Source organism: Acinetobacter sp. Marseille-Q1623 (assembly GCF_902809895.1).
Taxonomy (GTDB): Bacteria; Pseudomonadota; Gammaproteobacteria; order Pseudomonadales; family Moraxellaceae; genus Acinetobacter; species Acinetobacter piscicola_A.
Map to the genome: position 1 here is coordinate 2,249,186 of NZ_CADDWG010000001.1, position 56,267 is coordinate 2,305,452.

A 56,267-nucleotide genomic window follows, 5' to 3' on the forward strand; every position below is an offset into this window, starting at 1 on the left:
GATACAACATATGTTGTGAGGTATTTAGCGGTTTACCATCTAATGTTGCTTTAATACCACCTAAAATCTGAATTTCCAAACCTGTTGCAGAGACGATAATATCTGCATCCAAATGCTGACCTGATTTAAGTTGAATGCCTGTTTCAGTAATTTTTTCAATATGATCCGTTTCAACACTCGCTTTACCAGAACGTAAAATCTTAAATAAATCACCATCAGGCACGACGCATAAACGTTGATCCCATGGATTATAGCTTGGCGTAAAGTGTTTCATATCCACTTTACCTTTTAGCTGCATTTCAATTGATTTTAATAGCAATTTACGCAGTACTTTAGGCTGCTTTTGTGCAAGTGCATAAATACCACGTTGCATACCAATATTACGTGCACGCGTCAATTTATAGGCTAAATCTTCAGGCAATACTTTGCGCATTTTGTCATACACAAAATCCACCGATGGAATTGATGCAATATAGGTAGGTGAACGTTGTAACATGGTCACATGACCTGCCCCCCCTTTTGCCATTGCTGGAACCAAGGTAATTGCTGTTGCACCACTACCAATAATCACAACTTTTTTACCTGCATAATCTAAATTTTCAGGCCAAAATTGTGGATTAACAAACTCACCTTTAAAGTTTTCTTTACCAGGATAATCAGGCTGATAACCTTGGTCATAGTTATAATAACCGGTACAACCTACCACAAAGTTTGCTATCCAAGTCTGTAATTGACCATTCGGATCTTCAATTTCCACAGACCATTTTTTTGTTACCGAATCATAATTCGCAGTGCGTACCCGATGATTAAAATGAATTTTATCCTTAAGTTTAAATTCATCAACAACTTCAGAAACATAACCTTTAATTGAAGCACCATCTGCAAGTACATTTGCTTTTTGCCAAGGCTTAAAATTAAAACCAAAAGTCGACATATCCGAATCTGAACGAATACCAGGATATTTAAATAAATCCCAAGTACCACCAAAACTATCTCGGCGCTCAATTATTTCAAACGAACGTTGTGGCGAATTTTTAGATAAATGTGCAGCTACTCCAATACCAGAGATCCCTGCGCCTACAATGAGAATATCAACTTGCTTTTCCATTTTCTTTTTATAACCTTTTTAAGAGTACATTTTTATTAAAACATAAATTTGACAATACACAATGTCAAGTTTGACTTTTTCTGACAAAATGCATGTCACTTGAGGACATTTTTAATATTTTGTCTAACAATTATTATTCCGAAGCATAAAAAAGGTCGGTATAAAAACCGACCTTTTCAAGAACAACCGAAGTTCTTAGAGAAGTATTAGTTTACTTCACGATCTACAAGTTCTACATAAGCCATTGGTGCAGCATCACCTGCACGGAAACCAGCTTTAAGAACACGCAGATAACCACCGTTACGTTCTTTATAACGAGGGCCTAGAACGGTAAATAATTTACCAACAGTTGCTGCTGAACGAGTACGAGCAAACGCTAAACGACGGTTTGCAACAGTATCGTTTTTAGCTAAAGTGATTAAAGGCTCAGCTACACGACGTAACTCTTTTGCTTTAGGAACAGTAGTTTTGATTAACTCATGTTCAAACAAAGAATTCGCCATGTTTTGGAACATCGCTTTACGATGACTGCTTGTACGGCCTAATTTCACACCACTATTACGATGACGCATGGTGATAGTCCTACTTAATTAACGGCTACGATAGGCAAAACGATCGTCCATACGCAAACTAGCTGGTGGCCAGTTTTCTAAACGCATGCCGAGTTGTAAGCCTTTTGAAGCCAGAACATCTTTGATTTCAGTCAACGATTTTTTACCTAAGTTAGGAGTTTTTAATAACTCAACTTCAGTACGTTGTACTAAATCACCAATGTAGTAAATATTTTCTGCTTTCAAACAGTTAGCAGAACGAACAGTAAGCTCTAGATCATCTACTGGACGAAGCAAGATTGGGTCAACTTCTTCACGAGGTTCTTGAGCCACTGGCGCTTGATCTTTCTGAAGATCAACAAAAATTGCAATTTGTTGTTGCAAGATTGTTGCCGCTTTGCGGATCGCTTCTTCTGGATCTACGGTACCATTTGTTTCAAGATCAATGACCAATTTATCAAGGTCAGTACGTTGTTCTACACGCGCATTTTCTACGGTATAAGAAACACGTTTGATTGGGCTATAAGAAGCATCTAACTGTAAACGACCCACTGGGCGAGTTTCGCCTTCAGGGAAGCGTGAGTCAGATGTTTCATAACCACGACCTTGAGCAACTTTCAAGCGCATTTTTAATGAGCCTGTAGCACTTAAAGTGCCGATCACATGTTCAGGGTTAACCACTTCAACATTATGTGGCAAACGAAGATCAGCAGCAGTTACATCGCCAGGACCTTGTTTTTCTAATGTTAAATATGCTTCGTTTTGATCGAACAGCTTAATAGACAATCCTTTTAGGTTCAGCAAGAGCTCGACGATGTCCTGCTGCAAGCCTTCTAAAGTACTGTACTCGTGCTCGACACCTTCTATTTCCACTTCAACCACAGCAGCGCCAGGCAAAGAAGATAATAGAATGCGACGTAAAGCATTCCCCAGAGTATGACCAAAGCCACGCTCTAAAGGTTCTAGAATCACTTTCGCCGAGGTCCCGCTTGCCGCTTCGACCTTGATCGCTTGCGGAGTAAGAAACTCGTTTGCAGTACGCGTCATTATTGCTACCTCAAGGATTATTTAGAATACAATTCTACAATCAAGCTTTCGTTGATTTCAGCAGGTAAATCAGAACGATCTGGTGCAGCTTTAAATGTACCTTCAAGTTTCGAATGATCTACTTCGATCCAAGGAGAAGTACCACGTTGAGCAGCTAATTCAATTGCGTTTTTAATACGTAATTGTTGTTTAGCACCTTCGTGAACTGCGATCACGTCACCCGCTTTAACTTGGATAGACGCGATATTAACGCGACGACCATTTAAAGTGATTGAACGGTGAGATACAAGCTGACGAGCTTCTGCACGTGTAGAACCAAAGCCCATACGATAAACAACGTTATCTAAACGGCTTTCAAGCAATTTCAACAAGTTTTCACCTGTTGCGCCTTTAACACGAGCAGCTTCTTTATAGTAATTACTAAATTGACGCTCTAACACACCGTACATACGACGTACTTTTTGTTTTTCACGTAATTGTAGTGAATACTCAGATTGTTTACCACCACGAGCCCCGCCATGTTGACCAGGCGCTTTAGCAGCTTTTTTAGTTTTGACGTCAAAAGGTTTAACGCCAGATTTTAATTGCAGGTCTGTCCCTTCGCGGCGAGAGAGTTTGCATTTTGGACCAATATAACGAGCCATGAATGTTTCTCCTTACACGCGACGTTTTTTAGGTGGACGGCAACCGTTGTGCGGAATTGGAGTCACATCGGTAATGCTGTTAATTTTATAACCCACTGCACCTAATGCACGAACCGCAGATTCACGACCAGGACCAGGACCTTTTACAAGGACGTCCAAGTTTTTCAAACCGTAATCCAAAGCAGCTTTACCAGCAACTTCAGCAGCTACCTGAGCAGCAAACGGAGTTGATTTACGTGATCCACGGAAGCCTTGTCCACCTGAAGTGGCCCAAGCCAATGCATTACCTTGACGATCAGTAATCGTAACAATGGTGTTATTAAAAGAAGCGTGAATGTGTGCAACACCTTCAGAGACGGTACGGGTGACCTTCTTGCGTGTGCGAGTATCTTTAGCCATCTTTTAGCTTCCAGAAATCTTATTTCTTAATAGGTTTGCGCGGACCTTTACGGGTACGTGCGTTAGTTTTGGTGCGTTGTCCGCGAACAGGCAAGCTGCGACGATGACGAAGACCGCGGTAGCAGCCTAAATCCATTAAACGTTTAATGTTCATGGAAATTTCGCGACGTAAGTCACCTTCGGTTGGAACCTTAGCAACTTCAGCACGAATCGCATCAAGCTGAGCATCATCTAATTCACGAATTTTAGTAGTTGTAGCAACACCCGCAGCAGCTAAGATAACTTTAGCAGTATGGCGACCAATACCAAAAATATACGTGAGAGAGATAACAGCATGCTTGTTATCCGGAATGTTTACACCGGCAATACGAGCCATTCAAATTTCTCCAAAAAGGCAGTAGAGATAATCAACCGCCCCACAAAAATCTTGAGGGGCGGATAATAACCTAATTAGCCTACTGAAATCAACAGGTCTTAATTAAATTAACCTTGACGCTGCTTATGACGAGGTTCAGCGCTACAAATTACGCGAATAACCCCATTACGACGGATAACTTTACAGCTACCACAAATTTTCTTTACAGAAGCTTGTACTTTCATGATGAAACCTCTAAGTGCGCTTATCCTTTAGGATGAGCAGTCGTTTTTCTCATTAACGTTTGATTGTCATATTGGCGTGAAGTGAGATGTGCTTGTAGCTGAGCCATAAAGTCCATCACAACAACAACAACGATCAACAATGATGTACCACCAAGGTGGAACGGAATACCAAAAGAACTTTGCAGAATCATTGGCATCAAACAAATCACAGTAATATAAATCGCACCAATAAACGTCAAACGATTAAGAATATGATCTAAGTAACGAGCAGTTTGCTCACCTGGGCGAATACCAGGTACATAAGCTCCGCTGCGTTTCAAGTTCTCTGATACTTCTTTAGGGCTAAATACAAGTGCCGTATAAAAATAACAGAAAAAGATAATTAACGCACCAAAGAGCACCAAATACAAAGGTTGTCCAGGCGACAATACGAGTGCCAAATCTTGAAGGCTACGTTTTACAATTCCTGCATTTGGATCAGCACTACCCAACCATTGACCTAAACTTGCAGGGAACAACAATAACGAACTTGCGAAAATTGCTGGAATAACCCCTGCCATGTTAATTTTCAATGGCAAATGTGTTTGCTGTGCAGTGAATACACGACGACCTTGCTGCTTTTGAGCATAGTTAACAGGTATGCGGCGTTGCGCTTTTTCAATAAACACAATCGCTGCCAGTACAGCAACCGAGAGCAATCCAAAAATAGCCAAACCAATTAAACTTGACTGACCATTATCTACCGAAGTAAATGCTTGAATTACTAGGTTTGGTAAGCCAGCAACAATACCTGCGAAGATAATCATCGAGATACCATTACCAATACCGCGCTCTGTAATTTGCTCACCCAACCACATTAAGAACATCGTACCTGCAACTAACGATGTTAGTGCTGGAATGTAAAATGCCAGTCCAGAAGTCAAAGTAATACCTTGACTAATTAGACCTGCACACATCCCGATACCCTGAACAAATGCGAGTAAAAGTGTGCCATAGCGTGTGTACTGATTAATCTTACGCTTGCCCTGCTCGCCTTCTTTCTTTAATGCTTCCAGCGAAGGAACAACCGTTGACATTAACTGCACGATAATCGATGCAGAAATGTATGGCATGATCCCTAACGCAAGAATTGACATTCGCTCTAATGCCCCGCCTGAGAACATATTAAACAAGCCTAAGAAGGTACCCTCATTAGCCTTGAAAAAACGTTCTAAAGCGACATTATCGATACCTGGTAGCGGAATATGCGCTCCTAGTCGAAAGACCACCAATGCACCAATTAAGAACATTAATCGGCGTATAACTTCACGATATTTCACATGAAACGGTTGACCTTTCATCATATTCACATGACCTGAAGAACTAGGAGACATACTCACTCGCGATTACTCCTCGACTTTACCGCCAGCAGCTTCTACAGCAGCTTTAGCGCCTTTAGTCAAAGCAACACCTTGTACAGTGAACGCACGAGTAATTTCACCAGAAAGAACGATACGAGCACGTAACATATCTTTACGTACAACATTCGCAGCTTTCAAAGTTTCAAGTGAAACAATATCACCTTCAACTTTAGCAAGTTCTGACAAACGTACTTCAGCAGTTTTCAAAGCCAATTGGCTAGTGAAACCGAATTTAGGTAAACGACGATATAACGCAGTTTGACCACCTTCAAAGCCTGGACGAACGCCACCACTTTTACGTGATTTTTGACCTTTGACACCACGGCCACCGGTTTTACCAACGCCAGAACCGATACCACGGCCTAAACGACGGTTTTCACGTTTTGCACCTTCAGCAGGTGCAAGCTCATTTAAACGCAGAGTCATGGCTTATTCCTCTACACTAACCATATAGTAGACTTTGTTGATCATACCACGGTTAGAAGGAGTATCTACCACTTCTACAGTATGACCAATACGACGCAGACCTAAACCTTGTAGGCAAAGTTTGTGATTTTTCAAACGATGCGAAGCAGATTTAGTCTGGGTAACTTTAATCGTTTTCATGATTGATTACCCTAAAATTTGTTCTACTGAAAGACCACGTTTTGCAGCAACTTTCTCTGGAGAAGTCATATCACGCAAACCATTAAAAGTCGCGTTTACAACGTTTGCAGCGTTTGTAGAACCATAACATTTAGTCAATACGTTACGTACACCAGCAGCTTCAAGTACCGCACGCATAGAACCACCAGCGATTACGCCAGTACCTTCTGATGCAGGTTGCATGAATACACGGCTAGCGCCATGACGCGCATTGATTGGGTGTTGTAAAGTACCGTCAACAAGATCAACAGTGATCATGTTACGACGTGCAGCTTCAAGTGCTTTAGAAATAGCAGCTGGAACTTCACGTGCTTTACCACGACCAAAACCTACACGACCATTACCATCACCAACCACAGTCAATGCTGTGAAAGAGAAGATACGACCACCCTTAACAACTTTGGCTACACGATCAACGGCAACCAGCTTTTCAACAAGACCTTCGTTTTGTTCAACTTTAGCCATGATTAGAACTCCAAGCCGTTTTCACGAGCAGCATCAGCCAAGGCTTTGATACGACCATGATATTTAAAACCAGAACGGTCAAACGCTACTTTAGTAACACCAGCAGCTTTCGCACGTTCTGCGATTAAAGCACCTACTTTAGTAGCTGAATCTACATTACCTGTAGTACCGCTACGTAAAGATGCATCCAAAGTAGAAGCTTGCGCTAATACTTTGCCACCATCTGCTGAAATAACTTGCGCATAGATGTGACGCGGCGTGCGGTTTACACACAAACGAGTCGCACCCAATGCACGAATGTGCAAGCGTGTGCTTTTTGCACGACGCAAACGGGATTGTTTCTTTTCGTTCATAAGAACCTCGCGCCTTATTTCTTCTTAGCTTCTTTACGAAGAACAACTTCGTCAGAATAACGAACACCTTTACCTTTATAAGGCTCTGGTGGACGGTAACCACGGATATCTGCAGCCACTTGACCTAAAGCTGCTTTATCAGCAGATTTAAGAATAATTTCAGTTGCAGTTGGAGTTTCAGCAGTTACACCTTCTGGAAGGTTGTAGTCGATTGGGTGTGAAAAACCAAGGTTAAGGTTAACAACGTTACCTTTAACCGCAGCTTTATAACCAACACCAATGAGTTGTAACTTGCGTTCGAAACCTTCGCTAACACCTTTTACAAGGTTGTTAAGAACAGCGCGAGCAGTACCAGCTTGCATCCAAGCGTCTTTCGACTCAGCTTTAGGAGCAATGTGAAGTTGACCTTCTTCCTGTTTTAGCTCGACCAGCGCATGCAGGTTGAAAGACAACGTACCTTTGCTGCCTTTCACTTCGACCTGCCGGCCGTTCTGAGTAACTGTTACACCATTAGGTACAGTTACTGGGGCTTTAGCCACACGAGACATGAGGAATCACCTATTAAGAAACAAAAGCAATAACTTCACCACCAACGCCCGCAGCACGTGCAGCGCGATCAGTCATGATGCCTTTGCTTGTAGAAACAATTGCAATACCTAAACCTTGCTTAACGCTAGGAAGTGCATCTTTACCGCGATATTGGCGTAGACCTGGACGGCTTACACGTTTCACAGTATCAATAACTGGTTTGCCTTCGAAATATTTTAAAGTAATAGTCAAAGTAGCTTTGCCTTCATTATCAGCAACTTCTACGTTTGAAATATAACCTTCTTGTTGAAGTACGTTCGCAATCGCAACTTTCAACTTAGAGTTTGGCATAGAAACAGTTTGTTTCTTTGCCATTTGTGCGTTACGAACACGTGTTAACATGTCGGCAACGGTATCTTGCATACTCATTTATAGTCGCTCCTTACCAGCTTGCCTTAACAACGCCCGGTACATCACCTTGCATTACTGTGTCACGTAATTTGTTACGGCTTAAGCCGAACTTACGGAAGTAACCATGAGGACGACCAGTTAAACCACAACGGTTACGAAGACGCACTGGAGATGCATTACGTGGTAATGCTTGTAACTTCATCATCGCTTCGAAACGCTCTTCATCAGTTGCATTTACATTTGCAATCGTTGCTTTTAATTCAGCACGTTTTGCAGCAAATTTTGCAACTGTTTTTTCGCGTTTCAATTCGCGATTAATCATACCTTTCTTAGCCATATCGACCTCTTATTTGAATGGGAAGCCGAAACCACGCATAAGCGCACGGCCTTCGTCATCAGTGCGAGCAGTCGTAGTGATGGTGATGTCCATACCACGAATACGATCGATCTTATCAAAATCGATTTCAGGGAACATGATTTGTTCCTTGAGACCCATAGAGTAGTTACCACGACCGTCAAATGATTTCGCAGAGAAACCACGGAAGTCACGGATACGAGGGATCGCAATTGAGATCAAACGGTCTAAGAATTCGTACATTTGTTCGCCGCGTAAAGTAACTTTACAACCAATCGGCCAACCATCACGGATTTTGAAACCAGCGATTGATTTACGAGCTAAAGTTAATACTGGTTTTTGACCAGCAATAGCTTGCATATCAGCTAAAGCGCCATCTAACAATTTCTTGTCAGCTGAAGCCGCACCAACACCCATATTAATGGTAATTTTTGTGATGCGAGGAATCTCCATCACGTTCGCCAAACCAAGTTCTTCTTTCAACTTAGCTCGGATTTCGTCGTTATAACGCGTTTTAAGTCTGGCCATAGCCTATTTCAACCTATTACTTCGCTACCGCCACTGATTCACCATTTGACTTGTAAACGCGAGTTTTCACGCCTTCAGACACTTGGTAACCAACACGGTCAGCCTTTTGGGTTGTAGCATTAAAAATTGCCACGTTTGAAATATGAAGCGAAGCTTCTTGTGTAACGATAGCGCCTTCAGCACCTGTTGCACGGTTCGGCTTTTGATGCTTCTTAACCAAGTTAAGGCCTTCTACCATAACACGGTCATTAGAAACAGACAGAACAGTACCCTGTTTGCCTTTTTCTTTACCTGCGATCACAATTACTTGATCGCCTTTTCTAATCTTAGCCATGATTGCCTCTATTATAGAACTTCAGGAGCCAATGAAATGATTTTCATGAACTGTTCAGTACGAAGTTCACGAGTCACTGGTCCGAAAATACGAGTGGCAATCGGAGCCTTGTTGTTGTTCAGAATAACTGCAGCATTGTCATCGAAACGGATCACAGAACCGTCTGGACGACGAATACCGAATTTAGTACGAACCACAACAGCATTCATCACGTCACCTTTTTTAACACGGCCACGTGGAATTGCTTCTTTTACAGTAACTTTAATAATGTCGCCAACAGAAGCATAACGACGATGTGAACCACCTAGTACTTTGATACATTGTACGCGGCGAGCACCACTGTTGTCTGCTACGTCGAGCATACTTTCGGTTTGAATCATTGCCCTACTCCAAAACCGAGTCGCATCACCGGTCGAAATTTCGAAAGGCTCAAAGAGTACTCGAAATTAACCAATGATGCAACAAGAACGTTAATTACTCAGCAGCAGCTTCAACTACTTCAACTAAAGTCCAAGACTTAGTTTTAGAAATTGGGCGGCTTTCTTTGATGCTTACTAGGTCGCCAACTTTAGCAACGTTGTTTTCATCATGAGCGTGTAATTTAGTTGAACGGCGGATTGATTTGCCATACAACGGGTGTTGAACGCGGCGTTCAATAAGAACAACAATAGACTTGTCCATTTTGTCACTTACGACTTTGCCAGTTAACGTGCGAACTGTTTGCTCACTCATTGTCCGTTCCCCTGTTTTTCGGTAAGGAGTGTCTTGATACGAGCAATAGTTTTACGAGTAAGCGCAACTTCATGCGATTTACCCAATTGACCAGTTGCTTTCGCCATACGAAGACGGAATTGGTTAAGCTGTTGCTCATCAAGCAAAGCTGTCAACTCTTCTACCGATTTTTCACGTAGATCTTTAGTTTTCATTACATCACCGTCTTAGTAACGATAGTGGTTTTGAACGGAAGTTTAGCCGCTGCAAGCGCAAACGCTTCACGAGCCAATTCTTCACTAACACCATCCATTTCGTACAAGATCTTACCTGGTTTGATTTGACAAACCCAGTATTCCACAGAACCTTTACCTTTACCCATACGAACTTCTAATGGTTTTTCAGTAATTGGTTTGTCTGGGAAAACACGGATAAAGATCTTACCACCACGTTTAACACGACGACTAATTGTACGACGACAAGCTTCAATCTGACGCGCAGTCATTTGACCACGTTCAATAGATTTAAGCGCAACAGTACCAAAAGATACAGTGCTACCGCGATGTGCTAGACCAGTGTTACGGCCTTTTTGTACTTTACGGAATTTAGTACGTTTAGGTTGCAACATGGATTATTCTCCTTTTTCAGCAGAACGATCATTGCGACGACCACGACGCTCTTGACCTTCACCACGACCACGACCACGTTTAGCTGGACGCTCTTCAGCAGGAGCAGGGTTCATGACTTGTTTCATGCCACCTAAGATCTCACCACGGAAAATCCATACTTTAACGCCGATCGTACCGTAAGTAGTCTCAGCACGCATAGTTGCGTAATCAATATCAGCACGAAGCGTATGCAAAGGTACACGACCTTCACGATACCATTCAGTACGTGCAATCTCTGCACCACCTAAACGGCCTGAAACTTCAACTTTGATACCTTTAGCGCCAGCACGCATTGTGTTTTGAACCGCACGCTTCATAGCACGACGGAACATTACACGTTTTTCTAATTGAGAAGCAATTGCTTCAGCAACTAGACGCGCGTCTAAGTCTGGACGATCAATTTCATTGATACTTACTTGCGCAGGAACACCCATAATATTGGTAAGTTCACGCTGTAATTTCTCAATGTCTTCGCCTTTTTTACCGATCACGATACCTGGACGAGCAGTGCTAATTGTTACTTTAGCAGCGCCTGTAGGACGTTCGATAAGAATATTGCTGATCATTGCATTCTTAAGTTTTTTAGTCAAAAACTCACGAACTTGCAAATCTTTAAGCAAGTATTCAGCGTATTGTTTCGGATTCGCATACCAGTTAGCGTTATGACGTTTCACAACACCTAGGCGGATACCGATTGGATGAACCTTCTGACCCATATCAAACCCCTACCTTAACGGTGATGTGACAAGTACGCTTAGTAATACGATCTGCACGGCCTTTAGCACGTGGCATAATACGTTTAAGGCTCATGCCTTCATCAACGTAAATCGTAGTTACTTTAAGATCGTCTACATCTAAACTGTTATTATGTTCAGCGTTTGCAATTGCAGATTCCAATGCCTTTTTAACCAAAACTGCAGCTTTTTTGTTGCTGAAGTTAAGGATGTTAAGCGCGTGAGCAACAGATTTGCCACGGATTAGGTCTGCAACCAAACGAGTTTTTTGTGCCGAGATAGCGGCACCGCGTAATTTAGCAGTAACTTCCATCATAGCACCTTAACGTTTAGACTTCTTGTCAACACCGTGACCACGATAGGTACGAGTTGGCGCGAATTCACCTAATTTATGTCCAACCATATGTTCAGATACAATCACTGGAACATGGTTACGACCATTATGTACAGAAATTGTTAAACCAACAAAATCTGGGAGGATCATCGAACGACGCGACCAAGTTTTGATCGGCTTACGAGAATTACTCGCTACAGCCGCTTCAACCTTAGCGAACAAGTGCGCATCGACGAATGGGCCTTTTTTCAGAGAACGAGGCATTGTCAGATTCCTTTACTTGTTACTTAACGCGACGGTCGCGAATGATCATCTTAGTCGTACGCTTATTGGTACGAGTCTTGTACCCTTTCGCTTTTTGACCCCATGGGCTTACAGGTTGAATACCTTTATTACGCCCTTCACCACCACCATGTGGATGGTCTACTGGGTTCATCGCCATACCACGAACGGTAGGACGAACGCCACGCCAGCGTGATGCACCTGCTTTACCAAGTGAACGAAGGTTGCTTTCTGAGTTAGATACTTCACCTAACACAGCGCGACATTCAACGTGTACTTTACGCATTTCGCCTGAACGTAGACGAATAATCGCGTAAGAACCGTCACGACCTAACAACTGAGCAGAAGTACCAGCAGAACGTACTAATTGTGCGCCTTTACCGATTTTAAGCTCGATGTTATGTAATGTAGAACCGATTGGCATGTTGCGAAGTGGCAAGCAGTTACCTGTACGAATTGGAGCATCGTTACCAGATTGTACTTTATCACCAGCACGAAGGCCTTTAGGTGCAATGATATAACGACGTTCACCGTCAGCATAAAGCACAAGTGCAATATGAGATGTACGGTTAGGATCGTATTCAATACGCTCTACAGTTGCAGGAATACCATCTTTGTTACGTTTAAAGTCAACAAGACGATAGTGCTGCTTATGACCGCCACCAACGTGACGAGTTGTAATGTGACCGTTGTTATTACGACCACCAGTACGTTTTTTAGCTTCTACCAACGGTGCATAAGGCGCGCCTTTGTGAAGATGGCTATGAACCACTTTCTCTACAAAGCGACGTCCTGGAGACGTTGGCTTACATTTTTGAATAGGCATAATTCTCGTCCTTACTCCGCTGCGTTTTCAGCGGTATCGCCCAAGTCAGCCATTTCAACATCTTGGCCAGCTTTCAGGGTGACGTATGCTTTTTTAACATCAGAACGACGTCCTAATGTACGACCAAAGCGCTTAGTCTTACCTTTAGTGATAGTCGTGTTAACTTTAACAACTTCCACACCAAACAATTGTTCAACTGCTTTTTTGATTTCAAGTTTGTTTGCATCAAGTGCAACTTTAAATACTTGAACACCAGCAGTCTCACCTAAAACTTGTGCTTTTTCTGAGAATACAGGTCCTTGGAGGACTTGATAGATACGTTCGTTGTTCATCCGAGTTCTACCTCAATTTTCTTAGCAGCAGCAACAGACATTACAACTTTATCGAACGCGATCAAGCCAACAGGATCGATCCCAGCAGCATCAACCACATCAACGTGTGGAAGGTTACGTGCAGCTAAATATAGATTTTCATCTACAGCTTCAGTAACGATTAATGCGCGAGTAGCGTTCAAGTCGTTAAGTTTTGCAAGCAATTCTTTAGTTTTAGGCGCTTCAACAGCAAACTCTTCAACTAATACAAGACGATCTTGGCGAACAAGTTCAGCTAAGATACATTGCATTGCACCGCGGTACATTTTACGGTTCACTTTTTGTGACCAATCTTGTGGACGAGCAGCAAAAGTTTTACCACCACCAACCCAGATTGGGCTACGAATAGAACCAGCACGAGCGCGGCCAGTACCTTTTTGACGGAATGGTTTTTTACCACCGCCAGAAACGTCTGCACGTGATTTTTGTGCTTTTGAGCCTTGACGACCACCAGCTAAATAAGCTGTAACAACTTGGTGTACAAGCGCTTCATTGAATTCACGACCAAACGCAACTTCAGACAATTCAACAGCAGAGCCGGAAACAGTATTTAAATTCACGTTATTTCCCCTCAGGCCTTGATAGTAGGACGAACAGTTACGTCGCCACCAGTAGCACCAGGAACCGCGCCTTTAACAACAAGAACTGAACGTTCAACGTCGATAGCAACGATTTCAAGACCCTGTGTAGTTACACGTACATCACCTAGGTGACCAGGCATTTTTTTGCCTTTGAATACGCGACCAGGAGTCTGGTTTTGACCTGTAGAACCGATTACACGGTGAGATACAGAGTTACCATGTGTAGCATCTTGCGTACGGAAGTTCCAACGCTTAACACCACCTTGGAAACCTTTACCTTTAGATTGACCAGTTACGTCAACAACTTGACCTACTGTGAACAAGTCTACACCGATAGTTCCACCAACTTCACGACCTTCAAGATCAGCTTCTGTAGCACGGAATTCTTGAACTAAACGACCAGCTGCAACACCTGCTTTCGCAAAGTGACCTTTCTGAGCGTTAGTTACGCGAGATTCGCGACGTTCACCAGTAGTGATTTGAATCGCTTGATAACCATCAGTTTCAAGCGTTTTGATTTGAGTGATACGGTTAGGATCAACCTCAATCACTGTTACAGGTACAGAAACACCAGCATCTGTAAAGATACGTGTCATACCGCACTTGCGACCGACTAAACCAATAGCCATGTGCATAAACCTCTAAAAAAGCGGCTTAATTAACTTAGAGCGTTAATTAACCGAAAGCCTTAACCCAATGCGATCTGAACATCAACACCAGCTGCAAGATCCAATTTCATCAACGCATCTACAGTTTTATCTGTAGGCTGAACGATATCGATCAAACGTTTATAAGTGCGGATCTCATATTGGTCACGCGCATCTTTATTTACGTGTGGTGATGTTAAAACGTTAAAACGTTCAATGCGTGTAGGCATTGGAATTGGACCACAAACTTGTGCACCAGTACGTTTTGCTGTTTCTACGATTTCTTGAGAAGATTGATCAATTAAACGATGATCAAAAGACTTAAGACGGATACGAATTCTCTGGTTAGACATACCAGTTAACTCCAAGCCAAATATATAAAGAATCACTCCTGACGCATCTCACCCCACTAAAAAGGCAAGTGTCAAGAGCAGTGAAAATCACTAAGGTCGTGATCGATGCCACGACTGTAACGATCTGGGTAACTTTCTTCGTTACCCAACCCTTCGTATTGAAGGGTCGCCCATTATAACGATTGTTTAACGCTTAAGCAAATATATTTAGCATTTTTTAATTGTTTTTAAATAGTTCATGAAAATCAATCTGCTTAAATCTCAAGCAGACTTTTTAATGTCTTAAGACATAATCAATCGCCTGATTTAAGATTTGATGACCTGCCATAAAATCATGTTTTGGCGATATTTTTAAACTCTCTAATGGCTGCACATAATGCCCTTGAAAGACTTGCTGATCTTCTTCATGTTCAATAAAGAGCCCTAAACTTTGTGGGGTAATTTCAGGATGAAATTGGAAACCCAATACATTTTTCCCAATCTGATACAGTTGATTTCTACAAATTTCGTTTTCAGCCAAACGTACAGCACCTTTAGGAATATCAAAGGTTTCACTGTGCCATTGCATGACTCGCATTTTCTCAGGCAATTGAAAACAAAACTCAGGTGTGGCCGTACTTTTATATACGGTTGTCCAACCCAGCTCTTGCATTGGATTACGATAGACATTGGCACCTAAAGCATTGGCGATCAGCTGCCCACCTAAGCACAAACCAATTGCAGGTTTCTCTGTTGCCAAATATCGGCGTATCCAACGCTTTTCAATTTTTAACCAAGGATAATTCGCTTCATCATTCACACTCATTTCACCACCCATAATGATCAGTAGATCCACATCATCGACTTGAGGCAGAGCCTCTATATCTAATGCGAAATCCTTAGGTAAGGCATAAAATTCAGTTGCTGTAATGTGTGCATTTAGGGATTTTAAATAGTCATAACATGCGCCAAAATCTTCGCCTGCAATATGTCTAAAATAATGTACTTTTAATTTTTTCATCTGAGCACCATTTTTGTCATAATGTCTTTGATCATGATTTTAATTAAGCAAAAATGAAGCCAAATCCTTTTTAATTTATAAATATTCACATTTTAAAACTTTGCGCTACATGCTTTCTGTGTTTCTCTTTAATCATCTTTTATTGGTATCTAGAGCCTTGTTGTGAAACTTCATCCGCAAACTGCTTTGGTTCATGCTGAACGTAAAGCACCTCAATGGATCAACACGATTCAACCCCCAATCTATCGTGCATCTACCATTATTTTTAATGATACAACAGCATTGTTTGATCGGCATTGGACTGATCCGTATGACTATAGTTATGGTACGCACGGTACACCTAGCACGTTCACACTAGGCGATAATATTGCCCAAATCGAAGGTGGTGAATATTGTCTATTATGCCCAAGTGGTCTATCTGCAATTAATTTAGTCAATGCTTGTTTTCTAGCAACAGGAGATGAGGTGTGGGTTGCAGACAATATTTATGGTCCTAATATGGAACATTTGCGCAATTTAGAATCACGTTATGGCATCATCGTTAAAGTGTATAACGCAATTGATATCAATAGTTTTCAACCCACAGAGAAAGCCAAACTGCTTTGGTTAGAAGCGGCTGGATCAGTCACTTTAGAGTTTCCCGACCTGATCAATCTGGTAAAAAAAGCCAAAGCCAACAATATACTCACAGCACTTGATAATACGTGGGGCGCAGGTTTAGCCTTTAATGCCTTTGATTTCAGTCAGGAGCATTTAACTGTAGATATGACCGTACATGCCTTGACTAAATATCCAAGCGGTGGTGGTGATATTCTCATGGGCTCTGTGGTCACGCGTGATCAAGCTTTACATCACAAGCTGTTTCGCGCACATGCGATTCAAGGCATTGCGATTTCAGGTGATGATGCAGCACAAGTACAACGTAGTTTAGCTTCGATGAAAATTCGCTATGAACATCAGTCACAAACCGCTTTGAAACTTTTAGCATGGTTAAAGACACAAGATATTTTTGTTCAAGTATTACACCCTGCCGATCCTGACAACATTAGCCATCAATATTGGAAAGAAACATGTCAAACTGAACAAAGTGCAGGTTTGGTCAGTGTTATTTTCAAACCTGAATATGACATGACTGCGATTCGTAAATTCTGTGACCATTTAAAATTATTTAAACTTGGCTTTAGTTGGGGCGGGCCAGTCAGTTTGGTGATGTTGTATAACTTAGATGATATGCGCTATTTGGAACATTCACATTTACAAAAAGGCTTGTTGGTACGTTTTTGTATCGGCTTGGAAGATGCGGATGATTTGATTCAAGATATTGAAAATGCCTTAAAGGCGATTCAGGGTTAAAATATCGCGTATCCCCTATGAGTTGGCACTGTCTCAGCTCATAGGAAAAATGATGGCTTTTTAGATGTGCAAATTTATCTACAAAATAGCCCTCACCTTCCATGTGTATAAAGCCATTTTTAATACTCACTTTTGTTAAGGTATTTATCACAAAACGGAGATCCCTTTCCTTCCAAATAGAAAAAACACTAAAAAAAGGATCATGAATTAAAAAAGGAAAACTCAACAACAATTGGCAAAAATAGTCTGAATTTTCAAAAGCCAAATTCCGAGCAGAGGGATAATTCAACTGATAAAGATAGTCGATGTCTGGCTCAGATTGATTTTGATCATCGATAATACCCTGCTCAATAAATTCATCTATTGCATGCTGAGTCACTTTTAAAAATACATCTAAATACTGAATCCATAGATAGTTTTTTGCACGATGACCTAAATCATTTTGACCATAGCCCATCCCTCTAGAACTGACATGCTTGAGCACGTTATAGGATTTATTTTCAACGCTAAACATTTACATACTCTATTTTTTATTTTCAACAATACCAAACTGGCTTGTCTTCAAGCTTGTAATTCATTTCTACGCTATAAACTATATTTTATCAAACTCAAAAACACTAATCACCCTTCTCAAAACTCAACAACAAAAACAGTTTTACTACACCTTTAATTCATGGCATTTTGTATAACAACAATGAGATAAAAATTGAATTCAACAAAATAGTCAAACTCAAATTAAAGCTATAGGAATAACAATGGGTACACCAATCGTCATCGCAAAAAAAACTTCAGATACCTCACAAGACATCGTATTACATTCACAATTTGCTAACCGACATGGCTTGATTGCGGGAGCAACAGGTACAGGTAAAACCATCACCTTAAAAGTCTTAGCTGAAAACTTTTCTCGTATTGGTGTACCCGTATTTTTAGCTGATGCCAAAGGTGATGTGTCGAGTATTGCTAAAGCAGGATCAAGCAATCCTAAATTTGATGAACGCATTCAAAGCTTAAGCATTGAAAGTATTCCTTTTGCTGCATCTCCTACAATTTTTTGGGATCTCTTTGGTGAACAAGGACATCCGATTCGTACCACAGTTTCTGAAATTGGCCCTTTACTTCTTGCACAAATATTGAATTTAAATGAAACGCAAGAAGGTGTGCTCTCGGCTGTATTTCGTATTGCTGATGATCAAGGTTTACTTCTGATCGACTTTAAAGACCTCAAAGCCATCCTCAGCTATGTCAGTGAAAATGCAGCTGCGCTAAAAACTGAATACGGCAACCTCTCTCCTGCCAGTCTTGGTGCAATTCAACGAAATTTGTTAGCACTTGGTGATCAGGGCGGTGATCGCTTCTTTGGTGAACCAAGCTTAGACATTATGGATTTCATCCAAACAGATTCAAATGGACAAGGTTATATCAATTTATTGGCTGCGGATAAATTAATCAATACCCCAAAACTCTATGCAACATTCTTACTTTGGATGTTATCTGAGTTGTTTGAAAAACTACCTGAAGTCGGTGATATGGATAAGCCCAAATTGGTATTTTTCTTCGATGAAGCGCATTTATTATTCAACAATACAAGCCCTGCATTACAAGAAAAAATTCAACAAGTGGTACGCTTAATTCGTTCTAAAGGTGTCGGGATTTATTTTATCACCCAAAGCCCATTAGACATCCCAGAAGATGTACTTGGACAATTAGGTAATCGTGTACAACATGCGCTTCGTGCATTCACACCAAAAGATCAAAAAGCAGTCAAAACCGCAGCAGATACCTTCCGCGCAAATCCTGAGTTTAAAGTCGATGAAGCGATCACCGAACTTGCTGTAGGCGAGGCTTTAATTAGTTGTTTAGATGAGCAAGGCACACCTCAAGTTGTGGAACGTGGCATGGTCATGCCGCCTTACTCATCATTTAGTCCAATCACCTTAGATGAACGTAAAGCACTCATGACACAAAGTATCGTTGCCGGCGTATATGAGGCTGAAGTGGACCGTGATAGTGCCTATGAAATACTACAACGTAAAGTCGCTGAAAGTACTCAGCAACAAGCTGCTATCAAAGCCGCTGCAGAACAGGAAAAACAACAGCAGATTATAGAAAAACAACAAGCCAAAGCACAGCAACAGCAGGAAAAAGAAGAAGCCAAAGCAGCAGCGGCAAGAGCTAAAATGACTCAGGATGTACTCGGTACATTCGCCAAAAGTGCAGCACGCAGCCTAGGGGGGACAACAGGTCAAAAAATTGTGCGTGGTCTGCTTGGCTCATTATTTGGCGGGAAATAATCCCTTCTCTTATTTTTATAATTACTGATTAAATAAGGAGTATTTAACTATTCCTTATTTACTTTATGGTTTTTATTTCAAGAAAGCTTGCTATTTCCCCCTTAAAAATGTATTTTAAATACATCTTATAAACGCAAATAAAAAAAGGCCTCCCATGACCCCTCAACATATCGAACTTGTTAAATCTACAGTGCCTGTACTACGTGAAAATGGCGTTGCCTTAACGCAATATTTTTATAACCGCATGTTGAATAATAATCCTGATCTAAAAAATGTCTTTAACATGGATCATCAAAGTAGCGGTCGCCAACCTCGTGCACTCGCTGCTGCAGTTTTAGCTTATGCAGAACATATTGAAAACCCAAGTGTTTTAGCTAAAGCCATTGAACACATTACGACTAAACATGTCAGTCTAAATATTCAAGCAGATCAATATGCAATTGTGGGTGAAAATCTTTTACATTCAATCAGTGAAGTTTTAGATGTCCCATTTGAATCAGAATTAATTGCTGCGTGGAAAGAAGCATACTTACAACTTGCAGATATTTTAATTAATGTCGAAAAAGCGAAATACGATGGCTTAGCAACACAAGAAGGCGGCTGGAAAGGTTGGCGTGAGTTTGAAATTACTGCACTAGAAAATACGGAGACAGGTAAGAAATTCACACTAAAAGCAAAAGATGGTCAAAGCCTCCCTGCTGCTGAAGCGAGTCAGTACATTTCAGTAAAAGTACAAGTGCCAAATCACAACATTCAACAACCTCAACAGTTTACTTTTGCAACAGCACAAAACAATACTGAATATCAAATTGAAGTTAAACCTGTAGAGACAGCAACTGAATATTCTGTTGCAAATATTCTATTAGAAAGTTACAAAGTTGGTGACAGCTTAGAAGTCACTGCGCCATTAAAAGGCTAAGCTAAACTTCTGTGTACTTAAATAGGTCAAACGATGTTTGACCTATTTGATTGATTTAAAAATTTATACTCTTACCCAATCATTTTTCAATATTCTATTTTGATTTCTTTTCATCATTCATTCAGTCAGATTTATTTTCAATTTTTTTGCTTTCAACAAGTTTCACGTTAACATAGTCTTAAACTCACCAACTGAAAGCGTTATGCAGTTAAATAAATTTACCGATTACGCACTTCGCCTCGTCTTATATACAGCAAGACCTAAAGATACGCCCTATACCATTGCTGAAATTGCCAAAGACTTACAAGTTTCAGAAAATCATTTGGTTAAAATTGTACATTTTATGGCAAAAAAAGATTGGCTCATCACCACGCGAGGTAAAGGCGGGGGCATTCGCTTAAATCCTAGTGTTCACAGTTTAAAATTAGGCGAGATGGTTCGCATTTTACAAGGTCAAGTCCCAATCGTAGAATGCAATACTCCGCCCTGCGTTTTACGTCGTAATTGCGGATTAAAAGGTATCTTAGATCAAGCTGTTGAGCAGTTTTATCAAGTATTAGATCAATATACGGTTGCAGATGTGTTACATCGTTCTAATGTTACAGCGCCATCGCAAAATTCACCTATTGCATTGATTCAACTCGGATGATGCTTGTTATTTTTGAATTTATAGCAAGAAATTCGTCAGATGCAGCTTGATCATTTATACTAGGCATAATTTTTAGTTTGAAGTTGAATTATGCATCGCAGCAGTGGAAAGTCGAAAAACAGTAAAACAGCAAATGCGCCTCGGCAGAAAATTAGCTACGAAAAAAAAGTCGATTCAGCTATTTCTGAATATGCGAGTACAGCACTCAATTGGCTACGCAAAGCTGAGTTTTTAATGAGTGCACCCAAACTCGACCTATGTGTAGAAGACACGGGGTATGAGGTTGCATTTGCAGGTCGTTCAAATGCGGGGAAATCTAGCGCAATTAACGCCATCACCAACCAAAAACAACTCGCACGTGCGTCAAAAAAACCTGGTCGTACCCAAATGATCAACTTTTTTAGTTTGGGCAATCCAGATCAACGCTTGGTCGACTTACCCGGTTATGGTTATGCAGCCGTTCCCGAAGCAATGAAAATTGTTTGGCAGAAAGAATTGGAAAATTATCTGATTCATCGCAAAAGTTTACAAGGCTTAATTTTACTGATGGATATTCGCCATCCTTTACAACATTTTGATGTCATGATGTTGGAATGGGCATACTCTCGTCAGCTATTTGTCCATGTATTACTCACCAAATCTGACAAACTCAATCGTGGGCCTGCCAATAAAGCACTTTTAGAAGTTAAACAAGAATTGAAAAAAATGAAATTAAATTTTTCTATTCAATTGTTTTCATCTTTAAATAAAGAGGGCTTAGAAGAATTAGCAAGCATCATGGGTGGTCGTTTAAATTTCACGTTAGACAACCCAACAGGTTTTGACTTAGACAGCATTCCAGAGTTCTCTGATGATGAGATAGAAGAGACTGACTTAGCAAAATTTGATGAAAACTTAGTGAATAATGTAGACCAGATCAAATAATTTTGTAATTGTCTAACCAAATACATCACCTATTGATATTTGAATGTCCTAAATTGCTAATAACTATTTAGGACATTTTTTTATACTAAATATAAAATGTGTAGTAACAGATTAAAAAAATTAGGACACTGTAATGAAATTATTATCGAAATTAAAAAACAGTAAGATTGGATCGTCTATTCAGTATCATATCAAACCACGAAAGGTGAAGTTTGAATGGCAGGAAACCCCTATTGATTGGATCCCAAATCAGCCTTTTGCAAGCTATTTTATTAATGAAATTAACAATATTTTGCCTGCGGGTGAATTTTGGTTCTGCCGCCTTTATAACCGTGTATTACCTAAAGTCACTGACGAAAAATTAGCAGAAGATGTTCGTGCTTTTATTCGCCAAGAAGCCATGCATGCTCAAGCACATACATCCGCAAATAAAGAATATTTAACCGTGCGGAATATTGATATTCAACGCAACCTAGATGTGATGGACTTTCTATTTGGTAAGTTATTAGCAGATCAGCCTTTAGGTTTAAAAATTCCTGAGGCTCTTGATCATCAATGGGATCTGTTCCGCCTAGGTATCGTAGCAACAGTTGAGCACATGACGTGTGTACTTGGTAAATATGCTCTTTACAATAAAAAGTGGGGCGATCTTGGTGCAGATCCCAATATGCTTGACCTAGTGAAATGGCATGGTGCTGAAGAAATTGAACACCGTACTGTCGCATTTGATTTATACCGTCATTTAGGTGGTGGTTATATTTCTCGTTATTACCAAAGTGTGATTGTCATTGCCGCAGTACTAGGGTTATGGGTAGATGGTGCAGCACATATTATGGGACAAGACCCTCGTTTTGCCGATAAAAAACCTGCGGTATATAAACCATGGATTTGGCGTGAATGGGCAAATATTGCACAAAAAGATAATCGTATTATGCCTCATCCTCTTTGGTTAGTATCACAACAACTTGGTTATTTAATGCCTTGGTATGACCCTGTACATGAAGCAAAAACTGAAGATGCAATTGCATATTTAGATCAATCTCCTGCTGCTAAGCGTGCACTCCCTAAAGTTGCCTAAACAACACAAAATCACAATTGAGTTCAAACATAAGATCTGTATGCACAAAGTATGCAGATCTTTTTTTATTGCTCGATTTAATGTATTTATAATGTTAAATTACAACAAATATCACAATAAATGAGAAATTCGTGATGAATAGCATTATTTTATTTTTCCAAAAACTCTTTGGAATATTCAAAGCCTCAAGTCAACAACTACAGGCTGAACACACATCTAACATCAATCAATCAACCTCTGCGATTTCATATTCAGAACAACTTATTCCTGCACTTAAACATGATCATCAAGCCTTGATCAACTTATATGGTCAAATTTCATACTATATTTTATCGCAAAAATATGACGCAATTCAGCAAAATCTAGATACGCTCAAAACTGAGTTTAATCGTCATATCATGCAGGAAAATGTCAGTTTTTATTGTTATCTTGAGCAAAAATTTATTCAAAATCCTGAACAGCTCGAAACCATCAAATTTTATCGTAAAGAAATGAACGGTATTTCCCATGCCTTTATTAAGTTTATTAAAAAATGGCAAACAACCGCTATTTGTGATGATAATATTGAAGAGTTTCGCACTGAATATGAAACCATTGGTCAAGTATTAGCACAACGAATCAATCAAGAGGAAGACCATCTTTATACAATGTATCAACCCTCATAAGCTCTAATCATAGGATTACATTTCCCGAGTATGGCGATCTACCACCACACTGATCATCATATCGCCTTGTACATTAACCACAGTTCTCACTGTGTCCAACAAGCGATCAATTGGGAGTAAAATTGCAATTGCTTCAGCGGGTAAGCCTACTGATTGCAATACCATAATCATCGTGACCATGCCAGCACTTGGAATCCCCGGTGCTCCTAAAGATGCAATCATCGCCGTCAAACAAACAATCACTTGTTGTCCAATACTCAGATCTAACCCCATCAAATTTGCAATAAATAAGGCGGCTGCAGCCTCATATAGTGCCGTACCATCCATATTTAATTGTGTACCCAATGGAATCACAAAACCTGCTGTCTGAGGTCTCACACCTAAATTTTCCTGTGCACACTTCATCGACAGTGGCATTGTTGCTGAACTTGAACTGGTCGCAAATGCAGTAATTAATGCAGCACGTGTACCTTTAAAAAAGGTGATTGGATTCATTTTGCCAAATATCCACAGCAGTAAAGGTAAGACCACTGCCCCATGAAAAATGGTTGTTCCTGTTACCACCGCAGCAAATTCTGCTAAACGGCTCAAAATTGAAAGATCTTCAGTAGAAATCAGCTTCGCCAATAATGCAAAAATACCGATTGGTGCGAGCTTCATTACCCAACTCACAAGCAGCATCATCACTTCAAAGAATTGCAAACTTAAGGCACGAATGCTGTTAAATCTCTCTCCTCCTTTCACCAATGCCGCCCCTAAAAACAGTGCAAAAACAACAACTGCAAGAACGTTGCCCTCTGCAAATGCTTTAAAGGGATTAATTAAAGTATTTTGAATAAAATTGGTAAAAAATGAGCTTGGGGTTAGGGTATCTGGTGTTTGATGACTATTCATTGCATCTTGAAATAACGCAATGTCTACCCCTTTACCCACATCAAATAAATGGGCACAGGTGAGACCTAAAATCAGCGCTAAAGTTGTTGTCGTTACACAACATGCTAAAGTGATTTTCCATGTACGACTGAGTTGCCCACCCGCCTGCAAGTTGGACACCCCCACCACAATCGAGCTAAAAATAAGTGGCACGAGCAGCATTTTGAGTAAACCAATAAAAATACTACTGGCTATCCCTAATACATAAATACTAGTGTCAAAAAATTGGGTTTCAGGAAATTGGTTGAGTAGAAATCCAAATGCGACTCCTAATATTGCAGCAATTAATATTTGCGTATTTAAGCTCATCTTCACTGACTATTTTTCTTGAATTAGCAGAACTATGCCATTGAAAGCATGAACAATCGAGCATTTTTTGTGACAAGTGTTGCACTAAAAACACAAAAGCCATCAAAAATTGATGGCTCTTTATATATTTTTATAAATAAAATAAAAAACTTAACGTTGCTCGATTTCACGCATACGCATCAAGCCTTCTTGCACTGTGCTACAGACCAATTCACCATTTTGCCACATACGTCCATGATTCAAACCACGAGAACTTGCAGTCACCGTTGCATCCATGTCATATAACATCCATTCATCAGCTTTGACTGGTTTATGGAAATAAATTGCATGATCAATACTGGCAATCTGAATACTTGGACTTAAATACGTCATTCCGTGTGGACGTAATGCTGTCACCATAAAGGAATAATCTGAGTAAAATGCCACAATTGACTGGTTTAAAGCCACATCATCTGCAAGTTGTTGTGGCAGCTTTTCATAGGTTTTCATATAAAATGCATTTAATGGCGCTTCAGGTTGTGGCTGAAATGGATTACCGATATTAATCGGTTTAATTTCTACCTGACGTGGGCGCATAAATGCTGCACGAATATTTTCAGGAATAAAACTGATTAAATTTTCTTTTAATTCTTGTTCTGATTTCAACTCATTAGGCGCTGGATAATCAGGTTCAGCAACTTGATAGTTCAAACCTTCTTCAGGGGTAGCAAAGGACACCATCGCTGAAAAAATGGTACGTCCATGCTGTATGGCACGCACTTGGCGACTTAAAAAGCTTTTACCATCACGCAGTTTATCAACTTCATAAATAATCGGGGCATTAATATCGCCACCATAAAGAAAATAGGCATGCATCGAATGTGCAGGACGGTCTGCGGTATAAGATGCTGCACGCAATGCCTGACCCAGCACTTGACCACCAAAGACACGCTTACCCACAAGGTTACGACTTTGCCCACGAAAAATATGTTCTTCAAGCTTTTCCAGTGTAAGTAAATCTACGAGATCTTGGGTTAAAGCATTCATATAAAACCTATTCTTATTTGGGCTATAGTGAAGTAAAATTCCACATTGGCCTGAAACTTTAGATAATGGTGGTTATTCTGCCATAATTTCAGAGTGATTTACTAAAGTTTCATAAACAATGTTGTCACTTATTTTTTTGTTATAATTCTTAAAAATACGATTTTTAACGATAAAATTGCATACGATCGTCATGATTTATTAGAAAATGACATATTGTTTAATGGCAATTTTTTAATATTTAATGGGTTTTGCCCCAATACAATATGTCTAGGTGCTAGGAGTAAATATGTCCAAGAATGGTTTTGGTCAAATGTATCGTCGGCTTTCCAGTAAGCTACTTGACCTTGTGGTCACACCACATGTTCTTGGAGAGGTTCCTACCCCAGAGACTCCCCTCTTAGCCCATGAAAATAACCAAGAGCTTGCTGTAACACCTCCCACAAAAGTTGTGTGTTACGTTTTACAAAATTATTCACGTAGTAATGCCTTAGTTGTAGATGCGGAAACACGCCGTTTAAATTTACAACCTGCACTCGACCCGATTCAACTTGAAAGTCAAAAAGAAAAAGCCGCTGTTATATTTTTACAAAATAATGATGATGTACAGTTTTTAGGACAGCACAGCCATGCTTTTCCACCTCGTCTTGTACGTTTAATTGACTTTATTGAACAACATCCTGACGTGAATGTTGAACTGATTCCTGTGACTGTGTTATGGGGACGTTCACCTGATAAAGAAGATTCATTATTTAAACTTCTATTTACAGATACATGGGCAACACCAAGTAAAGTGAAGCAGTTGGTGAATATAGGCGTGCATGGTCGTCAATCCTTTATTGAATTCCATGAAGCAAAATCTTTACGTAGCTTAGTGAACTATGCAAAAGAACAGCATCCAAATGTTTCTCCTGTTACTTATATTGTCAATCAACTGAATGATTATTTAGACCGTCAGCGTGAAGTGGTACTTGGTCCCGACTTATCAGATCGCCGTAACGTGATGCAATCTTTAATCAAATCACCCGATGTACAGGATGCCATTCGTAAAGAAAGTATCCGCTCAAAGATTAGTATGATTGAAGCAGAGCGCAAAGCGGTTGGTTTTGTCAATGAAATAGCATCTGACTATTCTGCATCAACGGTTCGTTTTGCAGAAAGAGCTTTAACACGTCTATGGACGCAGTTATATGACGGTGTGGAAGTTCATAACTTCAGTACAGTACGAGAGTTGGTTAAAGACTATGAAGTCATTTATACCCCATGCCACCGTAGTCATATCGATTACTTACTGCTGTCTTATGTGATCTATAAACGTGGCTTGATGGTGCCATATATTGCAGCAGGTGATAACCTCAATATGCCATTTGTTGGGCAAATTTTACGTGGTGGCGGTGCATTCTTTATTCGTCGTTCATTCCGTGGGAATGCGCTTTATACATCTGTATTTAAAGAATATTTATTTAATATTTTATCACGCAATACCCCATTAGAATACTTCATCGAAGGTGGTCGCTCGCGTACTGGACGTTTATTGCCACCGAAAACAGGGATGTTGGCCATGACAGTACATGGCCATTTACGTGAAAAAGCCAAACCGATTGTCTTTATTCCAACCTATATCGGTTATGAGCGTTTGATGGAAGGTGCGACCTACGTCGGCGAAATGAATGGTAAGGCTAAAGAATCTGAATCAATCTGGGGTATTATTCAAACCCTGAAAAAGATTGAGCGTATCTTTGGACGTGTACATGTCAATTTCGGTGAACCTGTTTTCTTGGATGATTTACTGAAACAACACGGCGCAGATCAGATCAAAATTGAACACAATGACGATCCGATTCCGCAAGAAATTTCCAATGCGGTCAATAGTTCTGCCAATGCTATTCTGGAAAATATCAACCGTGCCGTGGTGATCAATCCTGTTTCGTTATTGTCACTGATTTTATTAGCGACACCGAAACACACGCTTGATGAAGGTATTTGTGTTAAACAGCTCGATACGTATCGCAATTTGCTGACTGCAATTCCGTATGACGGTCGTACTCAAGTTACCCCTCTTTCGGGCAAAGAAATTATTGCTTATGGTCTAAAACTGAAATTAATTAAACGTGTTCAACACGTACTTGGCGATATTATTGCGATTGAAGACAATCAGGCTGTTTTACTGACTTATTTCCGTAATAACATTTTACATGCCTTTGTTTTACCTTCACTTATTGCTGCATTGGTTGAGCATAATGGGAAAATCAGTAAGGCTGATTTGCTCAATGTGATTCGTACGCTTTATCCATTCTTAAAAGCTGAATTATTCTTGAAATGGAAAGACAGTGAAATCAAAGCGCAAGTAGAAGAGTATGTAAATGCGCTAGCCGAAGCGAATTTGATTTTTGTCGATGATGAAGATTTTATCTACTGCCCTGTGCCAAACTCGGAAGATCATAATCAGCTTGCTGTATTGGCTGCACCTGTACGTCAAAGTCTTGAGCGTTATTACATGACTCTGGCTTTGATCACGCAACGTGGTTCTGGCAATATTTCAATTCGTCAGGTTGAAGAATTGAGCCATTTAGTTGGTCAGCGTTTGTCGGTGTTGTATGAGTTCAACTCACCCGAGTTCTTTGATAAAGCCTTATTCCAAAGCTTTGTGAAAGTCTTAACTGAGCAAGGTTATATCAAGACCAATGAAGACAATGCGATTGTATTTGATGCGCAATTCCGTAATGTTGCGCAATATGCCAACTTGGTGTTGGATGATGTGACTTTGCAAATGCTCCAGCACATTACCTCGTTTACCGATGATGAGTTAAAAGAAGCATTGGACGCTTTGGCTGCACAGCAAGCGAAGAAACGTTTGAAGCGGAAGAAGAAGTAAAGCTTTATAAATCCCCTCTCCTGAGCTAGAAATAAAGCACTGCTTTAAATCTAGCGCAAGTGAGGGCTAAGGAGAGATCTAAAATTATCGTGCAAGAACTATCCGAACCGATTAAATCCTTTTTTCATCTATATTGCCATGTAGAGGATTATGGAATATATGAACTACACAAGGCTGTTAAAGCCCCAACTTGGGCCGTTGATATCTTTACGATTAAAAAGCAAATTATTGAAATTCTAGAAAATCCTGCAGAGTATATGGAAAGTATTCATAAACTGACAGGAAATGAATTTGATACACATAAAGAATTAAAAGAATGGCTCATTACAATTAAAAATGTGATTTTGTCTGTATAATTTTTAGATATCACATATTTTACAAAATCTTCCTAAAGGTCAAACTGATTCTTGCCTGATCTGTTTCATGTTTTGGAATAGCATGTTGCCATTCTTTCTGTATACTTTGAGTCATATAAAGCAAACTTCCTGAAGCCAATAAATACTCTTTGTTAATTTCAGGATGACTTATTTTTCTAAATTTCAACATCCGCTCACTACCTAAAGACACAATTACAACGCCTGTTTGAGGGTACAGAATATCTGTTTGATCAGAGTGCCAGCCCATACGTGCCTGACCATTTTCATAAAAATTAATCAAACAATTATTCGGCTCAAAACCCAATACATTTTCAATCTGAACAATCAACGGTTTTAATTCATCTAAAAAAGGCACCTCAGGATAAGACATTTGTGAATAATTATAAGCTTTTCCATAACTTGCCGTTTTACGTGCAGTCATGCGACTATCCCATACAATTTTATGACTTAAAACCTCGAATAATTTTTGTGGGTCTTCTATAAAGTTATCAATATAAAGAATATCTTTCATTTTCTTATAAACACTTGAATCTAATCATTATGAAATATCACTATAACAAGTTTAATGCTCAAACTTAAATCCTGATTAATCTAATCTCCCCGCAAAAATCCTCTTCCCCGTTTCCCTATCACTCTCCAAAACCAACTCAGGCAACCCCATCTCACGTTGAATCTTTAAAATTTTCTCATGCAAAGGTTGAGGATGATTATCAGTACAAATATATGATTTTTCAGGATGTTCCACGTGAAGCAAACGCGCTAAGAAATTGGCAAGATCATCAATATGAATCCGATTTGACCAATGAATATTCGGATAAGTTTTTGTTATTTGAGCAATTTTCACCATTCTTTCAGATGAAATCCCATAAATCCCTGTCGGACGTACAATTACACATTCATTTGGATAAGCCTGTTGCCATAAAGCTTCCATTTTCAAGAGCAAATGACCTTGTTCATCACTAGGGATCGTTGGCGAATCATCATTGATGATTTCACCGTTATTCTCACCGTAAACTCGTGTCGACGACACCACGATAATTTTCTTTACAGGATGATCTTTTAAAGCATTTACAATGGGTTTTACAGAATCCACATAAGTGTGCGTGTAAGCTTCCACAGAACTTAAAGTGCTATTTCGAGATGGTGCAAGTAACACATAAACCGCATCGACAGGTTTGATTTGCGATAAATCGAGCTGATGAATGTCTTGAATCAAATGCTCAGCAAAATCGTCCTCTTTCGCGCTACGGCTCACTGTGGTAATTTGGTGATCTTGTTGAAATAATTGTTTAGCAACACGCTGCGATGTTTTACCATAACCGATAAATAGAATATGCATCAAACCACCTATTCGTAAAACTGATCAATCAAGATCACTAGAACCTAAGTTGAGGGGACATGGCTGCCGTCCATCAATTGCAAGGGGTTGGCAATGCCGCCGCTGCTTTACTTGAAAAACTGAATATTTTCACAACAGATGATCTGCTGTTTCATTTACCACGTGACTATGAAGATCGTAGCACGATCATCCCGATGAACCAATTACAGGTTGGGCGTAGCTACCTCATGGAAGGCGTGGTCAAATCGATTGATATGCCACCCGGAAAGCGTAAGTCGATGGCGATTCTGTTACAGGATGATTTCGGCAAAGTCACCTTACGTTTTTATCATATTTATAAAGCCTTGATGGATCGTGCCAAAGCAGGCAACCGTTTAAGAATCTTTGGTGAAGTTCGAGTCGGCGCACGTGGTTTAGAGTTATATCATCCTGAAATACAGCTCATCACCGAACATACGCCTTTACCACAAACTGAACTCACGGCAATTTACCCTGCGACCGAAGGCTTGACGCAACCTAAACTGCGTGACTATGTCAAACAAGCACTGAACCATCATGCCGATGATTTACCTGAGCTATTGCCTGAGAAATTTACCAATGGCTACGCTATGAAACAGGCGCTTGAATATATTCACCATCCTCCTGTCGATGCCAATATGTTGCAACTGTCACAAGGTTCACACCCTGCACAGCAACGGCTGATTTTTGAAGAATTGGTGGCACACCAAATCAGTTTATTGACTCGTCGTGCTTATATTCAGCAAATTTCAGCACCATCATTTTCACCAAGTAAAACTTTTGCCAAAAAACTTTTGGCAAATTTGCCTTTTGAAATGACAGGTGCGCAAAAGCGTGTGTCGAATGAAATTGCCAAAGATTTAAAACAAAACAAACCGATGTTACGCCTTGTTCAAGGTGATGTCGGCGCAGGAAAAACCTTAGTTGCAGGTGTTGCCGCCTGTCATGCTCTGGAAGAAGGTTGGCAAGTTGCCTTGATGGCACCAACTGAAATTTTAGCAGAACAGCATTATTTGAATTTTAAAAAGTGGTTTGAACCTTTGGGTCTGAATGTCTCGTGGCTTTCAGGCAAACAAAAAGGCAAAGCACGAACTACGGCAGAACAAACTATTAAAGACGGTACCGCAAATGTCATTGTCGGGACACATGCGTTGTTTCAGGACAATGTCGAATTTGCTAAACTCGGTTTAGTCATCATTGATGAGCAACATCGTTTTGGGGTCGATCAGCGTTTAGCCCTGCGCAACAAAGGTCAGGACAACACCACGCCACATCAATTGGTGATGACCGCTACCCCCATTCCACGTACATTGGCTATGTCAGCTTATGGTGATTTGGATACATCAGTGATTGATGAACTCCCTCCCGGACGTACACCGATCCAAACCGTGACCATCCCCCTTGATCGTCGCGAAGAAGTCTTACAACGCATTGCCAAAAACTGTGCCGAAGGTAAACAGGCGTATTGGGTCTGCACGTTGGTTGAGCAGTCTGAAACTTTGGATGCACAAGCGGCTGAAGCCACGTATGCAGAAATTAAAGAGCGTTTTCCTGAACTGAATATTGGACTTGTGCATGGCAAAATGAAAGCCGATGAAAAGCAATCTGTGATGCAACAATTTAAGGACAATGAGCTCCAGTTACTCATTGCAACCACTGTGATCGAGGTGGGTGTCGATGTACCGAACGCTTCAATTATGGTCATTGAAAATGCCGAGCGTCTAGGGCTTTCACAATTGCATCAGCTTCGAGGGCGAGTTGGACGAGGTGCCACGGCAAGTTTCTGTGCCCTACTGTATAAAAATCCGCTGTCGCAAAATGGACAAGAGCGTTTACGCATCATGCGTGAAACCAATGACGGTTTTATCATTGCCGAAAAAGATTTAGAAATACGGGGTCCGGGTGAATTACTTGGAACCAAACAGACAGGAGATATGGGTTTTCGTGTCGCCAAACTGGAAAGAGATGATCATTTGCTCAATCAAGCCCATCATGTCGCAAGCCAAGTGTTAAAAGATTATCCTGAAAATGCAGAAGCATTACTGAAAAGATGGTTACCTGAAGCACCTAGATATGCGTATGTTTAAATACCTCTTTACAAAATAAAAGAAAAAATCACAAAGGAATTTGCTATCGCGTTAGGCGACATGGATGTCGCCGTTGGGCAAGGGCATCATGGACGTGCCCTTTGCCCAACAAAGAGGTTTTTTTACTTTTGTCCAGTCAAAAGTAAAGAATTGCCTACACAAATTCATTTAAACTTTTCACTGTAAATTAAGGCAGTGCAAACCTTAAATTTATATTACCCAACTTTGATTGAATGGTATTAGAATCAATATTCAAAAATAAAAAAGAACAAAAATATGCTCCAATTTATCAACCAACTACTCTACAAAGGCGTACAAAGCATTTCCCCTTGCCTGCTTTGTGGTATCGACCGCCAACAACAGCATTCACTCTGCAATGATTGTTGGGAACAACTGCCTTGGTTTAAACAACATACTATACGCCATGAACAAAATATCCTTTGCGCACATCACTATGATTTTCCAATCAATCGCATTATTCAAACCTATAAATACGAACAACAACTGCAATATCAAAACTTACTTGCTCACAGTCTTTTAAATTTAAGACTTCCAAAAGTCCAAGCCATCGTGCCCATGCCAATTTCTACAGAACGCTTAAAAGATCGTGGCTATAACCAAATGCTGCTCATTGCCAAAATTATGGCAAGAGAACTCAAAGTCCCTGTCTGGCAACCTGTGATTCGTGCAGCACAACATTCACAAAAAGGGTTAAGTCGAATCGAACGACTGGAAAATATTGAAAACCAATTTCAAATCATCCCTGCTGAAAAACGAAAATATAAAAAAGTATTGATTATTGATGATGTAGTGACAACAGGAAGTTCAATTCATGCACTCAACCAAGCACTAGAAAAATTAGGTTGTCAGCAGATTTATAGTGCATGTATCGCTGTTGCTGGAACAAAATAGCCCTCTTTGCCTTTGAAAGATGAGAAGCATTGCTTCACAAGTAAAGAGGGTACTTAGCCAAGATTCTCCCTACACCACGGAATCACGACTTCATTGGTTAAAGGAGCAAGCCAAGTTGGATCGTCATCCAAAGCAATCCATTTCATCTCTGCAATTTCAGCATCAATTTTCGGCGCTTGATCTAAGGTGACGTGATAAACATAGCTCACCAATTGATGCCCTGCTTCATTGGCTGCACGCGTTTCAAAACGACCAATAAATTGCTGAATGTTTGCTTTTGCACCAATTTCCTCTGCAATCTCACGTAACATGGTGTGTTCAGGTGCTTCATTTTCTTCTAACTTACCACCCACCTGCATAAAGAAGTCAGTATTTTTCTTTCGAACCAACAGCAATTGATTTTGATCATTTAAAATAATGGCAGCAGCAACAGTAATAACGTTCATGATGACTAAAAATAAAAAACACAATATATTGTGATATTATTTTATTTAACATGCAATATATTGTGTTTTAGATAAATGCAAAATGTAAATAATCGCTGTGTTTTAATTAGTCAAATTTTTTTATCTGCGTCATCCAATTTAACCAATTCTTCACGGTCTTTTACCCCCCATTTGGGTTCAGGTGCTTGATAATTTTCAAATTTCAATAAAATTTCATCCAAAGCATCGGAATAAATCAATTGATCTGTAAACCTTGCTTTAGAAAAACCTTTATTCGTGGTCAATTGGATAAATTTTAATAAGTCATCATAAAAACCTTCGACATTTAAAAATGCACACGGCTTTAAATGAATCCCAAGTTGTGCCCATGTCCATTGTTCAAAAATTTCTTCGACTGTACCTGCACCACCCGGCAATGCAATAAATGCATCCGCAAGTTCAGACATTTTCGTTTTACGTTCATGCATATTCTTTACAATATATAATTCAGTTAAATGTGGATGTGCAAGTTCTCGCTCAACCAAACCTTCTGGAATCACCCCAATGACTTTGCCACCAACTGCTAAAGCACTATCTGCAATAATCCCCATTAGGCCAGAACGTGCACCACCATAGACTAATGTTTTACCTTGATTGGCGATTGTTTCGCCAGTCAGTTTTGCAGTAGCTGCAAAAATTGGATCTGTACCAAGAGATGAGCCACAAAAAATTGCAATAGAATTCATGAATTTAACCTATTTTAAATTTTATTATGCAACAATTGTAAAATGTATCACAATTTTTTTTTACAAAAGAGCAATGTAATCCGTGTTTTTACTGAAATCCTTGTCTAAAATACACGCATTGATTGAACACTACAGCGCAAGGAAGAAAAGACACTATGCTTGAAGCCTTTTACGCCACTGAGCGCGGTAGCTTGGAAGATGCCACCATTAATGGTGGATTTGATCTACATCCTGAACTGGTCTGGATTGATCTTATTGCACCCTCACAAGAAGAACAAGAATGGGTTTTAGATGCTTATGAGCAAAATTTTCCAACGCTAAAATCATTGGAAGACATTTCATCATCTGCTCGATTTTATCGTGATGATGATGGGATTTTGCATATCAGTACTTATTTTTTAACGAAAAATAAAAATTATCAAGTTGAAGATGATCCTGAAGACTCATCCAACATGCTTGCCAATGTACAAACGGTTGCTTTTATTTTACATAAAGATCGTTTATTTACTTTGCGTGGCGAAAAACTGGTTGCTTTCCGTGCTTTCCGTGCACGTGCACGCCGTAATGACTACGATATTGACTACAAAGATCCAACTTGGATTTTATTGGGTTTACTCGAAGCCAAATTGGATGAACTTGCGGATATCTTAGAAGATGTCCACAAGGACTTAGAACTATATTCAACCGAAGTACTCAATGTACGTCATCGTGAACAAATTTTAGATTTGGATGACATGATTACTCGCTTAGCACAAAAAGAGGACATGATCGGAAAAGCACAACTCTGTCTCATCGACTTACGCCGAGTTTTGACCTTTCTTTCTCGTCCTCGTGCTTTGGGCAGTCATATTTATGATGCAGATATTCGAGAGCTCAGTGAAGATGTTCGCTCATTGGTTGAACATGATGCTTTCTTGTTTCAAAAAGTTCGATTCCTACTCGATACAACGTCAGGATTCATTAACACCGAACAGAATGATACGATTCGTCGATTCTCGATTCTACCTAGTATGCTTGCACCTCCGATGCTCATTGCCAGTATTTATGGAATGAACACTGAAGTTTTACCTTTTGCTCATGGTACAACGAGTTTTTATGTGGTCATTAGTATTTTGATTGCATTCTTTGTTGGACCACTGATTTATTTTAGATGGAAAAAATGGATTTGAGCAAGCTTTGAGGCATTTCTTCAAAGCGAAGCGCAAAAAACACACCGAATCTACAATCCTGTTAGTATGTTTTACATCCATTCTATAAAGCAAACTTCAAAATGCTACAGTTGTAAAAGAAAAGCACCTTTCGGTGCTTTTCTTTTTACTTTAACAATTTAAATCAATTTTAAATCATCTTGTAAATGACAGGCTTGAATAATCTTCATCATTTTTTCAGGAACAGCTTTAAATTGTAAGCCTTGCGTATTTGGTGTATGGCGTAACCATTGCACTAAAACAGACAAAGCTAAGGTACTACCATGTTCCAACTGCGATAAATTTACAGTCATTGGAAATGTTTTCTCAGCCTGAATGATTTTCAAACCATTTAAATAATAGTTTTCAGCATTCTCATAAGCGATCTTACCACTTACATGTAATTCCTGATTTTTAAATTCAATCACTCACGACCACCTATCTTGATCTTACTTTTTATTAACTGCTGCATCTGCATCTGGTTCAAATGTCGCAATCGCTTTGTCAATATTACCGCCATTACGTTTCACATTTGCAGCAAACTGATTACGGAATTGCAAACCTAAATCAATGCCTGAAACATTGATGTTACGGATTTTCCATTGTGAACCATGATCAGCCAACTGGAATGACACAGGAATTTTTTCGCCTTTATTATTAAAGTCGATGGTCACTACAGGATTCTTACTATTCGTTGCTTTAAATGGGCGCATGGTGTACGTTTGATTGGTATATTTAGCAAAAGCTGAACCATAATTTTCAATCAATGTATTACGGAAATTTTGCTCAAACTTAGCACGTTGTGCTGCATTACTATACTGATTGGTCGCATAAGTACCCATCACAATACGTGTAAATGCTTGACCATCTACGTACGGATCAAGATTCTGACGTACAATTGCTTTTACTGCTGCAGGGTTATTTTGCAGTTTTGCATGATCTGTTTTTAAACGTGTAATCAAACCATCTGCAACACGTTTCACAAATGCTGATGGTGCTTCTGCAGGGGCTGCATTCGCAGCAGTTGCCAACATAGTTGCCAATACTGTTGCTGTAAAAGTTTGTTTCATTAAAATATTCATCTTTCAATATTTCCTCTAATGCTTATTCAACAAAAGATGTTTGAGCATCTGTCGTTTCATTTGATGCAGGTGCGTCTTGTGAACCTGACGCACCCTCTGATGATTTCCCTGCACCACCAGTAATAAATTTCGAAATAAGGTCTTCCAGATCCATTGTACCTTGGGTATTTGTGACACTTTCACCGCGTTTTACATAGTTTAAACCACCACCAGGAACAACTTTGAGGTATTTCTCACCTAAAAGACCATTGGTTGCAACCATTATGTAAGCATCTTCATCGATACTTGTGATGGATTTCATGTTATTCAATAGTTGCTGTTCCATTTCTTTTTGTTTCTTTGCATCAGCAGCTTGATAATCAGAACTATAACGTAGTTCTTCTAAAGCATTTTGTTGTACAGTCTTTAATTGAGCTGGACTAAAACTGGTTAATGAACCATCAAGATCAAATTTTACAGTCGCTAAACGTGTGACAGGGTCTAAAGAAATAGATTCAACTTGACCAATTTTCACACCGCTCATGGTCACTTTGGCACGTGGTTTTAAACCATTTACATTGTCAAAGGTTGCAGTCATGCTATAACTATCTTTCAGCGTGTTGCCAACTAAGCCACTCACTTTCATCGCCAAGAAAAATAAAGCAATACCGAAGACGATGACAAAAACACCTACGGTCAACTCACTTGTACGTGATTTCACTAAATACCTCCGAACATGACCGCAGTCAACACAAAATCAAAACCTAATACACATAATGATGAATACACGACTGTACGTGTTGTCGATGTTGCAATACCTTCTGATGTTGGCTCACAAGCATAACCTTGATATACCGCAATCCATGTACAAATTAAGGCAAAAACTAAACTTTTAATAATCGTGCCATTGAGTACATCTTTGTAAAATTGGGTACTACTCATGATGCCACTCCAATAAGAGCCTTCATCTGCCCCCAAAAAGTCAACACCGACCATTTTACCACCCATGATTCCAATCGCAGCAAAAATCACAGACAGCATCGGTAAACTAATAATACCTGCCCACAAACGTGGAGAAACCACACGTTTTAATGGATCTACACCAATCATTTCCATACTAGACAGCTGTTCTGTCGCTTTCATCAAACCAATTTCAGCCGTTAATGCTGAACCTGCTCGCCCCGCAAATAGCAGCGCTGCAACCACAGGTGCTAATTCACGTAACAACGTCAATGCAACAGCCGCACCCAACATCGCTTCACTACCAAAAGTGACCAAGATGTTATACATCTGCAAGCCAAGTACTGCACCGATAAACAAGCCCGATACAGCAATGATCAAGAAGGATAAAACACCGACTCGATACATTTGATAAATAAAAAGTTTCACACCTAAAATCGTAGGCATTGAAAATAAGACACGTAACAACATTTGAGTTGCAACGCCTATGCCTTGAATACGTTCTAAAACACGTCTACCCAATAAGGCAATTGCATTCATGAAATGACCTCATTGCTTAAATAGGCTTGATGGCTAAATTGATAATCAACAGGACCTTCAACTGATCCTGTCAGGAACTGACGTACAAATGGCGATGCATGTTCACGCAATTGTGCAGGTGTCCCCTCGCCTTGTACTTTCCCTTCAGCAACCACATAAATATAGTCTGCAATAGATAAAGTTTCATCCACATCATGTGAAACAATAATCGTGGTTAAATCCAAAGCTTCACGTAATGAACGAATTAAACGGGTGAGTACCCCCATCACAATCGGATCTTGTCCTGCAAACGGTTCGTCATACATAATTAAATCAGGGTCTAATGCAATCGCACGAGCTAACGCAACACGGCGATTCATCCCGCCTGATAGCTCCGCTGGCATCAACTTCTCTGCACCACGCAAACCGACAGATTCTAATTTTAAAGCGACAATTTCAGCGATTAAATTTTCTGGTAATTTTGTATGTGCTCGAATGGGAAAGGCAACATTTTCATATACGGACATATCTGTAAATAATGCACCGCTTTGGAATAACATGCCCATACGTGCGCGCGCTGCAAATAATTCACTTCGAGACATTGTAGCAATATTCTGACCATCAAGTAATATTCCACCTTGATCTGGTGTTAATTGTCCACCGATCAAACGCAGTAATGTGGTCTTTCCTGTGCCAGATGGCCCCATAATTGCGGTAATTTGTCCACGACGAATTTTTAAATTTACATTGTCATATATGACACGCTCCCCTCTCTTAAAGCTTAAATTTTTAACGTCAATTAAAGCTTGAGCATCGGGATATAATTGATTATTCATAGCTGAACGTTTTCCTGCATTCATCAGCTCGCATACTATACGCTGAAATCAAATTTTTTGTTGTAATTAAAGATAAAGAACGTATTGTATTTTTCAAATAAGAATTTGGAAACGATATTTTTATAAGAACATTGCAATGAGATTTTATTTATTCTTTCACTCATTCAAAGTATTTATGGTTATTTAAACCAAACTACTATAAATAAAATACACAATGTTGGAAATCAATAGAATCGAAAAAATATATAACATAATTTCCCCATAACTTTCTTTAATCACAATACTGACCTAGCGGTGAATTTGTCATACCATAGCATAAATGTGATAAGAATCACAAATATTAAAATAAAAGCAAAAGAAATAGACATAAAAAAACCAGCATAAATGCTGGTTTTTAGATCTATAGGTCTTAGTCGTTAAATTTACGACGACGATCACCACCTTCACGACGTGGTTGATCTTCACCGAATGAACGCTTAGGACGGTCATCACCGAAAGAGCGTTGTGGACGATCACCATTAAACTCACGACGTGGACGATCTTCACCAAATGAACGCTTAGGACGATCACCGAAGCTACCTTCACGACGTGGTTTGTAATCTACACGATTACCACGGTTGTCATCATTTGAGTCAAAACGTGGTTTATCATTGAAACCACCTTCACGACGTGGGCGATCATTGCTGAACTCGCGACGTGGACGGTCTTCAAAACCACCTTCACGACGTGGACGATCATTATTGAACTCACGACGTGGACGGTCTTCAAAACCACCTTCACGACGTGGGCGATCATTGCTGAACTCGCGACGTGGGCGGTCTTCAAAACCACCTTCACGGCGTGGACGATCGTTGTTGAACTCGCGACGTGGACGGTCTTCACCACCGAATGAACGTTTTGGACGATCTTCGCCATAAGATGGACGATCACCACGTGGTTTATCATCGAAGCTACGACGTGGACGGTCTTCACCACCTTCACGGCGTTTAAAGTTAGATTCGCCTTCAAAACGGCGACCGCCATCACGACCACGACCGCTACCAAAGCCACGACCACCATCACGACGACCGCCACCATTGCGACCACGACCATCACGGCTACCGCGTGCAGGCGGTGGAGATGGCTCTAAACCTTCAATTTCAGAAACATCTAAACGAGTTTCTAAATAGTCTTCTAAAGCACGAATTTTGCCACGCTCACGATAAGTCGCCAAAGTAATCGCTTTACCTGTACGACCTGCACGACCTGTACGACCAATACGGTGTACATAGTCTTCGTTTTTCATTGGAAGACCGAAGTTGATCACGTGAGAAATCGTTGGTACGTCTAAACCACGTGCTGCTACATCAGTTGCAACTAAGATTTTTGCACGACCTTCACGGATTGAACGTAAACGACGGTTACGTACCGTTTGTGGCATTGCACCATGAAGCGCAACAACAGATAAACCCGCTTCTGTTAACTCTTCAGCAAGCATGTCTGTGTCTTCTTGTGTAGACGCAAATACAACGGCTTGATCCAAATCTTCTTCATTTAACCAATGGGTAAGCAATTTTTTCTTATGCTCAAAACCATCAGTCCAATGTAAAGTTTGGGTAATGTCAGTATTGGTAGAATGACCTGTTTCAATTGCAATACGTTCAGGATCATTCATCATGCGTTCAGCAAGGTTAATGATACGTGGTGCAAATGTTGCAGAGAACATTAATGTTTGTTTACGGTTAGCAGCTAAGTCGCTAATTGCTTCTAGGTCTTCAGAGAAACCTAAATCCAGCATACGGTCAGCTTCATCCACAATTAAAGAATCAACTTTATCAAGTTTGATTTGACGACGGTTTACAAGGTCAAGTAAACGACCCGGAGTCGCAACAACAACTTGCGCACCTTTTAATTGTTGGATTTGTTTACCAAATGGCATACCACCCATGATCGCAGCAATACGAACACCTTTCATGTGACGTACAAATGCAATTGCGTCTTGACATACTTGTTGTGCAAGTTCACGCGTTGGAGAGATCACCAAAATATTTGGTTGTGTTACTGCTTTCATACGTTCTTTAAAAGGAACAAAAGTGTCTTGTCCTGCTAAAGCGTTTAATGTAGGCAGTAAGAATGCAGCAGTTTTACCAGAACCCGTTTGGCTAGATACTAAAAGATCTTTACCTTCTAAAGCCGCTGGAATTGATTGTTCTTGAACAGGAGTAGGTGTAGTAAAACCAAGAGATTCGAGTGCTTTATGTAATGACTCGTCTAAAGGAAAATCAGCAAAAGTTTTGCTCATAGAGATATTCACCCCGAATGTGGGTGCTCCATTAAAAATATGGTCTGATGGACATCGGCAAAAAGCGGCACAGCAATTATCGCTGAAAATATAGAATCAGCGGCGATCCGAGAACGACGATGCGTATAACGCACATTTGATTACAGCCGCAACCTGAAGGAATCGCTTAAGCGATTGGGTGGGGCGCGAAATATTGTCCTCTCTTGGACCGGACGCGCATACACAATATAGAAGAGAATGTTCAGGTAATGAACGAAATTTAGTGCGTGGGCGGAGTATAGCAGAATTTAAAATAATGTCACGAAGTTTTATTGTTTTTTCCTGTGAAAAATATCCCCTCTACCCATCCTCATAACATTAGCAATAAACATTATCTACATAAAGCCTTTATACTCATTAAAAATAACCCTATCGATGAGTTTTCTAAATGAATAAACAAGAATTACTCAATGAGATACAAAAGCTAGAATTTCCAAACACCGACTTTATTATTGTTGGTGGAGGTGCTTTAGTCATCAGGAATCTTCGAGAAACTTCTGACCTTGATATTGTCGTAACCGCTGAATTATTTGAAAAACTTAAAAATGATAATAAATGGAGTTATACAATTCGCCCAAACGGCAAACCAAAACTCTATAAAGATTTCGTTGAAGTTTATCTTGATGTAAATACTGACGATTTCCAACGAACTACATCTCAACTATTTGAAAATGCAGACATTTTCAATCAAATACAATTTATTAATTTACAAACATTGATGCAGTTAAAGCAAAGTTATAGAAGAGAGAAAGACCTTCACGATATTGAACTTATTCAGACTTATCTTGCTACTCAAAAAATGAAATAGGCATAAAAAAAGCCCTCATTCACATGAAGGCTTTTCAAAACTCAAACTACAAAAGCATAAATTACTTCGCAGCTTCACCCCAAGCAGGAACAACTTGTTGCATCAGTGGTTTTAACATTTTCATCGAACATGCGATCACTTGACCGTTTTCCATAGAATCAGAACCACCACGCGCATCAACCACTGTACCGCCCGCTTCTTTCACGATCAACTCGCCTGCTGCGATATCCCAAGGTTTCAAACCAAGTTCAAAGTAACCATCTAAACGACCAGCAGCAACATAAGCTAAATCCAATGCAGCAGAACCTGCACGGCGGTATTGCGCGCCTGCTTCAGTTACGTTTAACAATGATTCAAAATGGTTTTTCGCATAAGAAACCACTTCACCATTACGAATTTTACGGTAAGCATGACCTACGCCCATGAACGTATTTTCAAGGCTGTCTTTCACGTTTACACGGATACGGCGTTGGTTCAACATTGCACCGCGACCACGGCTTGCAGAGAATAGCTCATCTTTCACAGGGTCATAAATAACACCGTGTTGAGTAATTCCTTTATGTTGAACTGCGATAGAGACACAGAAATGAGGGAAGCCATTGATAAAGTTTAAAGTACCATCAAGCGGATCGATCACCCAACACCAATCGGCATCGTGACCTTTACCTTCTTGCATACCAAACTCTTCACCAAGGAAGCTATGATTTTTATAACTTTTACGAAGAGTATCAATCGTCAATTGCTCGATGTAACGATCTACACGAGTCACAGGACCATCAATACCTTTTTCTTCGACTTGTAGATCGAGTTTATGACGATTTTGATGCGCTTTTAAAAGCTCTTGACCAACTAATTGAGCCGCACGCGCAGCCATCACCACCATAGGTTCCATTGAACACCCACTACAAATTTGAAGATACTGATAAAGAATAATGCATAAAAGCGCCGACATTTTAACAAATATCGACGCTTTTGGGGAAATTTTGTTTCTAAAATTTTACATTTTCAAATTTAGAAAAAATCTATCATATTTTAAACAGGTTGCGTAAGCTTTAACCAAGCCTGTTCAATTGAGTGCTGAATGCCGTTGGCATCCAAACCACAATCTTGCAACATTTCAGCATGCGTCGCTTGAGGTAAGAACTCATCAGGTAGACCTAAATTCAAAATAGGTTTAACAATTTGTGCTTGAGCAAGGAACTCATTGACGGCACTCCCCGCACCCGCCATTACCGCATGTTCTTCTACAGTGACAAATAAATGAGTTTTATCCGCTAAGTCACAAATGATTTGTTCATCCAATGGTTTTACAAAACGCATATTCACCACGCGAACTGCGATATGCAACTGAGTAGCAAGTTGTTTTGCAGATTCAATTGCAGGCTGAACACGACTACCAAAAGCAAGGATGCTAATGCCTCCTTCATGCTCGGTATTAAACTCAGCAACAATTTCAGCTTTACCAATTTCAAGTTCAGTGAGTTGTTGTTGAATCTCGACACCTAAGCCATTCCCACGTGGGTAACGAACTGCTGTCGGACCTTTGTATAGATAGGCTGTATGCAACATTTGACGACATTCATTTTCGTCTTTTGGTGCCATGATCACCATATTTGGTACAGTGCGCATATAGGCATAATCATATGCGCCTGCATGTGTAGGGCCATCTTCACCCACCAATCCAGCACGGTCGATGCCAAACGTCACATCCAAATTTTGCAACGCTACATCATGAATCAACTGGTCATAACCACGTTGTAAGAACGTTGAATAAATTGCAACAACGGGTTTTAAACCTTCACATGCCATACCTGCTGCCAAAGTCACAGCATGCTGTTCTGCAATCGCAACATCAAAATAACGTTCAGGAAATTGTTGTGCGAACTTGACCATGCCTGAACCTTCACACATTGCTGGTGTGATGGCGAGTAATTTGTCATCTTGGGCAGCTTCATCACATAACCATTGCCCAAATACATCTGAGTACTTTGGTGCAGTGGTTTTAGAGGGTGCTGTATTTATTTTACTAATTGCATGATATTTAATTTGATCTGCTTCCGCAGGTGCAAAGCCTTTACCTTTCACTGTATAGATGTGAATTAGACGAGGACCTTTACGTTTTTTCAGTGCATTAAACACTTGTACCAATTGTTCGACATCATGACCATCAAACGGTCCAAAATAGTCAAATCCAATGGCTTTAAATAAGTTATCGGCTGCATCTGTTGCAGATTCATGCAAACGTGAGTTGTAATCCCATTCAGGACAGTCTTGCACAAATGCCTGGCCGTGTTCATCAATATTAATGAACTGACCCTGTTCCCAAATTGAAGCAAGGTGCTTTGCAAAACCACCTGTGCTTTGGGAAATTGACATATCATTGTCGTTCAAGACCACCATCAAATCTGCATTGTGGGCAACCGCATCATTCATGGCTTCAAAAGCCATTCCTGCCGTCATTGCACCATCACCGACAATAGCAACCACTTCGCGAGCTTCTTTTTGATAACGACTCGCCAAAGCCATCCCCAAGCCTGCTGAAATAGCAGTGGATGAATGACCGACACCAAAGGTGTCAAATTCAGATTCTTCACGTGCAGGAAAAGCGGCTAAACCATCTTTAGAGCGAATTGTCGTCAGTTGTTCACGGCGACCTGTTAAGGCTTTATGTGGATAGGCTTGATGCCCTACATCCCAAACTAAACGGTCTTTCGGTGTTTCAAAACAATAATGTAGTGCAACCGACAACTCGATTACACCCAAATTTGCACCAAAATGCCCGCCACTTTGACCAGCAGCATACAAAATAAATTGACGCAATTCGTCTGCGACCTGTGCCAATTGGCTTTGCTCAAGTTGACGTAATTGTTGAGGATAATGGATCCCATCCAACAATGGCGTTACAGGACGTTGACTAGGTATTTCAGTATACAACATATGTGGCAAAGCCTTCTAAAGCCTGGCAAATCTAAGCGAGGTACACGGGTTAGCATGATTGAGAAATCGAATCATATCACATTCGATCAGCCACATTTATAATGATGCGTCATTGAATTCAATCCAATGATGCAAGTATGTTCATGATCGTGATTATCCTGAATAATCTATCTCTAGATCAACTATTATTGTCTGCTTTATACAAAAAAGAAAATTTTATCGCAAAGTTATCTATAAAAACTTGTTTGACAATTCTACCAATGTCCAAGCATTACGCTATACTTTAGTCAATTTCTAAACAAAAAATGGAAAATTCTGTGCCAATAGCGTTTGTTGCCACTTCAAAATTACCTACAGCTTATGGTGATTTTAAAATTTCTGTATTTCAGGATCCTCAGACGGGCGAAGAGCATGTTGCTCTTTCTAAAGGTTTGGAAAATGCGCCTTCTGAACCCGTTTTAGTTCGTATTCATTCCGAATGTTTAACAGGCGATGCCTTCGGTTCTTTAAAATGTGATTGTGGCCCACAACTGCATAACACCATGAAAATGATGAATGACGCAGGTCAAGGCGTGATTTTATATTTACGTCAGGAAGGTCGTGGTATTGGTTTGACCAATAAAATCCGTGCTTATGCTTTGCAAGATCAAGGACATGACACTGTAGATGCCAACTTGCTGTTAAATCTACCTGCCGATGCACGGACTTATGAAATGTGTAGCATCATGCTCGATCATTTACAGGTTAAACACGTCAAACTCATTACCAATAATCCGTTGAAATTAAAGGCGTTGACTGATCTTGGCATTGATGTGATTGATCGTGTGCCCTTGACCGTAGGCTTAAATGAATTTAATGCAGATTATTTAAAAACCAAACATGATCGTATGTCACATATGTATGATAAAGATGATTTTTAACTACTGGCGACTTTAAAAGCCATTTCATTTAAAAATTAGAGATTAAGCAAATAAAATTCACTTCCATTTTATTTGCTTCCTAACTTTTTATTTGACGATGAGTCAGCGAGTGAATATCGCAATACCAAAACTAAAACAATTCGTTGAGATATTAATAGCATTTAAATAACACGCTGTGATTGAGTAAATGACTTTTCATCTATAAAACATCAGCGTTACAGAAATGAAATAACATCAAAACAAATGCTTAAACTGTATGCATGATGCATATAAAATTTATGTTAAATTCGCTATTTATTTCACTGACCCACACGACAAAAAAGAAATCAGTCAAAAGCCTTACTTTTTTTATGGTTTTGTGTTTTTATATACTCAATACAGCATTTTTTGAATTCAAATCTTCCCAATGAGGGTCATCATGCAGAATCCAACTTCAGCTGATATTCAGCGTGTCCGTGAATTTCTCCTCGACTTACAAGCCCGTATCTGTGCAGGCTTAGAAACTCGTGAACTTGAAAGCGGTGGTACAGCAACATTTGAAATCGATGAATGGGAACGTCCAGAAGGTGGCGGTGGTCGTTCACGTGTTTTACAAAATGGTACGGTAATTGAAAAAGGCGGTGTGATGTTCTCACACATTAACATTTCAAAACTACCTGCTTCTGCAACAGAACGCCATCCACACATTGCAGGTGCAAAAGCCCAAGCACTCGGTGTGTCTTTAGTGATTCATCCTAAAAATCCAAATGTCCCAACCTCTCATGCCAATGTACGTTTATTTGTCGCTGAACCTGAAGGACAAGATCCGATTTGGTGGTTTGGTGGTGGTTTTGACTTAACGCCATTTTATCCCAACGATGAAGATGTTTTAGCGTGGCATCAAAAAGCCTCTGATCTATGCGCCCCTTTTGGTGAAAATGTGTATGCTGAACATAAAAAATGGTGTGATGACTATTTCTATTTAAAACATCGTGATGAGCAACGTGGTGTAGGTGGATTATTCTTCGATGACTTAAATCAATGGGATTTCGAGAAATGTTTTGAATATATCCAAGCGGTCGGGAATGGTTATTTAGAAGCAATCTTACCTATTTTCCAAAAACGTCAAAATCAACCATTTACCAAAGCGCAACGTGATTTCCAATTGTATCGCCGTGGTCGCTATGTTGAATATAATTTAGTGTATGACCGTGGAACACTGTTCGGCTTACAAACAGGTGGCCGCATTGAGTCGATTCTCGTCAGTATGCCACCGCTTGCAGCATGGTCGTATCGTCCCGAATGGGATGAAGATTCTGCAGAAAAACGCTTAACCGACTATTATTTAAAACCTAAAGATTGGCTTGCTGAATTAAAATAATTTTGATGCCAAATATAAACAGAAATCTCTTTAGGGTTTCTGTTTATGCTTTTAATGCGCTCTATTTTTGATTTGATTCTTACAAAACACACGCATACCCACATAGTTTGTCACACTTTCACTACGCCTTTGCCATCTTTTCATGCTGAAATGGCGTACACTAAAACTCCCACCTAATCCCACGACATGGACAGCAAAATCAATTTTTATTTGCTATTTTGTATGCCCTACACTCAGGAAGTTGAGATGCAGACAAAACGTATTAACCTTAACTGTGCGGTATTTTGCATACTTTTTATTGCCCTCATGAGTGCGATCAGCACAGTGATTTTTTCTGAAAAGCCCTTGAATGATCATTTTGGTTTTAGCTTAATGTTCTTTGCAATTATCGGTTTATGTTTAAATATGTCTTATATTTTTATGAACACGATTCGAGATATTTGTAACCCATAATTTTTTAGTCTTTTCAATGTTCTTGTTGAGATTTAGGCTTTAGAGCAATGCATTTTTGACGTATATTAAGCCCTCATTTTAGCCCAAGGATGTTGCAACATGCGCAAACAGTTTGCCGTTATTGGTAATCCTATCGAACAATCTCGCTCCCCTGAACTTCATCATGCTTTTGCTGAAAAAACAGGAATTGCACTCGATTATGTCAAACGTTTTGCGCCTTTAGATGGTTTTGAAGACAGTGTTCAGGCTTTTTTTGCAGATCATGGCAAAGGCATGAATGTCACTGTACCATTTAAAGAACAAGCTTTTGCCTTATGTCAGCATCTTTCTGAACGTGCAAAAATTGCGAAAGCCGTCAATACTTTATGGATGGAAAATGGCGAATTGCATGGCGACAACACGGATGGACAAGGTCTAGTCGAAGCCATTCAGGCACTCGATTGGACATTAGACCAGACCTCAATTTTAATCATTGGTGCAGGTGGTGCGACCCGTGGCGTGATTTATCCATTGGTACAAGCTGGTGTAAAAAAAATAGTCATTGCCAATCGTACTCTTGCACGTGCTGAGCAATTAATTGCTGATCTACAAGATGCAGTTCCTGAGGCAACATTATCTGCCTGCGCTTTAGATGATCTCAATGGACAATTTGACATTGTCATCAATGCAACCTCAGCAAGCCTTTCTGGTGATGCTTTGGTTTTACCAGAAAGTTTACAGTTTAATGCAGCTTATGAAATGGCATATGGCAAAGCTTCAAGCTTTTTAGACCAAGCCAAAGCACGTGGTGTCGCAACTTCTGAAGGTTTTGGCATGTTGGTTGGTCAAGCCGTAGAAGCATTTTATATTTGGCATGGGGTGAAGCCGAATATTAAAGATTTTCTCTAAAAAATTGTTTGGATTTTTAATAAAAAGAACCTCCGTAGAGGTTCTTTTTACAGCATTTAAAATTTTATTTTAAATTTGCATCGCTCAAGGCAATGTAGGTTTCTTTAAATAGTGCATAATCAATAAATTCCACTGAATTCTCAGTTAAATTTGCAATAACATTGTCTTTAAACTTATTATTTTTCAATGCCACATAGGCTTTACCCAGCGTCTTTACCGTTTTCTTAAACTCATCTTGTTGCAATGCCTCAAGACCATTTTCTTGCTCAAATTTTTCTGCATAATAATGTGCAAATACGGCTTCTGCGGTCTTGTATTTCTTCAACAATTGCTGCATTTCAATCACGCTTTTTTGTGCCGTCATTGCTGCAACCACAACATCATCAACATCATTACCTAAATCATGGTCAAACTGCTCATCTTCTTCTAAATGATGCTTTTTCTTTAAAGCCTCAATGTGTTTTAAAGCTTGCCCTTTCGGATTGTAAATATCTTCATCACTGTAAGAATAAGCATATACAGCAGCAATCTCTTGTAAATCTTGTGCAGAATACTGTTTTACAATTTGTGCTGAATCATGCGTGAGTTTGGCAATAAATACGGCCTTATAGGTTTTTTCATAAGACTGTGTTTGTTGATAAACTTTATTGGCTAACTGCTGTAATGAGTCAGAGAAATCAATGACTTTACCTTCATCTTCTGAGGCTTTTCCAAAGCCGCCAAACAATTTTTGCATTGGGCTGCCTTTAAAGACCTCTTGGAATGACTTCGCTTGATTTAAACTTTGACGATCGATTTTGCTCGCATTGCCATAATTTTTAAACTGCATATCGAATTTGACATTTAATTTACGTTGAAAATCATCTAAGTCATAGTTTAAATCATAGTCTGCTTTGACCATGCGTCCCTTTTCATCAAGTGAAACATCTATAATAAAAGGGTTACGCTTTTCTTGCGAAACTAAAACGGCATCAATATCTTTTTGATTCTCTAGCCACAATTGCTTAAATTGCTGTGCAGTAACCAATTCATCTTTTGAACCCAATGATGCAAATTTTTCAGTTAATGCCTTATTCTTTTCAGATAACTGCATTTCGACCAAGGACGGTGCTGAAGTCGCTTCAAAGACATCTATGTCATAAGCATACTGACAATAAGTCACATCACCGATTCGTAAGTTTGTTTTATTTTGTGTTAAATCTTCACATTGTTGTGAAGTCAATAATACACCTTCTTCAGATTCCTCATCTGTTTGTGCTGATGCTTCCTCATCTTCTTCACTACTCGCCGTCGCATCTGCAGCTGTTGCATCCATTGCAGCCGCTACCGCAGCATCAGCCGCTGCTGTTGCTGTTTCTGCTGTTGCGATGTCGTCATCTTCATCAGAAATATCTAAAACCGTTTTATTCACTGCTTCATAGAGTTTATACATCGCAGCAGTGGCTTCATCACGCTCCTCTTCTGCCGCATGCTCAGCCTCTGCTTCCGCAACCGCTTGTGCAGCTAAGTTTTCAATTGCTGACTGTTCTGCCGCTGCTGCATCTATGCCAAAGACAGCATGCATTAAATAATCACGATTGACCGTGCCATATAAACTTGCCTGTAAGAAAAACTCTTCAACACTGCCATTTAAACGAATTTTTTCAACAATCCCTTGCTGCTTTTCAGCCGCACTCACACGTAGATTTTGTACTTGCCTTGGGTCAGCCAAAACATAACTTGTTGCACTTGATTGTTTTAAAAATTCAATCAGTGCCTTATTGTTTACTTTCGAAATTTGATCTTTATATTTTGAAAAATCTAAATAAGCATACTTATCTTGATCTTGTGGATTTGCCAAATAAGGCATCAATGAAAAAATTTGGGTATAAAATTTATAATCACTAAAATCAATCACTGTCGGAATTCGTACTGCAACCAATAAGTTCGGTTTTTTATACTGCGATGACAGATTAAGTGACGCTATTTTTTGCCGATAATTGACTGTCCCGTCATACTGAATATTTAAATCATTCAGCATACTTTCAACAAAACTTGAACCTTTCCCCAATACATCCGACAGGGAGGATACATCTTGCTTAGCAAGACTTTGATATAAAGCTTGCTGATCTTCATGTGTTAATTTGATCTGTTGTGCTTTTAAATACTGATCTAATTTTCTTTTAATCTCAGCATCTAAACTTAACTCTGGATTGGCATAAGTGTTTGTTTTTACATCCTGACTTTGAGCTAAATTGACCTTGACCTGACCTGAATAATCAAAACTTGGATACTCATAAATTGCGTTTAACGCCTGTGTTGCACGTATAGATGACGTTATATCTGATTGGTTAGGATTGGTTTTAATGACATGAGATGAACATGCACCCAAACTCAAACTAAAAAGACTTAAAGTTAAATATTTTAATCGCATAAGATTGTCTAACACCTTGAATAATTATAATTACCAATAGCAATATTTAAAATAATATTTTAAAAAGTGATTAAAACTATAGCAAATAATTAGCTAAATGACCTGCATTATTTATAACAAATTAGCCTTTCTGACATTTTATTTATTGACAATTATCAATGTAATTCTATCTGATTTATGAATAATAAAATTATCGATCAAAGATCCACAACTATTTTTAAATTAGGATTAAAGACATGCCAGCATATAAAGCCCCGCTCCGTGATATTCGCTTCTTAATGAATGAAGTTTTTGACTACCCTGCACACTACAAAACACTTTCGATCGGTGAAAATGCCGATGCCGATACCGTAGATATGATTTTAGAAGGTGCAGCCGATTTTTGTGAAAATGTACTTTCTCCTTTAAACCAATCAGGTGATGAAGAAGGCTGTCATTTTAAAGATGGCGAAGTGACTACACCTAAAGGCTTTAAAGAAGCCTATGAACAATTTATTCAAGGTGGTTGGCAAGGTCTGTCTTATCCAGAAGAGTTTGGTGGTCAAGGCTTACCAATGTCTCTTAATCTTGTAAAATCTGAAATGATGGGGACTGCAAACTGGTCATTCACCATGTACCCAGGTTTAAGTATGGGTTGTATGAATACCATTATGCAATTTGGTACAGAAGAACAAAAAGCGACTTACATGCCTCACCTTACGGCGGGTACTTGGTCAGGCACGATGTGCTTAACTGAACCACAATGTGGTACAGACTTAGGTCAAGTAAAAACTAAGGCTGAGCCAAATGCAGATGGGACTTATGCAATCACAGGGACAAAAATCTTTATCTCTGCAGGTGAGCATGATTTAACTGAAAATATTGTTCACATCGTACTAGCACGCCTTCCAGATGCACCTGCGGGTACTAAAGGTATTTCGTTATTCATCGTACCTAAATTCATCCCAACTGCGGATGGCGGTGTAGGTGAACGTAATCCTGTAACCTGTGGTTCGATTGAACACAAAATGGGGATCCGTGCTTCTGCAACTGCTGTACTCAACTTTGATGCAGCAACAGGTTACTTGATTGGTGAAATCAATAAAGGTTTACATGCCATGTTTACCTTCATGAACACAGCACGTATTGGTACTGCGGTTCAAGGTTTAGCGCATGCTGAACTTTCTTTCCAAGGCGCTTTACCATACGCAAAAGATCGTATGTCTATGCGTGCACTTTCAGGTAAAAAAGAGCCTGAAAAAGTGGCTGACCCGATCATTCACCATGCTGATGTACGTCGTATGTTATTGACGCAAAAAGCGATTGCTGAAGGTGGTCGTTCAATGATTTATCATGCAGCTCAACTTGCAGATAAAATGGCTGATGCTCTTGCACAAAACGACCAAGCAAAATTTGATGAATATGATGACAAACTTGGTTTCTATACTCCAATCCTCAAAGGTTTCTTAACTGAAATGGGCTTGGAAGCTGCAAACCACGGTATGCAAGTCTTTGGTGGTCATGGTTATATCAAAGAACATGGTATGGAACAGATCGCACGTGATGCACGTATCTCTACCTTATATGAAGGGACAACGGGGATTCAGGCACTTGACTTGATCGGTCGTAAAGTACTGCTTTCTTCTAAAGGTAAAGTTGTTCGTGAATATACAGGTGAAATCCTGAAATTCTGTGGTCAACATGCACGTAATAAATACATGCGCCGTTTTGCATGGGATCTCACCAAGATCTGTGCACAATGGAATGCGTTAACTGTACGTATCATGCTTGCTGCACGTAAGGACCGTGACATCGTCTCTTCTGCTTCTGTAGACTTCTTAATGTTCTCTGGTTATTCAATGATGGCGTATTATTGGGCACAGCAAGCGGCTGTTGCTTCTGAAAAATTAGCGTCTGGTACAGGTTCAGAAACTCCTGAATTCTATAAAGCAAAAATCAAAGTCGCTGATTTCTACTTTGAACAATTGTTACCACGTGCACAAGGTCATGCAGAGTCTATGGTGAATCCATCTAAGACTATGATGGCGCTTGAAGCAGATCATTTCAGCTTTGATTACTAAACTTTCAGTCATTTGAAAATTTTAAAGACCGCTTCGGCGGTCTTTTTTTTCTCATTCAGTATTCATCGAAATTTAAAATTCAAACTATTGCAAAATTATCTTTAATCACAAGTTATTTTAGGTTTACTTACTTCACTAGCGGAAACCAAATAGGTAATATCTAGTACTGAAGGATCTATAGAAGAATATAATGAAAAGTTTTTTATTTTGATCTTTGCATTTCCTTCATATAAACAACCTTTTTTACCATTTATTGGTAAATTAAGTATCTTATGAGCCTCTCTAGAATTTTTAAAACAAAAGTTGGCACTTACAGGAGATGGCGCAGCCTTAAGCTGTTTGAGTGAAAGATTAAAACAGACAGGGTTTTCTATACCCATAACTGTATAATCCTCATAATTTCTAGAATATTGCCCAATAAGAATTGCTTCCCCACTGTATAACGGCTCTTCATAATCTTGACCAACCCCTATTAATTTAAATGTTTGTGCTTGAGCAAAAACAGATATAAACGGCAATATAAAAAAAACACTAACAATATTTTTTTTCACGCTTATTCCTCTTCTTCTAAAAACTAACACAACTAAATAATTTTATTAAACCAAATAAATATAATTACATCATCATAAGTTACCTACTAAAAATTAGTCATCTTTCGGCGCAGGTTCTTTCACTGTTTTTAATAGTTTAAATTTATTATGTTCAAAGAGATAAAATCGAGTGGTGATACTCTCCACTTCCCAATTTTCATTATTATGTTCTTCTTGAGTGACCAATAGACGGCTGTTTGCCCGTGAGTCGATCACATCTTCCTGACTTCCCTCACCACCAAAACCGCCCTCCAGCAACTTTCCTGTCCGTTTATTGATAAAGGCATAACTACGGCAACTCGCACCACAACCCCACATGGTAATGACATATTCACCTGCAAAATTTGGCTTTTCTTTTAATGCATCACGTAAACGAGTGCGAAACATTCGGGCACTTTCATCCCTCATATCCAATTGTGCAGTTTTACCCGTATAAGGTTGAACAGGATAATCCTTAAATTGAGGGACATTGGTTTTAGCATAGCTCAATGTCATTCCCATCAATGAGAATAACAATGCAATCAATATTTTTTTCATTGTTATATTCCTAGTCAAACAGCATTTATATCGTTGTTTATACATTAAACATACGGAGAATATGGCTCATCCAATGTTGCTATCCAACATTGAAATGCATCTGACATTTCTTTCTTTTGTTCTTTGCTAACATTAGCATACGAATAAAATCTTTCATAATCTTTTCGATGTTGACTGCTTTCAATTCTCTTTGCCAATGCATCAATAAAAGCTCGACCATTTTTTAAATAACTTTGAATCGCCTCTTCATCCAAAACAATCGTCTTTTCATATTCTGCTACTCTCAAATCGATAATAACGTTGAGATACATCCTCGCATCATCTTTATACAACTCCCAACGATGTGGCTCTATTTCTATTAATTGCATCATTTATTTTCTCCAATACCGATTTATTAAAGAAACGCTTCTAAAACTGAATTTAAAAATAAATGTCCTTTGTTGGTACAATTTAAAATATCAGGATCATTCACCATCAACTGACGCTGTTTTAAAGAATCTAAAATCTCTAAATCTTTTAAATCCAAACCTGTACGTTCTGCATATAAATCTGCTTTTACGCCATCCATCAAACGCAGTGCATTCATCATAAATTCAAAAGGCATATCTTCATTTTCAATACGTTTAAATTGCAAATTTTCCGCAGGCACTTTGGCTAAATAGTCTTTCGGCAACCGGGTTTTCTGAAAACGATATACGCCATCCACTTGAGTCACTTTACCATGCGCCCCCGCCCCAATCGCCAAATAATCGCCAAATTGCCAATAATTCAGATTATGTGCTGAAGGTTGTTCTTTACGCCAAGCAGACACTTCATAGTTGATAAATCCATTGGCTTTTAAGTACGCTTCGCCCTGTTCCTGAATATCTTCTAAAACATCATCGACAGGTAAAATCGGCTGTGTACGGAAAAATACGGTATTGGGTTCAATGGTCAGTTGATACCAAGAAATATGCGTTGCACCACTTTCCACCGCAAGTTTTAAATCATTTAACGCTTGTTCTAAAGTCTGTTCAGGCAAGCCATGCATCAAATCTACATTGACACGTTCAAAGCCTGCTTGTTTGGCATGTTGAATCGCCAAAATTGCATCATCATTGGAGTGAATACGTCCCAATTTTTTTAAATGCTCGGTATTAAAACTTTGTACCCCTATCGATAAACGGTTAATGCCTACATCCAGATAATCTGTAAATGGATCATGCTCCACCGTACCAGGATTGGCTTCCAACGTGATTTCACAGCCTTGTTGAAATGGAATCAGAGCTTTTAATTGGGTAAATAACCATTGATAACCCTGCGCTGAAATCAGTGAGGGCGTACCTCCACCAATAAATACACTATGAATTTCACGCCCCTGTGCAAAATCAATTTGTGTTTTAAAGTCCTCAACCAATGCCTGTAAATATTCCTGTTCCAGATCTAAAGACAATTTTCCATCAGGTACGGCATGCGAGTTAAAGTCACAATAAGGACATTTACGCACGCACCACGGCATATGAATATAGAGAGAAAGTGGAATATTTTGAGGATTTAAATCAGCCAAGGAAGAAGCTCAGAAAAATTTGGAGAATGGTGAATTTTAGCATGAGTCAGAGTGATTCAAATCAGACAAAT

At 39.6% G+C, this 56,267-nt stretch carries 66 protein-coding genes and 1 pseudogene (1 of these 67 cut by a window edge); 18 read left to right on the plus strand and 49 right to left on the minus strand.

Annotation, left to right across the window (positions count from 1 at the left end; genetic code table 11):
* The 30 genes and pseudogenes from HUV91_RS10700 to HUV91_RS10845 all read right to left on the minus strand — a co-directional run.
* Positions 1-1,108, minus strand: partial view of a flavin-containing monooxygenase gene (locus tag HUV91_RS10700; protein ID WP_174493371.1) — the 5' portion only. The gene continues 383 nt to the left of window position 1, outside the view; 1,108 of the gene's 1,491 nt are visible here — the first part of the coding sequence; its start codon is at positions 1,106-1,108; its stop codon lies beyond the left edge, outside the window.
* A gap of 206 nt (positions 1,109-1,314) precedes the next feature.
* Positions 1,315-1,680: a 50S ribosomal protein L17 gene (rplQ, locus tag HUV91_RS10705; protein WP_004281488.1), complete on the minus strand. Its 366-nt coding sequence runs from the start codon at positions 1,678-1,680 to the stop codon at positions 1,315-1,317.
* 18 nt (positions 1,681-1,698) lie between these two features.
* Positions 1,699-2,706 carry a DNA-directed RNA polymerase subunit alpha gene (locus tag HUV91_RS10710; protein ID WP_130074355.1) on the minus strand — a complete coding sequence of 336 codons (1,008 nt, stop codon included), beginning with the start codon at positions 2,704-2,706 and terminating at the stop codon, positions 1,699-1,701.
* Positions 2,707-2,723: 17 nt separating this feature from the next.
* Positions 2,724-3,350 carry a 30S ribosomal protein S4 gene (gene rpsD / locus HUV91_RS10715; RefSeq protein ID WP_130074354.1) on the minus strand — a complete coding sequence of 209 codons (627 nt, stop codon included), beginning with the start codon at positions 3,348-3,350 and terminating at the stop codon, positions 2,724-2,726.
* Positions 3,351-3,362: 12 nt separating this feature from the next.
* Positions 3,363-3,749 (minus strand): 30S ribosomal protein S11, encoded by a 387-nt coding sequence (gene rpsK, locus HUV91_RS10720; RefSeq protein WP_001040166.1) that lies wholly within the window; start codon positions 3,747-3,749, stop codon positions 3,363-3,365.
* A 19-nt stretch (positions 3,750-3,768) separates the two neighbouring features.
* Positions 3,769-4,125, minus strand: a complete 357-nt coding sequence (gene rpsM, locus HUV91_RS10725) for a 30S ribosomal protein S13 (protein WP_130074353.1) — start codon at positions 4,123-4,125, stop codon at positions 3,769-3,771.
* 107 nt (positions 4,126-4,232) lie between these two features.
* Positions 4,233-4,349 (minus strand): 50S ribosomal protein L36, encoded by a 117-nt coding sequence (gene rpmJ, locus HUV91_RS10730; protein ID WP_000867907.1) that lies wholly within the window; start codon positions 4,347-4,349, stop codon positions 4,233-4,235.
* 20 nt (positions 4,350-4,369) lie between these two features.
* Positions 4,370-5,689 (minus strand): preprotein translocase subunit SecY, encoded by a 1,320-nt coding sequence (gene secY, locus HUV91_RS10735; protein WP_171405093.1) that lies wholly within the window; start codon positions 5,687-5,689, stop codon positions 4,370-4,372.
* Positions 5,690-5,734: 45 nt separating this feature from the next.
* Positions 5,735-6,175, minus strand: coding sequence for a 50S ribosomal protein L15 (gene rplO / locus HUV91_RS10740; protein WP_004869511.1), 441 nt, complete (start codon positions 6,173-6,175; stop codon positions 5,735-5,737).
* A gap of 3 nt (positions 6,176-6,178) precedes the next feature.
* Positions 6,179-6,355, minus strand: coding sequence for a 50S ribosomal protein L30 (gene rpmD / locus HUV91_RS10745; protein ID WP_130074352.1), 177 nt, complete (start codon positions 6,353-6,355; stop codon positions 6,179-6,181).
* A 6-nt stretch (positions 6,356-6,361) separates the two neighbouring features.
* Positions 6,362-6,859 carry a 30S ribosomal protein S5 gene (gene rpsE / locus HUV91_RS10750; RefSeq protein ID WP_065994106.1) on the minus strand — a complete coding sequence of 166 codons (498 nt, stop codon included), beginning with the start codon at positions 6,857-6,859 and terminating at the stop codon, positions 6,362-6,364.
* Between the two features lie 2 nt (positions 6,860-6,861).
* Positions 6,862-7,212 (minus strand): 50S ribosomal protein L18, encoded by a 351-nt coding sequence (rplR, locus tag HUV91_RS10755; protein ID WP_004725713.1) that lies wholly within the window; start codon positions 7,210-7,212, stop codon positions 6,862-6,864.
* 14 nt (positions 7,213-7,226) lie between these two features.
* Positions 7,227-7,760 carry a 50S ribosomal protein L6 gene (gene rplF / locus HUV91_RS10760; protein ID WP_174493372.1) on the minus strand — a complete coding sequence of 178 codons (534 nt, stop codon included), beginning with the start codon at positions 7,758-7,760 and terminating at the stop codon, positions 7,227-7,229.
* Between the two features lie 13 nt (positions 7,761-7,773).
* Complete coding sequence (rpsH, locus tag HUV91_RS10765) at positions 7,774-8,169, minus strand: 30S ribosomal protein S8 (RefSeq protein ID WP_107007583.1); 396 nt, start codon at positions 8,167-8,169, stop codon at positions 7,774-7,776.
* A 13-nt stretch (positions 8,170-8,182) separates the two neighbouring features.
* A complete protein-coding gene (rpsN, locus tag HUV91_RS10770) occupies positions 8,183-8,488 on the minus strand; it encodes a 30S ribosomal protein S14 (protein ID WP_130074350.1) in 306 nt (101 codons plus the stop codon).
* A 9-nt stretch (positions 8,489-8,497) separates the two neighbouring features.
* Positions 8,498-9,034: a 50S ribosomal protein L5 gene (rplE, locus tag HUV91_RS10775; RefSeq protein WP_130074349.1), complete on the minus strand. Its 537-nt coding sequence runs from the start codon at positions 9,032-9,034 to the stop codon at positions 8,498-8,500.
* Positions 9,035-9,050: 16 nt separating this feature from the next.
* Entirely contained in the window at positions 9,051-9,368 is a 318-nt protein-coding gene (rplX, locus tag HUV91_RS10780; protein WP_130074348.1) for a 50S ribosomal protein L24, read from the minus strand.
* Positions 9,369-9,379: 11 nt separating this feature from the next.
* Positions 9,380-9,748 carry a 50S ribosomal protein L14 gene (rplN, locus tag HUV91_RS10785; RefSeq protein WP_004725701.1) on the minus strand — a complete coding sequence of 123 codons (369 nt, stop codon included), beginning with the start codon at positions 9,746-9,748 and terminating at the stop codon, positions 9,380-9,382.
* Positions 9,749-9,842: 94 nt separating this feature from the next.
* On the minus strand, positions 9,843-10,100 hold the full coding sequence (gene rpsQ, locus HUV91_RS10790) for a 30S ribosomal protein S17 (protein WP_086178145.1): 258 nt from the start codon (positions 10,098-10,100) through the stop codon (positions 9,843-9,845).
* Positions 10,097-10,294 carry a 50S ribosomal protein L29 gene (rpmC, locus tag HUV91_RS10795; RefSeq protein ID WP_004650482.1) on the minus strand — a complete coding sequence of 66 codons (198 nt, stop codon included), beginning with the start codon at positions 10,292-10,294 and terminating at the stop codon, positions 10,097-10,099. Before rpmC ends, rpsQ begins: the two co-directional genes overlap by 4 nt.
* Positions 10,294-10,707 carry a 50S ribosomal protein L16 gene (gene rplP / locus HUV91_RS10800; protein ID WP_130074347.1) on the minus strand — a complete coding sequence of 138 codons (414 nt, stop codon included), beginning with the start codon at positions 10,705-10,707 and terminating at the stop codon, positions 10,294-10,296. The genes rpmC and rplP overlap by 1 nt, the downstream gene beginning before the upstream one ends.
* Positions 10,647-11,463 (minus strand): annotated as a pseudogene (gene rpsC / locus HUV91_RS10805) (30S ribosomal protein S3). The gene rplP and the pseudogene rpsC overlap by 61 nt, the downstream one beginning before the upstream one ends.
* A gap of 1 nt (position 11,464) precedes the next feature.
* Positions 11,465-11,794 (minus strand): 50S ribosomal protein L22, encoded by a 330-nt coding sequence (gene rplV, locus HUV91_RS10810; protein ID WP_065994096.1) that lies wholly within the window; start codon positions 11,792-11,794, stop codon positions 11,465-11,467.
* A 9-nt stretch (positions 11,795-11,803) separates the two neighbouring features.
* Complete coding sequence (gene rpsS, locus HUV91_RS10815; protein ID WP_004869548.1) at positions 11,804-12,079, minus strand: 30S ribosomal protein S19; 276 nt, start codon at positions 12,077-12,079, stop codon at positions 11,804-11,806.
* A 19-nt stretch (positions 12,080-12,098) separates the two neighbouring features.
* Positions 12,099-12,923, minus strand: a complete 825-nt coding sequence (gene rplB / locus HUV91_RS10820) for a 50S ribosomal protein L2 (protein ID WP_107007577.1) — start codon at positions 12,921-12,923, stop codon at positions 12,099-12,101.
* Positions 12,924-12,934: 11 nt separating this feature from the next.
* Entirely contained in the window at positions 12,935-13,255 is a 321-nt protein-coding gene (gene rplW, locus HUV91_RS10825) for a 50S ribosomal protein L23 (RefSeq protein ID WP_130074346.1), read from the minus strand.
* Complete coding sequence (rplD, locus tag HUV91_RS10830; RefSeq protein ID WP_130074345.1) at positions 13,252-13,854, minus strand: 50S ribosomal protein L4; 603 nt, start codon at positions 13,852-13,854, stop codon at positions 13,252-13,254. Before rplD ends, rplW begins: the two co-directional genes overlap by 4 nt.
* An 11-nt stretch (positions 13,855-13,865) precedes the next feature.
* On the minus strand, positions 13,866-14,504 hold the full coding sequence (gene rplC, locus HUV91_RS10835; RefSeq protein WP_130074344.1) for a 50S ribosomal protein L3: 639 nt from the start codon (positions 14,502-14,504) through the stop codon (positions 13,866-13,868).
* Between the two features lie 59 nt (positions 14,505-14,563).
* Complete coding sequence (gene rpsJ, locus HUV91_RS10840) at positions 14,564-14,875, minus strand: 30S ribosomal protein S10 (protein WP_004725677.1); 312 nt, start codon at positions 14,873-14,875, stop codon at positions 14,564-14,566.
* Positions 14,876-15,149: 274 nt separating this feature from the next.
* The gene (locus tag HUV91_RS10845; protein WP_174493373.1) at positions 15,150-15,875 is read right to left on the minus strand and encodes a type 1 glutamine amidotransferase; all 726 of its coding nucleotides are present in this window, start codon (positions 15,873-15,875) and stop codon (positions 15,150-15,152) included.
* 162 nt (positions 15,876-16,037) lie between these two features.
* Here HUV91_RS10845 and HUV91_RS10850 point away from each other — a divergent pair, with 162 nt between their 5' ends.
* From HUV91_RS10850 to HUV91_RS10880, 7 genes are all read left to right on the plus strand, one after another.
* Positions 16,038-17,228 carry a PLP-dependent transferase gene (locus HUV91_RS10850; RefSeq protein ID WP_174493374.1) on the plus strand — a complete coding sequence of 397 codons (1,191 nt, stop codon included), beginning with the start codon at positions 16,038-16,040 and terminating at the stop codon, positions 17,226-17,228.
* Positions 17,229-17,983: 755 nt separating this feature from the next.
* Positions 17,984-19,522, plus strand: a complete 1,539-nt coding sequence (locus HUV91_RS10855) for a helicase HerA-like domain-containing protein (protein ID WP_174493375.1) — start codon at positions 17,984-17,986, stop codon at positions 19,520-19,522.
* Between the two features lie 154 nt (positions 19,523-19,676).
* A complete protein-coding gene (locus tag HUV91_RS10860) occupies positions 19,677-20,441 on the plus strand; it encodes a globin domain-containing protein (RefSeq protein WP_130074340.1) in 765 nt (254 codons plus the stop codon).
* A 202-nt stretch (positions 20,442-20,643) separates the two neighbouring features.
* The gene (locus HUV91_RS10865) at positions 20,644-21,090 is read left to right on the plus strand and encodes an RrF2 family transcriptional regulator (RefSeq protein ID WP_174493376.1); all 447 of its coding nucleotides are present in this window, start codon (positions 20,644-20,646) and stop codon (positions 21,088-21,090) included.
* A 90-nt stretch (positions 21,091-21,180) separates the two neighbouring features.
* The gene (gene yihA / locus HUV91_RS10870) at positions 21,181-22,014 is read left to right on the plus strand and encodes a ribosome biogenesis GTP-binding protein YihA/YsxC (RefSeq protein WP_174493377.1); all 834 of its coding nucleotides are present in this window, start codon (positions 21,181-21,183) and stop codon (positions 22,012-22,014) included.
* A 133-nt stretch (positions 22,015-22,147) separates the two neighbouring features.
* Complete coding sequence (locus HUV91_RS10875) at positions 22,148-23,092, plus strand: metal-dependent hydrolase (RefSeq protein ID WP_174493378.1); 945 nt, start codon at positions 22,148-22,150, stop codon at positions 23,090-23,092.
* A 134-nt stretch (positions 23,093-23,226) separates the two neighbouring features.
* Complete coding sequence (locus tag HUV91_RS10880; RefSeq protein ID WP_130074336.1) at positions 23,227-23,757, plus strand: hemerythrin domain-containing protein; 531 nt, start codon at positions 23,227-23,229, stop codon at positions 23,755-23,757.
* A gap of 15 nt (positions 23,758-23,772) precedes the next feature.
* Here the strand turns inward: HUV91_RS10880 and HUV91_RS10885 are convergent, their stop codons facing one another.
* Complete coding sequence (locus HUV91_RS10885; RefSeq protein ID WP_174493634.1) at positions 23,773-24,999, minus strand: dicarboxylate/amino acid:cation symporter; 1,227 nt, start codon at positions 24,997-24,999, stop codon at positions 23,773-23,775.
* A 150-nt stretch (positions 25,000-25,149) separates the two neighbouring features.
* The gene (locus tag HUV91_RS10890) at positions 25,150-26,025 is read right to left on the minus strand and encodes an acyl-CoA thioesterase (protein ID WP_130074334.1); all 876 of its coding nucleotides are present in this window, start codon (positions 26,023-26,025) and stop codon (positions 25,150-25,152) included.
* Positions 26,026-26,311: 286 nt separating this feature from the next.
* Between HUV91_RS10890 and plsB the strand changes: the two genes are divergently transcribed.
* Positions 26,312-28,897 (plus strand): glycerol-3-phosphate 1-O-acyltransferase PlsB, encoded by a 2,586-nt coding sequence (gene plsB / locus HUV91_RS10895; RefSeq protein WP_130074333.1) that lies wholly within the window; start codon positions 26,312-26,314, stop codon positions 28,895-28,897.
* An 89-nt stretch (positions 28,898-28,986) separates the two neighbouring features.
* Positions 28,987-29,253, plus strand: coding sequence for a hypothetical protein (locus tag HUV91_RS10900; RefSeq protein WP_174493379.1), 267 nt, complete (start codon positions 28,987-28,989; stop codon positions 29,251-29,253).
* A 19-nt stretch (positions 29,254-29,272) separates the two neighbouring features.
* On the opposite strand, the gene HUV91_RS10905 is transcribed toward HUV91_RS10900, so the two are convergent.
* On the minus strand, positions 29,273-29,695 hold the full coding sequence (locus HUV91_RS10905) for an alpha-ketoglutarate-dependent dioxygenase AlkB (RefSeq protein WP_228721855.1): 423 nt from the start codon (positions 29,693-29,695) through the stop codon (positions 29,273-29,275).
* 165 nt (positions 29,696-29,860) lie between these two features.
* Positions 29,861-30,613 carry an NAD(P)H-binding protein gene (locus HUV91_RS10910; RefSeq protein ID WP_130074329.1) on the minus strand — a complete coding sequence of 251 codons (753 nt, stop codon included), beginning with the start codon at positions 30,611-30,613 and terminating at the stop codon, positions 29,861-29,863.
* A gap of 59 nt (positions 30,614-30,672) precedes the next feature.
* Between HUV91_RS10910 and recG the strand changes: the two genes are divergently transcribed.
* Both recG and HUV91_RS10920 read left to right on the plus strand, forming a co-directional pair.
* A complete protein-coding gene (gene recG, locus HUV91_RS10915; RefSeq protein WP_174493381.1) occupies positions 30,673-32,718 on the plus strand; it encodes an ATP-dependent DNA helicase RecG in 2,046 nt (681 codons plus the stop codon).
* Positions 32,719-32,994: 276 nt separating this feature from the next.
* Positions 32,995-33,630 carry a ComF family protein gene (locus HUV91_RS10920; RefSeq protein ID WP_174493382.1) on the plus strand — a complete coding sequence of 212 codons (636 nt, stop codon included), beginning with the start codon at positions 32,995-32,997 and terminating at the stop codon, positions 33,628-33,630.
* A gap of 53 nt (positions 33,631-33,683) precedes the next feature.
* On the opposite strand, the gene HUV91_RS10925 is transcribed toward HUV91_RS10920, so the two are convergent.
* The gene (locus tag HUV91_RS10925) at positions 33,684-34,076 is read right to left on the minus strand and encodes an NUDIX hydrolase (protein ID WP_174493383.1); all 393 of its coding nucleotides are present in this window, start codon (positions 34,074-34,076) and stop codon (positions 33,684-33,686) included.
* A 110-nt stretch (positions 34,077-34,186) separates the two neighbouring features.
* Positions 34,187-34,801 carry a TIGR00730 family Rossman fold protein gene (locus HUV91_RS10930; RefSeq protein WP_174493384.1) on the minus strand — a complete coding sequence of 205 codons (615 nt, stop codon included), beginning with the start codon at positions 34,799-34,801 and terminating at the stop codon, positions 34,187-34,189.
* Positions 34,802-34,956: 155 nt separating this feature from the next.
* Here HUV91_RS10930 and HUV91_RS10935 point away from each other — a divergent pair, with 155 nt between their 5' ends.
* Positions 34,957-35,970 carry a CorA family divalent cation transporter gene (locus tag HUV91_RS10935; RefSeq protein WP_130074324.1) on the plus strand — a complete coding sequence of 338 codons (1,014 nt, stop codon included), beginning with the start codon at positions 34,957-34,959 and terminating at the stop codon, positions 35,968-35,970.
* A 158-nt stretch (positions 35,971-36,128) separates the two neighbouring features.
* Here the strand turns inward: HUV91_RS10935 and HUV91_RS10940 are convergent, their stop codons facing one another.
* The 6 genes from HUV91_RS10940 to HUV91_RS10965 form a co-directional block, all read right to left on the minus strand.
* Entirely contained in the window at positions 36,129-36,416 is a 288-nt protein-coding gene (locus HUV91_RS10940; RefSeq protein WP_130074323.1) for an STAS domain-containing protein, read from the minus strand.
* Positions 36,417-36,437: 21 nt separating this feature from the next.
* Positions 36,438-37,070, minus strand: a complete 633-nt coding sequence (locus tag HUV91_RS10945) for an MlaC/ttg2D family ABC transporter substrate-binding protein (RefSeq protein ID WP_130074322.1) — start codon at positions 37,068-37,070, stop codon at positions 36,438-36,440.
* 22 nt (positions 37,071-37,092) lie between these two features.
* A complete protein-coding gene (locus HUV91_RS10950) occupies positions 37,093-37,770 on the minus strand; it encodes an outer membrane lipid asymmetry maintenance protein MlaD (RefSeq protein WP_174493385.1) in 678 nt (225 codons plus the stop codon).
* Positions 37,770-38,549: a lipid asymmetry maintenance ABC transporter permease subunit MlaE gene (gene mlaE, locus HUV91_RS10955; protein WP_174493386.1), complete on the minus strand. Its 780-nt coding sequence runs from the start codon at positions 38,547-38,549 to the stop codon at positions 37,770-37,772. The genes HUV91_RS10950 and mlaE overlap by 1 nt, the downstream gene beginning before the upstream one ends.
* Positions 38,546-39,364: an ABC transporter ATP-binding protein gene (locus tag HUV91_RS10960; RefSeq protein ID WP_174493387.1), complete on the minus strand. Its 819-nt coding sequence runs from the start codon at positions 39,362-39,364 to the stop codon at positions 38,546-38,548. Before HUV91_RS10960 ends, mlaE begins: the two co-directional genes overlap by 4 nt.
* 409 nt (positions 39,365-39,773) lie before the next feature.
* Positions 39,774-41,645, minus strand: coding sequence for a DEAD/DEAH box helicase (locus tag HUV91_RS10965; RefSeq protein WP_130074318.1), 1,872 nt, complete (start codon positions 41,643-41,645; stop codon positions 39,774-39,776).
* A gap of 427 nt (positions 41,646-42,072) precedes the next feature.
* Here HUV91_RS10965 and HUV91_RS10970 point away from each other — a divergent pair, with 427 nt between their 5' ends.
* Positions 42,073-42,492 carry a zinc ABC transporter substrate-binding protein gene (locus tag HUV91_RS10970; RefSeq protein ID WP_174493388.1) on the plus strand — a complete coding sequence of 140 codons (420 nt, stop codon included), beginning with the start codon at positions 42,073-42,075 and terminating at the stop codon, positions 42,490-42,492.
* Positions 42,493-42,553: 61 nt separating this feature from the next.
* Here the strand turns inward: HUV91_RS10970 and HUV91_RS10975 are convergent, their stop codons facing one another.
* Both HUV91_RS10975 and dxs read right to left on the minus strand, forming a co-directional pair.
* Positions 42,554-43,384, minus strand: coding sequence for an inositol monophosphatase family protein (locus tag HUV91_RS10975; RefSeq protein WP_174493389.1), 831 nt, complete (start codon positions 43,382-43,384; stop codon positions 42,554-42,556).
* Positions 43,385-43,524: 140 nt separating this feature from the next.
* Complete coding sequence (gene dxs / locus HUV91_RS10980; RefSeq protein WP_174493390.1) at positions 43,525-45,429, minus strand: 1-deoxy-D-xylulose-5-phosphate synthase; 1,905 nt, start codon at positions 45,427-45,429, stop codon at positions 43,525-43,527.
* 317 nt (positions 45,430-45,746) lie between these two features.
* On the opposite strand from dxs, the gene ribA reads away from it, so the two are divergent.
* From ribA to aroE, 4 genes are all read left to right on the plus strand, one after another.
* Complete coding sequence (gene ribA, locus HUV91_RS10985) at positions 45,747-46,349, plus strand: GTP cyclohydrolase II (protein WP_130074314.1); 603 nt, start codon at positions 45,747-45,749, stop codon at positions 46,347-46,349.
* Between the two features lie 418 nt (positions 46,350-46,767).
* Positions 46,768-47,709, plus strand: coding sequence for an oxygen-dependent coproporphyrinogen oxidase (gene hemF, locus HUV91_RS10990; RefSeq protein WP_174493391.1), 942 nt, complete (start codon positions 46,768-46,770; stop codon positions 47,707-47,709).
* 246 nt (positions 47,710-47,955) lie between these two features.
* Positions 47,956-48,162, plus strand: a complete 207-nt coding sequence (locus HUV91_RS10995; protein ID WP_130074312.1) for a hypothetical protein — start codon at positions 47,956-47,958, stop codon at positions 48,160-48,162.
* A gap of 99 nt (positions 48,163-48,261) precedes the next feature.
* A complete protein-coding gene (gene aroE / locus HUV91_RS11000) occupies positions 48,262-49,050 on the plus strand; it encodes a shikimate dehydrogenase (RefSeq protein ID WP_174493392.1) in 789 nt (262 codons plus the stop codon).
* A gap of 64 nt (positions 49,051-49,114) precedes the next feature.
* Here the strand turns inward: aroE and HUV91_RS11005 are convergent, their stop codons facing one another.
* The gene (locus HUV91_RS11005; RefSeq protein ID WP_174493393.1) at positions 49,115-51,463 is read right to left on the minus strand and encodes a hypothetical protein; all 2,349 of its coding nucleotides are present in this window, start codon (positions 51,461-51,463) and stop codon (positions 49,115-49,117) included.
* Positions 51,464-51,699: 236 nt separating this feature from the next.
* On the opposite strand from HUV91_RS11005, the gene HUV91_RS11010 reads away from it, so the two are divergent.
* Positions 51,700-53,523: an acyl-CoA dehydrogenase C-terminal domain-containing protein gene (locus HUV91_RS11010; protein ID WP_130074309.1), complete on the plus strand. Its 1,824-nt coding sequence runs from the start codon at positions 51,700-51,702 to the stop codon at positions 53,521-53,523.
* A 101-nt stretch (positions 53,524-53,624) separates the two neighbouring features.
* Here the strand turns inward: HUV91_RS11010 and HUV91_RS11015 are convergent, their stop codons facing one another.
* From HUV91_RS11015 to hemW, 4 genes are all read right to left on the minus strand, one after another.
* Complete coding sequence (locus HUV91_RS11015) at positions 53,625-54,074, minus strand: hypothetical protein (RefSeq protein ID WP_130074308.1); 450 nt, start codon at positions 54,072-54,074, stop codon at positions 53,625-53,627.
* A gap of 93 nt (positions 54,075-54,167) precedes the next feature.
* Positions 54,168-54,650 (minus strand): hypothetical protein, encoded by a 483-nt coding sequence (locus HUV91_RS11020; protein WP_174493394.1) that lies wholly within the window; start codon positions 54,648-54,650, stop codon positions 54,168-54,170.
* A 44-nt stretch (positions 54,651-54,694) separates the two neighbouring features.
* The gene (locus tag HUV91_RS11025; RefSeq protein ID WP_227554762.1) at positions 54,695-55,021 is read right to left on the minus strand and encodes a hypothetical protein; all 327 of its coding nucleotides are present in this window, start codon (positions 55,019-55,021) and stop codon (positions 54,695-54,697) included.
* A gap of 23 nt (positions 55,022-55,044) precedes the next feature.
* Positions 55,045-56,196 (minus strand): radical SAM family heme chaperone HemW, encoded by a 1,152-nt coding sequence (gene hemW, locus HUV91_RS11030; protein ID WP_174493395.1) that lies wholly within the window; start codon positions 56,194-56,196, stop codon positions 55,045-55,047.
* Positions 56,197-56,267 lie beyond the last annotated feature (71 nt).

What these genes read in the sequence shown, in the direction of transcription:
- rplR (WP_004725713.1), bottom strand. Translation starts at nt 7,212, where the DNA reads ATGAACGAAAAGAAACAATCCCGTTTGCGTCGTGCAAAAAGCACACGC.
- HUV91_RS10905 (WP_228721855.1), bottom strand. Translation starts at nt 29,695, where the DNA reads ATGACTGCACGTAAAACGGCAAGTTATGGAAAAGCTTATAATTATTCA.
- HUV91_RS10965 (WP_130074318.1), bottom strand. Translation starts at nt 41,645, where the DNA reads ATGAGCAAAACTTTTGCTGATTTTCCTTTAGACGAGTCATTACATAAA.
- rpsJ (WP_004725677.1), bottom strand. Translation starts at nt 14,875, where the DNA reads ATGTCTAACCAGAGAATTCGTATCCGTCTTAAGTCTTTTGATCATCGT.
- HUV91_RS11010 (WP_130074309.1), top strand. Translation starts at nt 51,700, where the DNA reads ATGCCAGCATATAAAGCCCCGCTCCGTGATATTCGCTTCTTAATGAAT.
- HUV91_RS10975 (WP_174493389.1), bottom strand. Translation starts at nt 43,384, where the DNA reads ATGGAACCTATGGTGGTGATGGCTGCGCGTGCGGCTCAATTAGTTGGT.
- rpsE (WP_065994106.1), bottom strand. Translation starts at nt 6,859, where the DNA reads ATGGCTAAAGTTGAACAAAACGAAGGTCTTGTTGAAAAGCTGGTTGCC.
- HUV91_RS10920 (WP_174493382.1), top strand. Translation starts at nt 32,995, where the DNA reads ATGCTCCAATTTATCAACCAACTACTCTACAAAGGCGTACAAAGCATT.
- rplP (WP_130074347.1), bottom strand. Translation starts at nt 10,707, where the DNA reads ATGTTGCAACCTAAACGTACTAAATTCCGTAAAGTACAAAAAGGCCGT.
- rpsQ (WP_086178145.1), bottom strand. Translation starts at nt 10,100, where the DNA reads ATGAGTGAGCAAACAGTTCGCACGTTAACTGGCAAAGTCGTAAGTGAC.
- HUV91_RS10710 (WP_130074355.1), bottom strand. Translation starts at nt 2,706, where the DNA reads ATGACGCGTACTGCAAACGAGTTTCTTACTCCGCAAGCGATCAAGGTC.
- HUV91_RS10925 (WP_174493383.1), bottom strand. Translation starts at nt 34,076, where the DNA reads ATGAACGTTATTACTGTTGCTGCTGCCATTATTTTAAATGATCAAAAT.
- rplQ (WP_004281488.1), bottom strand. Translation starts at nt 1,680, where the DNA reads ATGCGTCATCGTAATAGTGGTGTGAAATTAGGCCGTACAAGCAGTCAT.
- hemF (WP_174493391.1), top strand. Translation starts at nt 46,768, where the DNA reads ATGCAGAATCCAACTTCAGCTGATATTCAGCGTGTCCGTGAATTTCTC.
- HUV91_RS10845 (WP_174493373.1), bottom strand. Translation starts at nt 15,875, where the DNA reads ATGAAAAAATTAAAAGTACATTATTTTAGACATATTGCAGGCGAAGAT.
- dxs (WP_174493390.1), bottom strand. Translation starts at nt 45,429, where the DNA reads ATGTTGTATACTGAAATACCTAGTCAACGTCCTGTAACGCCATTGTTG.
- recG (WP_174493381.1), top strand. Translation starts at nt 30,673, where the DNA reads ATGGCTGCCGTCCATCAATTGCAAGGGGTTGGCAATGCCGCCGCTGCT.
- rpmD (WP_130074352.1), bottom strand. Translation starts at nt 6,355, where the DNA reads ATGAAAACGATTAAAGTTACCCAGACTAAATCTGCTTCGCATCGTTTG.
- rplW (WP_130074346.1), bottom strand. Translation starts at nt 13,255, where the DNA reads ATGAACAACGAACGTATCTATCAAGTCCTCCAAGGACCTGTATTCTCA.
- rplX (WP_130074348.1), bottom strand. Translation starts at nt 9,368, where the DNA reads ATGGCTAAGATTAGAAAAGGCGATCAAGTAATTGTGATCGCAGGTAAA.
- rplF (WP_174493372.1), bottom strand. Translation starts at nt 7,760, where the DNA reads ATGTCTCGTGTGGCTAAAGCCCCAGTAACTGTACCTAATGGTGTAACA.
- rplB (WP_107007577.1), bottom strand. Translation starts at nt 12,923, where the DNA reads ATGCCTATTCAAAAATGTAAGCCAACGTCTCCAGGACGTCGCTTTGTA.
- mlaE (WP_174493386.1), bottom strand. Translation starts at nt 38,549, where the DNA reads ATGAATGCAATTGCCTTATTGGGTAGACGTGTTTTAGAACGTATTCAA.
- plsB (WP_130074333.1), top strand. Translation starts at nt 26,312, where the DNA reads ATGTCCAAGAATGGTTTTGGTCAAATGTATCGTCGGCTTTCCAGTAAG.
- rplV (WP_065994096.1), bottom strand. Translation starts at nt 11,794, where the DNA reads ATGGAAGTTACTGCTAAATTACGCGGTGCCGCTATCTCGGCACAAAAA.
- rplC (WP_130074344.1), bottom strand. Translation starts at nt 14,504, where the DNA reads ATGGCTATTGGTTTAGTCGGTCGCAAGTGCGGTATGACACGTATCTTT.
- HUV91_RS10995 (WP_130074312.1), top strand. Translation starts at nt 47,956, where the DNA reads ATGCAGACAAAACGTATTAACCTTAACTGTGCGGTATTTTGCATACTT.
- rpmC (WP_004650482.1), bottom strand. Translation starts at nt 10,294, where the DNA reads ATGAAAACTAAAGATCTACGTGAAAAATCGGTAGAAGAGTTGACAGCT.
- HUV91_RS11020 (WP_174493394.1), bottom strand. Translation starts at nt 54,650, where the DNA reads ATGAAAAAAATATTGATTGCATTGTTATTCTCATTGATGGGAATGACA.
- rpsS (WP_004869548.1), bottom strand. Translation starts at nt 12,079, where the DNA reads ATGCCTCGTTCTCTGAAAAAAGGCCCATTCGTCGATGCGCACTTGTTC.
- rplN (WP_004725701.1), bottom strand. Translation starts at nt 9,748, where the DNA reads ATGATTCAAACCGAAAGTATGCTCGACGTAGCAGACAACAGTGGTGCT.
- HUV91_RS10935 (WP_130074324.1), top strand. Translation starts at nt 34,957, where the DNA reads ATGCTTGAAGCCTTTTACGCCACTGAGCGCGGTAGCTTGGAAGATGCC.
- rpsH (WP_107007583.1), bottom strand. Translation starts at nt 8,169, where the DNA reads ATGAGTATGCAAGATACCGTTGCCGACATGTTAACACGTGTTCGTAAC.
- HUV91_RS10970 (WP_174493388.1), top strand. Translation starts at nt 42,073, where the DNA reads ATGAATAAACAAGAATTACTCAATGAGATACAAAAGCTAGAATTTCCA.
- HUV91_RS10865 (WP_174493376.1), top strand. Translation starts at nt 20,644, where the DNA reads ATGCAGTTAAATAAATTTACCGATTACGCACTTCGCCTCGTCTTATAT.
- HUV91_RS10860 (WP_130074340.1), top strand. Translation starts at nt 19,677, where the DNA reads ATGACCCCTCAACATATCGAACTTGTTAAATCTACAGTGCCTGTACTA.
- rplE (WP_130074349.1), bottom strand. Translation starts at nt 9,034, where the DNA reads ATGGCCAGACTTAAAACGCGTTATAACGACGAAATCCGAGCTAAGTTG.
- HUV91_RS10930 (WP_174493384.1), bottom strand. Translation starts at nt 34,801, where the DNA reads ATGAATTCTATTGCAATTTTTTGTGGCTCATCTCTTGGTACAGATCCA.
- secY (WP_171405093.1), bottom strand. Translation starts at nt 5,689, where the DNA reads ATGAAAGGTCAACCGTTTCATGTGAAATATCGTGAAGTTATACGCCGA.
- HUV91_RS10855 (WP_174493375.1), top strand. Translation starts at nt 17,984, where the DNA reads ATGGGTACACCAATCGTCATCGCAAAAAAAACTTCAGATACCTCACAA.
- HUV91_RS11025 (WP_227554762.1), bottom strand. Translation starts at nt 55,021, where the DNA reads ATGATGCAATTAATAGAAATAGAGCCACATCGTTGGGAGTTGTATAAA.
- yihA (WP_174493377.1), top strand. Translation starts at nt 21,181, where the DNA reads ATGCATCGCAGCAGTGGAAAGTCGAAAAACAGTAAAACAGCAAATGCG.
- HUV91_RS10945 (WP_130074322.1), bottom strand. Translation starts at nt 37,070, where the DNA reads ATGAATATTTTAATGAAACAAACTTTTACAGCAACAGTATTGGCAACT.
- HUV91_RS10880 (WP_130074336.1), top strand. Translation starts at nt 23,227, where the DNA reads ATGAATAGCATTATTTTATTTTTCCAAAAACTCTTTGGAATATTCAAA.
- HUV91_RS11005 (WP_174493393.1), bottom strand. Translation starts at nt 51,463, where the DNA reads ATGCGATTAAAATATTTAACTTTAAGTCTTTTTAGTTTGAGTTTGGGT.
- rplO (WP_004869511.1), bottom strand. Translation starts at nt 6,175, where the DNA reads ATGACTCTGCGTTTAAATGAGCTTGCACCTGCTGAAGGTGCAAAACGT.
- rpsK (WP_001040166.1), bottom strand. Translation starts at nt 3,749, where the DNA reads ATGGCTAAAGATACTCGCACACGCAAGAAGGTCACCCGTACCGTCTCT.
- HUV91_RS10910 (WP_130074329.1), bottom strand. Translation starts at nt 30,613, where the DNA reads ATGCATATTCTATTTATCGGTTATGGTAAAACATCGCAGCGTGTTGCT.
- rpsD (WP_130074354.1), bottom strand. Translation starts at nt 3,350, where the DNA reads ATGGCTCGTTATATTGGTCCAAAATGCAAACTCTCTCGCCGCGAAGGG.
- rpmJ (WP_000867907.1), bottom strand. Translation starts at nt 4,349, where the DNA reads ATGAAAGTACAAGCTTCTGTAAAGAAAATTTGTGGTAGCTGTAAAGTT.
- rpsM (WP_130074353.1), bottom strand. Translation starts at nt 4,125, where the DNA reads ATGGCTCGTATTGCCGGTGTAAACATTCCGGATAACAAGCATGCTGTT.
- HUV91_RS10890 (WP_130074334.1), bottom strand. Translation starts at nt 26,025, where the DNA reads ATGAATGCTTTAACCCAAGATCTCGTAGATTTACTTACACTGGAAAAG.
- HUV91_RS10875 (WP_174493378.1), top strand. Translation starts at nt 22,148, where the DNA reads ATGAAATTATTATCGAAATTAAAAAACAGTAAGATTGGATCGTCTATT.
- rpsN (WP_130074350.1), bottom strand. Translation starts at nt 8,488, where the DNA reads ATGGCTAAGAAAGGTATGATTAATCGCGAATTGAAACGCGAAAAAACA.
- HUV91_RS10885 (WP_174493634.1), bottom strand. Translation starts at nt 24,999, where the DNA reads ATGAGCTTAAATACGCAAATATTAATTGCTGCAATATTAGGAGTCGCA.
- aroE (WP_174493392.1), top strand. Translation starts at nt 48,262, where the DNA reads ATGCGCAAACAGTTTGCCGTTATTGGTAATCCTATCGAACAATCTCGC.
- HUV91_RS10960 (WP_174493387.1), bottom strand. Translation starts at nt 39,364, where the DNA reads ATGAATAATCAATTATATCCCGATGCTCAAGCTTTAATTGACGTTAAA.